This window comes from Chryseobacterium tongliaonense, from assembly GCF_041224435.1.
Taxonomy (GTDB): domain Bacteria; phylum Bacteroidota; class Bacteroidia; order Flavobacteriales; family Weeksellaceae; genus Chryseobacterium; species Chryseobacterium tongliaoense.
Genome location: NZ_JBGFFD010000003.1, coordinates 115,344 through 173,014, shown reverse-complemented (window position 1 = coordinate 173,014; position 57,671 = coordinate 115,344). Strand labels below are relative to the sequence as shown.

53 protein-coding genes and 2 tRNA genes (2 of these 55 cut by a window edge) are annotated in these 57,671 nt (G+C 36.3%); 27 read left to right on the top strand and 28 right to left on the bottom strand.

Annotated features, from left to right (window positions below; translation table 11 throughout):
• A protein-coding gene (locus AB8P06_RS08265; protein ID WP_369840381.1) for a hydroxymethylglutaryl-CoA synthase family protein crosses the window boundary here: on the top strand, positions 1-839 show its 3' portion. 490 nt of this gene lie to the left of the window's left edge; 839 of the gene's 1,329 nt are visible here — the last part of the coding sequence; its start codon lies beyond the left edge, outside the window; its stop codon occupies positions 837-839.
• 34 nt (positions 840-873) lie between these two features.
• Here the strand turns inward: AB8P06_RS08265 and AB8P06_RS08260 are convergent, their stop codons facing one another.
• On the bottom strand, positions 874-1,797 hold the full coding sequence (locus AB8P06_RS08260) for an AraC family transcriptional regulator (protein WP_369840379.1): 924 nt from the start codon (positions 1,795-1,797) through the stop codon (positions 874-876).
• 181 nt (positions 1,798-1,978) lie between these two features.
• Here AB8P06_RS08260 and AB8P06_RS08255 point away from each other — a divergent pair, with 181 nt between their 5' ends.
• The 3 genes from AB8P06_RS08255 to AB8P06_RS08245 all read left to right on the top strand — a co-directional run bounded on the left by AB8P06_RS08255 (position 1,979) and on the right by AB8P06_RS08245 (position 5,368).
• Positions 1,979-3,508, top strand: a complete 1,530-nt coding sequence (locus AB8P06_RS08255; protein ID WP_369840377.1) for an aldehyde dehydrogenase family protein — start codon at positions 1,979-1,981, stop codon at positions 3,506-3,508.
• A 226-nt stretch (positions 3,509-3,734) separates the two neighbouring features.
• The gene (adhP, locus tag AB8P06_RS08250) at positions 3,735-4,769 is read left to right on the top strand and encodes an alcohol dehydrogenase AdhP (protein ID WP_369840375.1); all 1,035 of its coding nucleotides are present in this window, start codon (positions 3,735-3,737) and stop codon (positions 4,767-4,769) included.
• A gap of 215 nt (positions 4,770-4,984) precedes the next feature.
• Positions 4,985-5,368, top strand: a complete 384-nt coding sequence (locus AB8P06_RS08245) for a DUF779 domain-containing protein (RefSeq protein ID WP_369840373.1) — start codon at positions 4,985-4,987, stop codon at positions 5,366-5,368.
• 29 nt (positions 5,369-5,397) lie between these two features.
• On the opposite strand, the gene AB8P06_RS08240 is transcribed toward AB8P06_RS08245, so the two are convergent.
• The gene (locus AB8P06_RS08240) at positions 5,398-5,910 is read right to left on the bottom strand and encodes a hypothetical protein (RefSeq protein ID WP_369840371.1); all 513 of its coding nucleotides are present in this window, start codon (positions 5,908-5,910) and stop codon (positions 5,398-5,400) included.
• 27 nt (positions 5,911-5,937) lie between these two features.
• Entirely contained in the window at positions 5,938-7,137 is a 1,200-nt protein-coding gene (locus AB8P06_RS08235) for a dicarboxylate/amino acid:cation symporter (protein ID WP_369840369.1), read from the bottom strand.
• A 94-nt stretch (positions 7,138-7,231) separates the two neighbouring features.
• On the opposite strand from AB8P06_RS08235, the gene AB8P06_RS08230 reads away from it, so the two are divergent.
• The 3 genes from AB8P06_RS08230 (at position 7,232) to AB8P06_RS08220 (ending at position 9,088) form a co-directional block, all read left to right on the top strand.
• Entirely contained in the window at positions 7,232-8,140 is a 909-nt protein-coding gene (locus tag AB8P06_RS08230; protein ID WP_369840367.1) for a DnaJ C-terminal domain-containing protein, read from the top strand.
• 3 nt (positions 8,141-8,143) lie between these two features.
• A complete protein-coding gene (locus tag AB8P06_RS08225; RefSeq protein WP_369840365.1) occupies positions 8,144-8,446 on the top strand; it encodes a chaperone modulator CbpM in 303 nt (100 codons plus the stop codon).
• A gap of 114 nt (positions 8,447-8,560) precedes the next feature.
• Entirely contained in the window at positions 8,561-9,088 is a 528-nt protein-coding gene (locus AB8P06_RS08220; RefSeq protein ID WP_369840363.1) for a hypothetical protein, read from the top strand.
• A gap of 215 nt (positions 9,089-9,303) precedes the next feature.
• On the opposite strand, the gene AB8P06_RS08215 is transcribed toward AB8P06_RS08220, so the two are convergent.
• Both AB8P06_RS08215 and AB8P06_RS08210 read right to left on the bottom strand, forming a co-directional pair.
• Positions 9,304-10,287 (bottom strand): PLP-dependent cysteine synthase family protein, encoded by a 984-nt coding sequence (locus tag AB8P06_RS08215; protein WP_369840361.1) that lies wholly within the window; start codon positions 10,285-10,287, stop codon positions 9,304-9,306.
• A 237-nt stretch (positions 10,288-10,524) separates the two neighbouring features.
• Positions 10,525-11,754, bottom strand: a complete 1,230-nt coding sequence (locus AB8P06_RS08210) for an ABC transporter permease (RefSeq protein ID WP_369840359.1) — start codon at positions 11,752-11,754, stop codon at positions 10,525-10,527.
• A gap of 4 nt (positions 11,755-11,758) precedes the next feature.
• On the opposite strand from AB8P06_RS08210, the gene AB8P06_RS08205 reads away from it, so the two are divergent.
• Entirely contained in the window at positions 11,759-12,955 is a 1,197-nt protein-coding gene (locus AB8P06_RS08205) for an exo-beta-N-acetylmuramidase NamZ family protein (protein WP_369840357.1), read from the top strand.
• Here AB8P06_RS08205 and AB8P06_RS08200 read toward each other — a convergent pair.
• From AB8P06_RS08200 to AB8P06_RS08170, 7 genes are all read right to left on the bottom strand, one after another.
• On the bottom strand, positions 12,952-13,158 hold the full coding sequence (locus tag AB8P06_RS08200; RefSeq protein WP_369840355.1) for a hypothetical protein: 207 nt from the start codon (positions 13,156-13,158) through the stop codon (positions 12,952-12,954). The genes AB8P06_RS08205 and AB8P06_RS08200 overlap by 4 nt on opposite strands.
• Positions 13,159-13,220: 62 nt before the next feature.
• Entirely contained in the window at positions 13,221-14,396 is a 1,176-nt protein-coding gene (locus tag AB8P06_RS08195) for a thioredoxin family protein (protein ID WP_369840353.1), read from the bottom strand.
• Positions 14,397-14,480: 84 nt separating this feature from the next.
• A complete protein-coding gene (locus AB8P06_RS08190) occupies positions 14,481-16,682 on the bottom strand; it encodes a peptidase domain-containing ABC transporter (protein ID WP_369840351.1) in 2,202 nt (733 codons plus the stop codon).
• A complete protein-coding gene (locus AB8P06_RS08185) occupies positions 16,682-18,010 on the bottom strand; it encodes a hypothetical protein (protein WP_369840349.1) in 1,329 nt (442 codons plus the stop codon). Before AB8P06_RS08185 ends, AB8P06_RS08190 begins: the two co-directional genes overlap by 1 nt.
• A gap of 71 nt (positions 18,011-18,081) precedes the next feature.
• Positions 18,082-18,249, bottom strand: a complete 168-nt coding sequence (locus AB8P06_RS08180) for a hypothetical protein (RefSeq protein ID WP_369840347.1) — start codon at positions 18,247-18,249, stop codon at positions 18,082-18,084.
• Positions 18,250-18,330: 81 nt separating this feature from the next.
• Positions 18,331-20,715: a TonB-dependent receptor domain-containing protein gene (locus tag AB8P06_RS08175; RefSeq protein WP_369840345.1), complete on the bottom strand. Its 2,385-nt coding sequence runs from the start codon at positions 20,713-20,715 to the stop codon at positions 18,331-18,333.
• A 27-nt stretch (positions 20,716-20,742) separates the two neighbouring features.
• Positions 20,743-21,399: a hypothetical protein gene (locus AB8P06_RS08170; protein ID WP_369840343.1), complete on the bottom strand. Its 657-nt coding sequence runs from the start codon at positions 21,397-21,399 to the stop codon at positions 20,743-20,745.
• Between the two features lie 115 nt (positions 21,400-21,514).
• On the opposite strand from AB8P06_RS08170, the gene AB8P06_RS08165 reads away from it, so the two are divergent.
• Complete coding sequence (locus tag AB8P06_RS08165; protein WP_369840341.1) at positions 21,515-22,273, top strand: response regulator transcription factor; 759 nt, start codon at positions 21,515-21,517, stop codon at positions 22,271-22,273.
• Here the strand turns inward: AB8P06_RS08165 and AB8P06_RS08160 are convergent.
• On the bottom strand, positions 22,268-23,014 hold the full coding sequence (locus AB8P06_RS08160) for a ThiF family adenylyltransferase (RefSeq protein ID WP_369840339.1): 747 nt from the start codon (positions 23,012-23,014) through the stop codon (positions 22,268-22,270). The two genes, AB8P06_RS08165 and AB8P06_RS08160, sit on opposite strands and share 6 nt — an antisense overlap.
• A gap of 183 nt (positions 23,015-23,197) precedes the next feature.
• Between AB8P06_RS08160 and AB8P06_RS08155 the strand changes: the two genes are divergently transcribed.
• Positions 23,198-23,794 carry a hypothetical protein gene (locus AB8P06_RS08155; protein WP_369840337.1) on the top strand — a complete coding sequence of 199 codons (597 nt, stop codon included), beginning with the start codon at positions 23,198-23,200 and terminating at the stop codon, positions 23,792-23,794.
• A 4-nt stretch (positions 23,795-23,798) separates the two neighbouring features.
• Positions 23,799-24,047 carry a redox-active disulfide protein 2 gene (locus AB8P06_RS08150; RefSeq protein ID WP_369840335.1) on the top strand — a complete coding sequence of 83 codons (249 nt, stop codon included), beginning with the start codon at positions 23,799-23,801 and terminating at the stop codon, positions 24,045-24,047.
• A gap of 10 nt (positions 24,048-24,057) precedes the next feature.
• Here AB8P06_RS08150 and AB8P06_RS08145 read toward each other — a convergent pair whose 3' ends face one another.
• Positions 24,058-24,852, bottom strand: coding sequence for a winged helix-turn-helix domain-containing protein (locus AB8P06_RS08145; RefSeq protein WP_369840333.1), 795 nt, complete (start codon positions 24,850-24,852; stop codon positions 24,058-24,060).
• Between the two features lie 252 nt (positions 24,853-25,104).
• Between AB8P06_RS08145 and AB8P06_RS08140 the strand changes: the two genes are divergently transcribed.
• Positions 25,105-25,647 (top strand): hypothetical protein, encoded by a 543-nt coding sequence (locus AB8P06_RS08140; RefSeq protein ID WP_369840331.1) that lies wholly within the window; start codon positions 25,105-25,107, stop codon positions 25,645-25,647.
• A gap of 304 nt (positions 25,648-25,951) precedes the next feature.
• On the opposite strand, the gene AB8P06_RS08135 is transcribed toward AB8P06_RS08140, so the two are convergent.
• The 4 genes from AB8P06_RS08135 to AB8P06_RS08120 all read right to left on the bottom strand — a co-directional run bounded on the left by AB8P06_RS08135 (position 25,952) and on the right by AB8P06_RS08120 (position 29,427).
• A tRNA-Phe gene (locus tag AB8P06_RS08135) sits at positions 25,952-26,024 on the bottom strand.
• A gap of 119 nt (positions 26,025-26,143) precedes the next feature.
• Positions 26,144-26,216: transfer RNA gene (locus AB8P06_RS08130), tRNA-Phe, on the bottom strand.
• Positions 26,217-26,324: 108 nt separating this feature from the next.
• Positions 26,325-28,166 (bottom strand): bifunctional lysophospholipid acyltransferase family protein/GNAT family N-acetyltransferase, encoded by a 1,842-nt coding sequence (locus AB8P06_RS08125; RefSeq protein ID WP_369840329.1) that lies wholly within the window; start codon positions 28,164-28,166, stop codon positions 26,325-26,327.
• 22 nt (positions 28,167-28,188) lie between these two features.
• Entirely contained in the window at positions 28,189-29,427 is a 1,239-nt protein-coding gene (locus AB8P06_RS08120) for an aspartate kinase (protein WP_369840327.1), read from the bottom strand.
• A gap of 314 nt (positions 29,428-29,741) precedes the next feature.
• On the opposite strand from AB8P06_RS08120, the gene fbp reads away from it, so the two are divergent.
• From fbp to AB8P06_RS08095, 5 genes are all read left to right on the top strand, one after another.
• Positions 29,742-30,758, top strand: coding sequence for a class 1 fructose-bisphosphatase (fbp, locus tag AB8P06_RS08115; RefSeq protein WP_369840325.1), 1,017 nt, complete (start codon positions 29,742-29,744; stop codon positions 30,756-30,758).
• On the top strand, positions 30,759-31,763 hold the full coding sequence (locus AB8P06_RS08110; protein WP_369840323.1) for an o-succinylbenzoate synthase: 1,005 nt from the start codon (positions 30,759-30,761) through the stop codon (positions 31,761-31,763).
• Positions 31,764-32,290: 527 nt separating this feature from the next.
• Positions 32,291-33,964: a glutamine--tRNA ligase/YqeY domain fusion protein gene (locus tag AB8P06_RS08105; RefSeq protein ID WP_369840321.1), complete on the top strand. Its 1,674-nt coding sequence runs from the start codon at positions 32,291-32,293 to the stop codon at positions 33,962-33,964.
• 288 nt (positions 33,965-34,252) lie between these two features.
• A complete protein-coding gene (locus AB8P06_RS08100; protein WP_369840966.1) occupies positions 34,253-35,422 on the top strand; it encodes an MFS transporter in 1,170 nt (389 codons plus the stop codon).
• 215 nt (positions 35,423-35,637) lie between these two features.
• Positions 35,638-37,599: a TonB-dependent receptor gene (locus AB8P06_RS08095; protein WP_369840319.1), complete on the top strand. Its 1,962-nt coding sequence runs from the start codon at positions 35,638-35,640 to the stop codon at positions 37,597-37,599.
• Between the two features lie 359 nt (positions 37,600-37,958).
• Here AB8P06_RS08095 and AB8P06_RS08090 read toward each other — a convergent pair whose 3' ends face one another.
• Complete coding sequence (locus AB8P06_RS08090; protein ID WP_369840317.1) at positions 37,959-38,921, bottom strand: YpdA family putative bacillithiol disulfide reductase; 963 nt, start codon at positions 38,919-38,921, stop codon at positions 37,959-37,961.
• A gap of 133 nt (positions 38,922-39,054) precedes the next feature.
• Between AB8P06_RS08090 and AB8P06_RS08085 the strand changes: the two genes are divergently transcribed.
• Complete coding sequence (locus AB8P06_RS08085) at positions 39,055-39,696, top strand: hypothetical protein (RefSeq protein ID WP_369840315.1); 642 nt, start codon at positions 39,055-39,057, stop codon at positions 39,694-39,696.
• Here AB8P06_RS08085 and AB8P06_RS08080 read toward each other — a convergent pair.
• The 9 genes from AB8P06_RS08080 to AB8P06_RS08040 form a co-directional block, all read right to left on the bottom strand.
• The gene (locus AB8P06_RS08080) at positions 39,693-41,006 is read right to left on the bottom strand and encodes a glycosyltransferase family protein (RefSeq protein ID WP_369840313.1); all 1,314 of its coding nucleotides are present in this window, start codon (positions 41,004-41,006) and stop codon (positions 39,693-39,695) included. The genes AB8P06_RS08085 and AB8P06_RS08080 overlap by 4 nt on opposite strands.
• 131 nt (positions 41,007-41,137) lie before the next feature.
• Positions 41,138-43,678, bottom strand: coding sequence for a YfhO family protein (locus AB8P06_RS08075; protein ID WP_369840311.1), 2,541 nt, complete (start codon positions 43,676-43,678; stop codon positions 41,138-41,140).
• Positions 43,679-43,710: 32 nt separating this feature from the next.
• Positions 43,711-43,938, bottom strand: a complete 228-nt coding sequence (locus AB8P06_RS08070) for a hypothetical protein (RefSeq protein ID WP_369840309.1) — start codon at positions 43,936-43,938, stop codon at positions 43,711-43,713.
• Positions 43,939-43,964: 26 nt separating this feature from the next.
• Positions 43,965-45,014, bottom strand: a complete 1,050-nt coding sequence (locus AB8P06_RS08065) for a DUF6263 family protein (RefSeq protein WP_369840307.1) — start codon at positions 45,012-45,014, stop codon at positions 43,965-43,967.
• 16 nt (positions 45,015-45,030) lie between these two features.
• Positions 45,031-46,152 (bottom strand): serine hydrolase domain-containing protein, encoded by a 1,122-nt coding sequence (locus AB8P06_RS08060; protein WP_369840305.1) that lies wholly within the window; start codon positions 46,150-46,152, stop codon positions 45,031-45,033.
• Between the two features lie 3 nt (positions 46,153-46,155).
• A complete protein-coding gene (rlmB, locus tag AB8P06_RS08055) occupies positions 46,156-46,914 on the bottom strand; it encodes a 23S rRNA (guanosine(2251)-2'-O)-methyltransferase RlmB (protein ID WP_369840303.1) in 759 nt (252 codons plus the stop codon).
• Positions 46,915-46,949: 35 nt separating this feature from the next.
• Positions 46,950-47,357, bottom strand: coding sequence for a four helix bundle protein (locus AB8P06_RS08050; RefSeq protein WP_369840301.1), 408 nt, complete (start codon positions 47,355-47,357; stop codon positions 46,950-46,952).
• A gap of 33 nt (positions 47,358-47,390) precedes the next feature.
• Positions 47,391-47,861 (bottom strand): DinB family protein, encoded by a 471-nt coding sequence (locus tag AB8P06_RS08045; RefSeq protein ID WP_007843587.1) that lies wholly within the window; start codon positions 47,859-47,861, stop codon positions 47,391-47,393.
• Positions 47,862-48,105: 244 nt separating this feature from the next.
• The gene (locus AB8P06_RS08040; protein ID WP_369840299.1) at positions 48,106-49,443 is read right to left on the bottom strand and encodes a peptide-N-glycosidase F-related protein; all 1,338 of its coding nucleotides are present in this window, start codon (positions 49,441-49,443) and stop codon (positions 48,106-48,108) included.
• A 228-nt stretch (positions 49,444-49,671) separates the two neighbouring features.
• Here AB8P06_RS08040 and AB8P06_RS08035 point away from each other — a divergent pair, with 228 nt between their 5' ends.
• The 9 genes from AB8P06_RS08035 to AB8P06_RS07995 all read left to right on the top strand — a co-directional run.
• On the top strand, positions 49,672-50,970 hold the full coding sequence (locus tag AB8P06_RS08035; protein ID WP_369840297.1) for a hypothetical protein: 1,299 nt from the start codon (positions 49,672-49,674) through the stop codon (positions 50,968-50,970).
• A gap of 292 nt (positions 50,971-51,262) precedes the next feature.
• The gene (locus AB8P06_RS08030; RefSeq protein WP_369840295.1) at positions 51,263-52,267 is read left to right on the top strand and encodes an AAA family ATPase; all 1,005 of its coding nucleotides are present in this window, start codon (positions 51,263-51,265) and stop codon (positions 52,265-52,267) included.
• A gap of 9 nt (positions 52,268-52,276) precedes the next feature.
• On the top strand, positions 52,277-52,735 hold the full coding sequence (locus tag AB8P06_RS08025) for a GNAT family N-acetyltransferase (protein ID WP_369840293.1): 459 nt from the start codon (positions 52,277-52,279) through the stop codon (positions 52,733-52,735).
• A 68-nt stretch (positions 52,736-52,803) separates the two neighbouring features.
• Entirely contained in the window at positions 52,804-53,667 is an 864-nt protein-coding gene (locus AB8P06_RS08020; protein ID WP_369840291.1) for a DUF58 domain-containing protein, read from the top strand.
• A 53-nt stretch (positions 53,668-53,720) separates the two neighbouring features.
• Positions 53,721-54,617 carry a BatD family protein gene (locus tag AB8P06_RS08015; RefSeq protein WP_369840289.1) on the top strand — a complete coding sequence of 299 codons (897 nt, stop codon included), beginning with the start codon at positions 53,721-53,723 and terminating at the stop codon, positions 54,615-54,617.
• The gene (locus AB8P06_RS08010) at positions 54,610-55,602 is read left to right on the top strand and encodes a VWA domain-containing protein (protein ID WP_369840287.1); all 993 of its coding nucleotides are present in this window, start codon (positions 54,610-54,612) and stop codon (positions 55,600-55,602) included. The genes AB8P06_RS08015 and AB8P06_RS08010 overlap by 8 nt, the downstream gene beginning before the upstream one ends.
• Positions 55,602-56,609 carry a vWA domain-containing protein gene (locus tag AB8P06_RS08005; RefSeq protein ID WP_369840285.1) on the top strand — a complete coding sequence of 336 codons (1,008 nt, stop codon included), beginning with the start codon at positions 55,602-55,604 and terminating at the stop codon, positions 56,607-56,609. The genes AB8P06_RS08010 and AB8P06_RS08005 overlap by 1 nt, the downstream gene beginning before the upstream one ends.
• A gap of 99 nt (positions 56,610-56,708) precedes the next feature.
• Positions 56,709-57,452, top strand: a complete 744-nt coding sequence (locus tag AB8P06_RS08000) for a tetratricopeptide repeat protein (protein WP_369840283.1) — start codon at positions 56,709-56,711, stop codon at positions 57,450-57,452.
• Positions 57,452-57,671: the 5' end (the start) of a BatD family protein gene (locus tag AB8P06_RS07995; RefSeq protein ID WP_369840281.1), read on the top strand. It continues 1,520 nt past the right edge of the window; the window shows 220 of its 1,740 coding nt (coding positions 1-220); it begins with the start codon at positions 57,452-57,454; the stop codon falls past the right edge of the window. The genes AB8P06_RS08000 and AB8P06_RS07995 overlap by 1 nt, the downstream gene beginning before the upstream one ends.

Below are 57,671 nucleotides of genomic sequence, written 5' to 3'. Positions count from 1 at the left end.
CGCAGGGTGGCGGTGCTGTCGCTTTATTGGTTTCTGGAAATCCGAATCTCCTTGAAATTGAAAACCAGTGGGGAGTCGCTACCGAAAGTGTTTTCGACTTTTTCAAGCCGAGACGTCATTATCAAAAAGAAGATTTGGTAAATGCTCCTGAAACATTTCCGGATAAAATAGAAGTTTTTACAGATGAACCTGTTTTTGACGGCCAATATTCCAACCAGTGTTATCAGGATAGAATCAGGGAAGCTTATAATCATTATAAAGAAATCACGGGCAGAAATCAGCCGTATAAAGACTGGAAATACCTTATTTTCCATCTTCCTTATGCGTTTCATGGGAAAAGAGTGTTTACAGAACTTTACAGCCTGGAAAACGGACTCGCTTACGGAACTCCTGAAGAACAAAAAGCAGTTGCAAAATCAGAAGATTATCTTCAGTTTATCAGCGAAAAAATAGAAAAATCCCAGCGGGCGTCTTCTGAAATCGGAAATATGTACACGGCCTCCATCTTTATGGCACTTCTTTCCGCATTACAGGTTTCCTACACTGAAAATGAGGACTTGGCAGGTTCTGAAATCGGATTTTTAGGATATGGAAGCGGCTCAAAATCAAAAGTATTTGCCGGAAGAATTTCTGAAAACTGGAAATCTGTAGTATCAAAATGGAATGTCTTTGAAAATTTAAATAACAGGACTGCCATTGATTTTGAAACGTACGAAAAGCTGCACAGAAAACAGCTGACCCAATCCGTTAATCCCAATTACAAAGGTTTCGGATTAAAGTCCGTAGAGCTGAAAAATCCTGTGCTGAAGGGAGCGCGGTATTATGACTGTCAAAATTGATATACAAAAGCATTTCAGATCTGAAGTGCTTTTTTTATTCAAAAATTCCCAATCCGTTCTGATAATTTTTAGGCGTAACACCTACCAGCTGTTTAAATACCCTTGTAAAATAATTGGTATCCGAAAAACCGGTCTGGTAAGCGGTTTCTTTTATGCTGTTTTGGCCGGCCAGTAATTCCTTGGCTCTATTGATCCTCTCCTGAAGAATAAACTCGTTGGGAGAAGTTCCAAGCTCATCTTTAAACATTTTAAAGAAATTTGACTTGCTTACATAAGCCAGTTTGGCAATGCTGTCAATCGATAATTTCTGATGAATATTTTTCCTGATATAATCTACGGCAAAACCTATCCTCGATTTATTTTTGGCGATATTTTTTTCAACCATGCTTCTTGCCTGGGTTTGCATAAGTCGTATCAGAAGTTCTTTCAAAGCAAAATCAGCCATAATATCTTTCTGGGAATTATCATCCATGGCGATTCTCATGATATTGTTGGTAGCCGAAGCAAGAGATTGATTGTTAAAAAGATAATATTCATCCAGTTGAATATTCCATTGTGAGGTTTCATCAACTTTCGGGAGGTGATAATTTAAATGATTTAAAGAATTTTCTATAAAATCCGAATTAAGGCTTAAAGAAATACATTGTGTTGGAGTTTCATCGGCTTCAGGAAAATCAATTACCATCGTTTCTCCGGGAGCCACTAAAACACTTTCTCCGGGGAAATAATCGAAGTAATTGGTTTTATTTTCCAGCTTCATGTGTTTCTTTCCTCTGAGCATCGCTGTAAATGCAATACTTTCAAAATGTAATTTTACGTCGAAAGCTGCCTTATGCGTTTCATAAATGCTGAATTCACAATTGTTTAGATTGAATTTCGTCTGATTTTCAATTAGGCTCAAAAGCTGGTTTTCCTTTTTTAATTTAGGAGTATTTAATAAAAATTTATTATCGTTCATTTCTAAACATTTTTTGTTGCCTCTTATCTCAAATATAGAAATTTTAAAACCATACAGCTGTTAATAAAATTATAAAATTAATCGTCTGCACTATTGTGCAGCTTTTTTATAGGATTGTGCTATACCTTTTGATGCAGTGCGGTGTAATTTGGCTTGACAGAAAAATTAAAATTACACTAATATGAGCACTATTACAGAACAAAAATCAGAGACCCTTTTACAATGGCCTGAATTCAAAAGCCAATATGATAATTATATTAACGGACAATTTACAGCACCGGTTAATGGACAGTATTTTGACGTGGTTTCCCCGGTTGACGGAAAAAAATTCACTCAGGCTGCCCATTCCTCTAAAGAAGATTTAGAGCTCGCTGTAAATGCAGCAGAAAAAGCATTTCAGACCTGGAAAAACACCTCGTCTACGGAAAGGAGCATCATTTTAAATAAAATTGCAGACAGGATAGAACAAAACCTGGAATACCTTGCAACAGTGGAAACCATCGATAACGGTAAAGCAGTCAGAGAAACTTTGGCCGCAGATTTACCACTGGCAATCGATCATTTCAGATATTTTGCTTCCGTCATCCGAGCAGAAGAAGGCTCTCATAATGAGCTGGATAAAGATACGGTTTCCCTTATCGTTCATGAGCCGCTTGGCGTTATTGCCCAGATTATCCCCTGGAATTTCCCTATTTTAATGGCTGTCTGGAAGCTGGCTCCGGCATTGGCGGCAGGAAATTGCGTTGTTTTGAAACCTGCAGAAAGCACACCGATTTCTATCATGGTATTAATGGAAATTATCGGAGATCTTCTGCCTGAAGGAGTAGTAAATATCGTCAATGGTTTTGGTGCCGAGCTTGGAAGGGCTTTAGTGACCAATCCCAAAGTTTCAAAAGCGGCATTTACCGGCTCTACGGCTACAGGACGTCTGGTAATGCAGTATGCCACTGAAAATATTATCCCGGTTACATTAGAATTGGGTGGGAAATCTCCAAACGTTTTCTTCAGTTCAGTAATGGATGCAGATGATGAATTTCTGGATAAGGCAATAGAAGGAGCTGTACTTTTTGCTCTGAATCAGGGTGAAATTTGCACCTGTCCGTCAAGGCTGTTGGTTCAGGAAGATATTGCGGATGCGTTCATTGCCAAAGTGATTGAAAGAGTAAAAGCGATCAAAGTAGGAAATCCTTTGGATAAAACCGTGATGATGGGAGCTCAGGCTTCACAGATTCAAAAAGATAAAATTCTTTCTTATATCAAATTAGGAAAAGAAGAAGGAGCGGAAGTTCTTGTAGGCGGAGATATAAACAATGTTGGAGAAGGCCTTGAAAGCGGATATTACATTCAGCCTACTATTTTTAAAGGAAACAACAGGATGAGAATTTTCCAGGAAGAAATTTTCGGGCCGGTTTTGGCTTTTACTACGTTTAAAGATGAGGAAGAAGGAATTAAAATCGCCAACGATACCATTTATGGGCTTGGAGCCGGAGTGTGGACGAGAGATGCCCATCAGTTGTATAATGTTCCGCGTCAGATTCAGGCAGGTAGAGTTTGGGTAAACCAGTATCACTCTTATCCTGCAGGAGCGCCTTTTGGTGGTTACAAGCAGTCGGGAATCGGTAGAGAAAACCATAAAATGATGTTAGATCATTACCGTCAGACTAAAAACATGCTGATTTCATACAACAAAAACAAATTAGGTTTCTTTTAATTTTTAAATATTAGGGCGTGCCCGTTTACCCCGTTTTAGCAACGGGGTAAAACGGTCGGGCTATTCAGGGCTCCACTTCGTTTCGGTGCTTCATTTCATTCAGCACCGGCTCGTTCCTCGCCGCCCTTCCTATCCCTCACGCGATACTTAGAGTGTCTTATCCGAACTGTTCCGGATGAGCAGAAATCTTTTTACCGAAAATTAAAAACTAACTCAAAAATAAAATATGATTCCAAAAACGATGAAAGCTGCTGTAGTTCAAGGTTACGGACAGTCCCTGAAAATTGAAGAAGTTCCCGTAAGAGAACCCGGAAGATATGAAGTGCTTGTAAAAGTAATAGCTTGTGGAGTATGTCATACAGACTTACATGCCGTAGATGGAGACTGGCCGGCAAAACCGAAAATGCCTCTTATCCCTGGACATGAAGGAGTAGGAATAGTAGTGGCCTGTGGTCCTGAAGCTCAGGTAAAAGAAGGAGATGCGGTAGGAGTTCCATGGTTATACAGTGCCTGCGGATGCTGTGATTACTGCATTACCGGCTGGGAAACCCTTTGTGAAGCCCAGAAAAACGGTGGTTATAGTGTTGACGGAGGTTTTGCAGAATATGTTATTGCCGATTCAAGATATGTGGGGCATCTGAAATCTGATGTCAATTTTCTGGAAATAGCACCGATTCTATGTGCAGGGGTCACCGTATATAAAGGCTTAAAAGAAACCGAAACAAAGCCCGGTGAATGGGTTGCCATTTCAGGAATTGGCGGATTGGGGCATGTTGCCGTTCAGTACGCCAAAGCAATGGGAATGCATGTGGCAGCCATTGATGTAGCCGATGATAAGCTTGAATTGGCGAAAAAATTGGGTGCAGATCTGGTAGTCAATGCAAAGAATACCGATCCGGGAGAATATTTACATAAAGAAGTTGGGGGGATGCATGGTGCATTAATTACGGCAGTTTCTCCGATTGCTTTCAAACAGGGAATTGACGTCTTAAGAAGAAAAGGAACGATTGCATTAAATGGGTTGCCTCCCGGCTCGTTTGAGCTGCCTATTTTTGAAACGGTTTTAAAAAGGATTACCGTGAGAGGATCTATTGTAGGAACAAGAAAAGATCTTCAGGAAGCATTGGATTTTGCCAATGAAGGCTTAGTGAAAGCAACGGTAACTGCAGCAAAGCTTGAAGATATCAATGATGTTTTTGATAAAATGAAAAAAGGACAGATTGACGGCAGGATCGTTCTCGATATTGCCGGCTCAAATTAATTTTTCAGAGTTTTTTGTGGGTTCGGCAGATTATTTTTGCCGGGCTCTTTTTAACTTTATAGAGTGAAATGAACTATAAAAATTTTGAAACCCAAGACTGTTTGAAATTCAAACGTAATTTATTTTAATCTTAGCATTAAAATTCTTGGTTGCAGGTGTTGAAAGAAAAAAGCAATGCCTTTGCTGTTAATCAAATTCATTAAAAAATTTAAAAAATGGAACCTAAAATATCAAGATTGTCTGCAACGGAAAAAGCACTGGAAGTCATTTGGGAGCTGGAAAAAAAATATGGCGATCTTATGTTTTATCAGGCTGGAGGATGTTGCGAAGGAACACAGCCCCAATGTTTTGAAAAAGGAGGTTTTTTTCCGAGAATGAATGATGCGATGATCGGAACTATCAATGGCCATGAATTCTGGATTGACCGCGACCTTTTCGAATACTGGAAATACTCCCATTTTACATTAGATGTTACAGATGGCTTCGGACCGGGAGGCTTTTCTCTGGAAACCCCCTTAGGAAAAACATTTAAAATTCATTACAGGCTTTTCACTCCCGAAGAATATGAAAACCTTGAAGCCATAAAACGCAGTGAATAAAAACTTCAATATAATATTTATTGAGACTATTATGGTTTTTGAACAATATAAACAAGTTCTCTTTCAAATTCATATTTTCCTCTTGAAACTCCTCTTTTTAAAATAAAATATTGGCTAAAAGCTATTATTGAGGCTATTGCTACAAACATAAAATCCTGTTTGTCTTCCTCTATATTGGCAAAAACTACTACTAAGCAAAAACATAGGATGACAATTCGGTTGAAAATCTGAAATTCGGATGGGCGAACTTCTACGGAGATAGATGATTTACCATTTTCATCTGAAATATGTCCATGAAATACAGAATTATTCATATTGATGTCAAATAATCTCGTTCTTCTTTTAATAATAAAACTGTTTTCTTTAATCATTCCTCTATATTCAAATCTTGTAGGAATTGCAGAATCTTTTTCCAGTGATATAAAAGTGGTGTTGGTTTTATAAGTGATTTTCCATAGCCTTTGAATCAGTTCAGACCTGTTTATATCGACCTCAATTCTGCAACTTTCACATAGCCCAATACTTTTTAAAAATGAATTCATTTTGTAAATAAAAATATTAAACTATAATCAAACTTTTACAAACCGGTTGACAAACATTGCAGCCACAATATCACCTACAGCATTCAAAACCGTTGCCAAAGGATCAACCAATGTCCCGATGATCATTACGGCCGGAATGGCTTCCTGAGGTAATTTGTATACGGAAATCATCAGCATCTCACCAATATAGCCTCCGTTCGGAATCCCTCCGGCTACAATACTTACAAAAACGGTTATTCCCAAAGCGAGCAAAAGATTGGAAGGATCAAAAAAATCTCTTCCGATAATTAAAAAAGCGACATAAATCTTAATGATCGAAGACATTGAAGAACCGTTTTTATGGAGAGTAGTTCCGATTGGGATTACAAGATTTGCAATAGAATTCGGGATGCCTATTTTTGAAGCTGCCTGTAAATTGGCTGGCATGGTTGCAAAGCTGCTGCAGGTACTTAAAGCCGTAAGAGTGGGATAAATCGCATTGGTCCAGAAACTTTTAACACCTTTCTGTCCGTTGGCCATAAAAGCATAGATCGAAAAAAATACAAGGAAATAAATGATTCCTGCAATATAATAAAGACCCAATGGCTTTGCATAAAATCCGAAAAGCTGCGGTCCCAGTGTGGCTACCTGATAAGCAAAATAAGCTCCCAGACCGATTGGAGCCAGTTTCATAATTAATAACAGCAATTCTTTCATCACTTCATAACCTGAAGCGATAAATATTCTGAACGGTTGCCCTTTTTCTCCTGATTTTCTGGCTGCAAAACCCGTTAAAAAAGCAAAAATTAAAAGAGCAAGCATGTTTTTTCTTGAAAAAAGCTCCGTGAATTCCCCAACAGTGAAAAAACTGACAATCCTGTTACCCCAGGTATCTTCAGATGCCGCTTCATTGATAATCTCGCCACTTCCTGAGATCGTGGAAACCGGGAACAGATAAACCGCACAAATCGTAAAAATGGCAGCTGTCAAAATAAAAAAAAGAAAAGTAAAAGACATTACAAAAATGATTTTACCAAACTTCGACTGCTGTTCAAGGGAGGCAATTGAATTGGAAACGGCAAAAAATACCAATGGAACTACACTGACAAAAAGCAGATTGAGAAAAATATCACCTAATGGTTTGATGTAATCTACAAAACCGGGAGCTGTAATTCCGATAATGCTTCCAATGGTAATCCCTAAAAGTAAAAGTATAATTCCGGAGTAGTTTTTAAAAACCTCTTTCATGCGGTGCTTTTTATCAAAGATAGGTTTATTTTTAACATTCTGTTGTATCAATTTCAGAGGTAAATTTTTTAAATTTGAGTAAACAATCGTCTTTATGGCTTATATAGATTACTATAAAATTTTAGGTGTCAGTAAAAATGCAACGCAGGATGATATCAAAAAAGCTTACCGGAAACTGGCCAGAAAACTGCATCCGGACCTTAATCCGGACGATAAGGAAGCTGAAAAGCAATTCAAAGAGCTGAATGAGGCGAATGAAGTGCTCAGTAACCCGGAAAACCGTGCGAAGTATGACAAATACGGAGAAAACTGGAAGCATAGTGAAGAATACGAAAAAGCTCAACAACAGCAACGACAATATCAAAACCAGAATTACGGTGGCGGATTTTCCGGGGCAGATTTCGGAGAAGGCGAAGATTTTTCAGACTTTTTCCAGAGTATGTTCGGTGGAGCAGGAGGTTTCGGAAGAAGCTCACGCGGAAGTGCTTCAGGGAAATTCAAAGGACAGGATATTCAGGCCGAGCTGAATTTAAACTTAAAGGATGCAGCGAAAACACATCCACAGACTTTTGATATTAATGGGAAAAAAGTAAGAATTACAATTCCTGCAGGTGTTTATGACGGTCAGCAGATTAAACTGAAAGGACACGGGAATCCCGGCGTAAATGGAGGCCCGGCCGGAGATTTATATATCACGTTTACCATTCCGCCGGATCCGGATTTTGAAAGAATTGGTGATGATCTTAAAACAAAAGTTACAGTTGATCTTTACACAGCAGTCTTAGGGGGCGATGTAAAAGTAAATACCCTGGATGGAAGTGTGAATCTGAAAGTAAAACCGGAAACCCAGAACGGATTGACGGTGAGACTGAAAGGAAAAGGTTTTCCGGTATACAAAAAAGAAGGCCAGTTCGGAGACCTGTTTGTGACCTATGAAGTGAAAATGCCTACAAATCTTACTGAAAAGCAGAAAGAACTTTTTGAACAATTAAAAAATTCCTAAGCCATGAGTGAAAGAATATCGCGGGAAGAACTCGTAAAAATATACAATATCGAAATTACATTTTTTGATGAGCTGGTAGAATACGGCCTTTTAAGCGTACAGACGGAGAATGAAATCCGGTACCTGCTGTATGATGACCTGCCTGCCTTTGAAAGATTTGCCAACTGGCATTATGATCTGGAAATTAATTTACCCGGCCTGGAAGTTATTCATGATATGCTTCGGAAAATGGATGATTTAAAACAGAAAAACCGTGAGCTGATGCACAAACTTTCCGCAATAAGTGACAAATATGAAGAGGGATGATGGTATTAATGATCGAGGAAATTTAAAGATTATCTCTTAGCTAAAATATTTTTCCGGATTCAGACTATTTCATTTAGCTTTGTAACCTTTTAAGACAGCTAAATATTCTAAGAAATGAACGGAGAAAAAGTGATCAGGTTAAATGTAAACAGAAAAGATTTCGAGGAAATTTATTTCAGTGGAAACCAGGGAAGTTTATTTTTTTTACCCACTACCAAAGGGAAAACTATTTCAACGATTATTGTAGGATTGGCTTTGTCCATCACATTTTGTATGAAAGACAGCCTGAGTGGAGAAAATTTCGGGATTTTATATTTTATAAGCTTTATTTTCCTTCTTTGTGCCGTTTATCTTTCTGTAAGCATCAATAAAGTTTCAAGATGGAAAAAGGAAGTCAACCGGTATTTAAAATCACTTGAAACCTCTGAAATCTATGAGATCAGCTTTAATGATGAATCTTTTAATGTGAATCTCAATAATCAGGAAGAATTGAGCCTGTGGAAAGATTTTGAAAGATTTGATATCAATGAAAAATTTATTTCTCTGGAAGGAAAATATAATTATATGTTTCCGAAGAAATCGATGAGTAGGGGAGATTATGATGTGCTTAAACAGGCTGTAAAGAAAAATATAAAAAGTTAATAGGCGAAATGGCAAAAAAGCGAAAAGGCAAAGAAGCTAATGGTGAATAGACGGGTTTCTTATCCAATAAAATCTTTAGCAATAAATAAAAAAATCAGAGCAGCAATACTCTGATTTTTTTATTATGTAAAAAGCTAATTTGCAAATTAACCTATTCGCCTTTTGCCTTTTCGCTCTTTTGCCATTTCACCTCCCTCCGCATTTTCAGCTTTAAATTATTCCAGCCAACCCATTTCCTTCATCCATTCGTCATTATAGATCTTGCCTACATATCTTGAACCGTGATCATGCAGCAATACAACAATTACATCATCTTTTGTAAACTGGTCTTTCATCTGGATTAAAGAAGCAATCGCACTTCCTGCGGAATAGCCACAGAAAATTCCTTCCTCTTTAGCCAGTTTTCTGGCATAGATCGCACCGTCTTTATCCGTTACCTTTTCAAAATGATCAATCACTGACATATCATAGTTTTCAGGAATGATATCTTCCCCGATCCCTTCTGTGATATAAGTATAGGCATGATCGTAGTGAAGCTCACCTGTTTCATGGAATTCTTTTAAAATAGAACCATAAGTGTCAACACCAATTACTTTAATCTCCGGATTTTTCTCTTTAAAGAAAGTTCCGCAGCCTGTAATGGTACCTCCTGTTCCGGCACCTACAACGAAGTGCGTTAATTTTCCTTCAGTCTGTTCCCAGATTTCCGGCGCAGTAGACTCATAATGAGCCGCCCTGTTGGATAAATTATCATATTGGTTAACGTACCATCCGTTTTCCGTTTCTTTAGCCAGCCTTTTGGAAACTGAATAATAAGAACGCGGGTCGGTAGGTTTTACATCTGTAGGGCATACAATTACTTCAGCACCTACTGCACGAAGGATATCACATTTTTCTTTAGACTGTTTTGAATTGGTCACAAAAATACATTTGTAGCCTTTGATGATCGCTGCAAGAGCCAATCCCATTCCTGTATTTCCGGAAGTACCTTCAATAATAGTTCCTCCGGGTTTTAATCTGCCGTCTTTTTCAGCATCTTCAATCATTTTAAGAGCCATTCTGTCCTTTACGGAATTTCCGGGATTGAAAGTCTCTACTTTTGCTAAAACCAATGCCGGGAAATCTTCTCCTAAAACTTTATTAAGCTTTACTAATGGTGTATTTCCGATGGTTTCAAGAATATTTTTTGCGTATTTCATAAATGTTTTATAAGCGCTGCAAAGATACGGCTTTAAAATTATTTACCGGATAGCGGTGGTATAATTTACGTTAAGATTGGATTAAAGATTAATAATGTGAATTATAATTCCAGGATGCAAAAAAACAGACATTATTAAAACCTGTTGAGATTGCTTCGTCACTTCGTTCCTCGCAATGACAAATTAAATATTCTTTAATCAAATCCTTTATAAAGCTCTGGTAGCAGTAAAAGAGAATTAATTATACTTAATAGCTTTTACCGGAGAAATTTTACTGATAAGGTAGCTAGGAATGATCAAAGCCAATGCAGAGATAAGTAAAATACCTAAAGAAATTGAAATAATGGCAACAGGATTTAAATCTACCGGAACTGTGCTGACATAATAGTTTTCCGGATTCAGTTTTATAATTCCGAAGAACTTTTGTAATAAAATAAGTCCAAGTCCTATAAAATTTCCATATAAAAGCCCTGGAATCATAATGATCAAAGTATAGTTGATAAAGGTTGCCCTGATCTGTGCATTGCTGGCTCCCAGGGTTTTTAATAGCCCGATGGAGTTGGTTCTTTCAATAATAAGAATCAATAAAACCATGATGATATTAATGACAACCACGATCAGCATAATAATGATAATTAATGCAATATTGGTGTCGAAAATACTTATCCAGTCATTAATCTGCGGATATTTTTCTGTTGCTTTTTCTGCATAATTTTTATAACCGATATTTTTTTCAATTTCCGGGAAGTCTTTATCAATGTCATTTACATTTTTAAAGAAAATATCAATTCCGCCTACTTCATCAGGCTTCATATCCTGAATTTTTCTCACGTGATTAATGCCACCGATTACAAACTGTTCATCAATCATTTTAATATCTGTTCTGTAAATCCCGACCACCTCAAAATTTCTGTATATAGGTTTCTGATCAGCTTTTGAAAATATGGTAACAATACTGTCTTTTAAATTTAAATGAAGATCTTTTGCTATTTTCTGGGAAATAACCACACCGTTGTTGAATCCTACTTCTGATACTTTTGGGGTTGTACCGGCAACAAGAAACTTTTTAAACCGCAGGCTGTCAAAATCTTTTCCAACACCTTTGAAGATAATTCCGGCGAAATTATGTTCATTACGCATGATTCCTGTAACGCTTGCGTACTTTTGAACATTCTCCACATCAGGAATTTCTTTTATTTTTTGAATATTCAGGCCCTGCTTATCGAGCACAGAGGTATTGTAAGATGAGTTTGATCTTGTAGACCTTACCGTAATATGCCCGCTGAAATCTGCCAGTCTTTCTTTAATAGCCTTCTTGGAACCGAAACCTGTAGAAACCGTAATGAGTGAAACAATGATTCCTAACGCCACGGAAAGCCTGCCTATGAAGATGATAACCCTTGAAAGATTATTTTTGTTATCTTTGGAAAACGCTATTTTTCTAGAGAAATATAAAGGAAAGTTCAAGCTTATGAATTTAGATTTCAAAATTAAAAATTTACTTCTGATTTGCCTAATTTTTTTAGGAGTATTCAATCAATATTATTCTCAGACTCAACCTCAGGAGGCTTTTAGGACCGGTGCAGACCGCCCAGACCTCTATTTACCCTTATTAAAAAATAAAACCATCGGTATTGTGACCAATCAAACAGGATTGATGCAGGACAGGACTCACCTGGTGGATTTTTTAGTGAAAAAAGGAATTAAAATAAAAGCAATCTTTGCTCCCGAACATGGTTTCCGTGGAAATGCCGATGCCGGGGAAACAGTAAAGAACGGAGTAGATGCAAAAACAGGAATTTCTATCATCTCATTATATGGGAATAATAAAAAGCCTAAACCTGAACAATTAAAAGGAATTGATATTGTTGTTTTTGATATCCAGGATGTTGGAGTGAGGTTCTATACGTATATTTCTACACTGACTTATTTAATGGAATCCGGAGCTGAAAATAATGTGGAAATCATGGTTTTGGATCGCCCGAATCCGCACGACGGCTACACAGACGGACCTGTCCTGAAAAAGAAATGGACCAGCTTTGTGGGGATGCATGAAGTTCCTGTAGTATATGGACTGACGATCGGGGAATACGGTAAAATGGTGAACGGTGAAAAATGGCTGAAGAATGGTATACAGGCTAAATACACCTTAATTCCGATGCAGAATTATCACAAAAAACAACGTTATCCTATCTCTGATAAACCTTCACCCAATCTTCCAAACGATAAAGCCATTAATCTGTATCCAAGCTTATGCTTTTTTGAAGGAACCCAGGTTTCTGTAGGTAGAGGAACAGATCTTCCGTTTCAGGTATACGGTTCACCATGGACGAAAAATTTACCCTACCAGTTTACACCACGGCCTAATTTCGGGGCTAAAGATCCATTTTTAAATGGAAAATTGTGTTACGGTGAAAATCTTTCCGATTATAAGACTGATTTGCGTGAACTCAACCTTGAATGGGTAATTAAGGCTTATAACAATTATAAAAACCCTGATCTCAATTTCTTTCTTAAAAACTTATGGTTTGATACTTTAGCAGGAACAGATGAATTCAGAAAACAGATTATTGCTAAAAAATCAATCGCAGAAATTAAAGCTTCCTGGAAAAAAGATCTTGAGAATTTCGGAAAAATAAGAGCTAAGTATATTGTTTACGAAGATTAATCGAAATTTTGAGGCGGGTTATTATCGTTCTTCCCTTTATTCAGAATAAAAAGTCCGATTGATAAGCCGATCACTCCTGCAAAAGCGGTGAGTATTGCTCTTTGTAATTTGTCTGGAAGATCATTTCCGATATAATTCATTAAAAACAGGATCACAAAAGTGATGGCTGAAATGATGATGTGGTTTTTTCCGAATAATTTCATTGTAAATATTTATAATTTTTCTCCTGCTCTTGTAAAAGCTTTCAGGAATAAAAGATAAATTTCTATTTAAGTTGTTGTAATAAACCTTCAGCAAGGGTAGAATCCTTTTTGGCCTGAACTGCTAAATTTCTTGACATTTCGGCGTAGGTTTTTGCCATTTCTTTATTTCCGGTCAGAAAATAAAGTTTAGCCAGAATGTAAGTGCTTTCCGATGTTTCGCCTCTCATAACAGATTTTTCAGCCCATTCAAGAGCTTTTTTCAGGGATGAAGGAGTTTTTACATGATCAGAAAATATCCATGCTGCTTTTAAAAGCTGGTTCGGCTCAAATGAATCGGAATTTTTGTAATATTCCAAAGCTGCTTTTTCGTATTCAGGGAAATTATTATTTTGCTCGTAATAGCTTAATTTAGTCTGATTGAGCTTGATCTGCGCATCATATTTTCCCACCAATGGCTCTGCCGTTTTCATAAAGTATTCTTCATTGATTCTTTTATTTTTGTCATCAATGGATTGCTCTACCACTTTTGATAATTTGAGTTGATTATCAAATTCCTTATACGTTTCTTCGGGAAGGTATTTAATAATTTCTATTTTTCTGGAAGTGAAAACTTTATAGTTCGGGTCCTCTGTCGACTTTAAAAAGAAAAGCATAAATCCGATGTCGTCTCTGGTAAGCTCTTCGGTTGTTTTTTTATTTTCAAAATATCTTTCAGAGGCTTTTTTTGCAAAATCAAAATCAGTTGATGAGTTTAATTTCATAATGTTCATCAGAAATTCCGGATCTTTTTCGCCATTGGCAAAACGGTCTTTTAAAGAACCCTTTTTATTATTGGGGGAATTGATGTCCTGAGCCATGGCTAAGAACATACTTTCTTCCATATAGCCCATATTCTGGGAAATTAACTCGCCGTCACCATTTAAAAACAGGTAAGTAGGATAGGAGCGAACGCCATATTTTGCAGCAATTTCTCTTCCTTCTCCTTTTTCCATATCAAATCTTGCATTCACAAAATTGGTATTGTAGTAATCTCCGACAGATTTTTTTGTAAATACATTTTTCTCCATCATTTTGCATGGTCCGCACCATGAAGCGTAAGCATCAATAAAAACCAGTTTATTTTCTTTTTTGGCTTTGGTAATAAGATCTTTAAAAGGAACCTCCTGAAACTGAATAGATTCCTGTGCGAAAAGTATGATGGTAAGAAAAACAAATAACCCGGAGATAATCTTCTTCATTCGATTAAAATTTGTAGGCGAAGATAAGTATTTTTAAACATATAGTTTGTGAAGTTGCAAAATACTAAGTTGGATTAGCGGAATTTATGCGCCAAGTTCCAGCTGGTTTTTAACCAGATTAAAATAATCGGATTTTTTTTCAACCAATGATTGATGATTTCCCTGTTCTACAATTTTCCCATTTTTAAGGACAATGATCTGGTCGGCATTTTTTACGGTAGAAAGGCGATGGGCAATGATCACAACGGTTTTTCCTTTGAAGAACCCCTGTAAATTATCGTGAATTATTTTTTCATTTTCAGCATCCAGTGCAGACGTTGCTTCATCGAAGAAGATAAAATGAGGATCTTTATACACCGCTCTTGCAATCAGTATTCTTTGTTTCTGTCCTCCGGAAATACCGTTTCCTGAAGCTCCGATTTTAGTATTTAAACCTAAAGGCAAGCCATCTACAAATGACTGGATGTTGGCGATATGTAAGGATTCTTTGAGTACATCATCATCAGGGATTTCTTCGCCTGTTGCAATATTTCTTTCAATGGAATCTGAAAATATATAGCCGTCCTGCATAACGACACCACAGTTTTTTCGTAAATCTTTTGGTGAAATTTCTTTTAAATTGGCATGATTGAAATAGATTTCCCCTTCTGTAGGAGCATAGAATCTCAGTAATAATTTCATCAGGGTGGTTTTCCCGCTTCCGCTGGCCCCGACAATAGCGGTAACCTTTCCTTCAGGAATGAAGAGATTGATGTCTTTCAATACATGGGGAGATTGCGGGCCTTCATACTGGAATGATACATTTTTAAAATAGATTCCTTTCTGAATACCGTTTTGGGTGGTGTATTTTTCATTCATTAATGAAAGATGACTTTCCTGTTCTTCCTCAGGATGGTTTTGAACTTCATTTAAGCGGGATAAGCTCAGTCGGGCATCCTGTAATGATTTAAAAAAACTGATCAATTGGTTTACGGGAGAATTCATCTGCCCGATAATATAGGATACACTCAGCAAAGCACCTAAAGTCATATGTCCCTGTACCACAAAGGAAGCGGCAAGAAAGGTGACGATGATATTCTTTAGCTGATTGATAAATTCAAATCCGGAAAGCTGAATCTGGTCAAATTTTAAAATCCTGATATTGACTTTAAAAAGTTTTTGCTGAATTTCTTCCCATTCATTTCGTTTGTAGTCTTCAAACTGGTTGAGTTTCATTTCAGAAATCCCATTGATAATCTCATAAATAGATTCCTGGTTGGCACTTTTCTCCTGAAAACGGAAATAATCTAATATTTTAATTTTTTTCAGCCAGTAAAGCGACCAGACAATAGATATTACAGTAAGCACAAAATAGGTTGCCAGAATACGAAAATCGTAAGTCCAAAGTACAATAAAAAATACTGAAAAGGTAACCATGGAAAAAAGAGTGGCCAGACTTTGAGAAGTTAGAAAAAGTTCAATTCTTTCATGATCCTGTATTCTTTGGTTAAAATCTCCCATAAATTTTGTGTCAAAAAATTTAATGGGGAGACTCATCAGTTTTTTCAAAAAATCAGAAATGATCTTAATATTTAATCTGCTGCCTACGTTGAGCATGATCCAGTTCCGGAATACGCCAAGAACGATGTTTCCTAAGAAAAAAGCCAGTTGGGCCAGAAGTATGTAAGTGATGATGCTTAAGTTTTTCTTATTGACACCGTCATCAATCAGTTTCTGGGTCAGAATCGGAAAGGCAAGTGTTGTGAGAGTTCCTAATAAAAGAATAAAAGACAGCCAGAGGAATTGTTTTTTGTGTGGACTGAGATAATTGTAAATATACTGCAGGGATACTTTTTGATCAGGAATATTTGGTGACCGGAAAAAGTTTTCTGTAGGTTCAAGTAGGAGAGCTACGCCTTTATCAGCGTTTTTCAGCCATGCTTTTCTGAATTCCGTTTCCGTTAATTTTATAATTCCATGCGCGGGATCGGCAATGGTATATACTTTTTCTTTATAAAAAAAAGGTTTGGAAATTTTGGTGAGAACGATGAAATGGTTTTGGTTCCAGTGTAAAACACAAGGCAGGAACTCATCTTTTAAATCCTCAATAGTTAATTGTGTTGCCAGTGTTTTAAAACCGAGCTTGGATGCTGCGTCATTCATACTGAGAATGGAGACTCCTTCTCTTGAAATAAAACAATGGTCACGTAAGTACTGCAGCCCATATGCTTTTCCATAATAAGCGGTTATCATGGCTAAACATGCCGGGCCACAGTCCATTTTATCATGTTGAGGAATAAATTTCATTATTTTTCTTCTAGTAATATATCCTCAGTTTGTTTCACTGTTTTGGTTTCTCCTACGATTTCAATTCCTTTTTTGTCATAAATCATAGAAAGGAAATAAAGGCCGGCTTCTATAGGCCATTCAGCCTCAAGATTCTTTAATAGATCGGAAACCTGCCATTTTTCATAGGTATTAAGATGATCAACAATATTTTTTAATTCAGGATGATATCTCATTTCTATTTTTGAACCTCTTACGAAAAGATAGAATGTATCTTTGGCTTCGTCTATTTTATAGATCATTTTAAAAGGCGCGCTGGTATGGATCTCCTTTTCAAGTAAGAATTCATAATTATCAATATCGTACTTATCTTCTTTTTCTCTGGCCTGTGGAGGGGCTTGCCAACCGGCATTGCTTAATAAACTGTTTTTGTATTCATCATAAAGATGTTTGAAAAATGATTTGGTGGAACCGTTTAACAGATCTTCATCCAGTTTTAAAAGAGAAAGAAACTCATCGAATGTCTGAGTATTTTCCAAGTAATTATGCTGAGGCTCGATAACATCTTTATTGATGTCTATATAATCTCGGTAGAAGGTATTAAGTACCCTGTCAAAAAATTTAATCTTTGAAGGATTATTAAACCAGAACGTTACGCCTACGGAAAGATCATCGCTTTTACCGATATGAAATTTATCCCATGGCATATAAAACAGATCACCAGCACCGAAATCATATCTTTCAGCGTGCTCCAGTAAAGGTTCTATATCAAAGTTATTATGCTTTGTGCCGGTAAGATCCTTATATTTTTCCTGATCCCAGATGTACATGGTTTTTTCGCCGGGACCCAGATGAAAATGCAGTACGTTTTCTCCTTTATGGTCCTGATGGATTCCCAGAGGAGTCCACCCATAGTTTCCTATAAATACGGTTACGTCTACTCCGGTTGCCGGAATACCGATAATCTCCAGTAATGGTTCGGTAATTAATCTTAATTCTTTAGAAATGAAATCAGAATGTCTTTCGAGAAAATTGACAATTAAACCAAATTTTTCTTTAAAAACCCGGTTGCAATATTCTATAATTTCTTCATTTTCAAAAGGCGGGTTTTTATATAATTCGTCAATGAAGTCGGAATTTTCTTTACCTTTTCCCTGAGATGGAAAATAAAGCCTGAAACCATCATGATCCACTGTTTTGAATCTGCTGATTAATCCGTTCACGACTGCATCTTTTAATTTTTTGATCAGATCTTCAGAGATCACATCTTTAATGACACAGGTTTGTGTGAAATTTTTATTGGTTGCAATAAAACTCTCCCAAAATTCTTTGTTAAAATTCGTGTTCATATTATAAGGTTTTTTTAGTTTTTAAAAGGCAACAGAGAATTAAATTCCCTGCTGCCTTATTAGAATTGGGCTTATTCTTGTATAACGACAACAACTTGTTGTACCTGACGTACCTGACGTACTACAACTACGTTGTCAGCATCCTGTGCTCCGAATCCGCCTCTTACTTGGTTTTGTTCTAGTGGAGAAAGGTTTTTAACTTTCAAAAACTCTTTTGCATTAAATTTTGCTTTTTTCATGATAATATTTTTTAAAAAAATTAAGTTTTTGGTTCAAAGTTTATAGACATTAGCCCCTTTGTTGGTCTCTCTTGCAAGAAATTATTTTGTAGTCCGATCGATCTCTTCCTGGTTTTTATTTTCCCTTTTTTCAACGGGCTTTTCCAGCTTTCCACCAAAATTGTAGGTGAGAGCTATCCGGAAGAAACGATTGTCGTAATAGTTTTTAAATGTATTTTTTATGCCATTGCTGTAGGTAGTGTATCTCGGCCTGTTACTGCTGAATATATCATTAAGCTGTAGTACTGTTGTCAGTTTTTTGCTGAAGAATAATATTTTGAGAGTAGCATCCAGTTGATTGGTTCCCGTAACGTAATTGATATTATTGACACCTTTACTGCTTATGCTGTAAGAGATATTAAACAAAACAGTTTTTGAACTGTTTAATGTAATATCATTGCTGATACTCAGATTGGCATTCCAGCCGTTAAGCTGATCAGGAGTTTCAGGAATATAGGATTGGGCATGGCTGTAAAAAACAGCACCTGTAATATTGGTAGCTATATTTTTATTGAGATTGAGATTTAAAATTTCACTAATACCAAGGTCATAAGAATTAATAAAATTGAGATACCGGATCCTGCTGATTTTGGTATCCTGATCAATAACGGAGAACTGATTGAATCCGTCTTTTAAAAAGTTAATAAAAAACGTACTGATCAGTAAGCTTTTATAGGTATGTGAAATTTCAAAATTATCCGAAACGGAAGGCTTTAGCATTGGGTTTCCTTCTGAATAGGTATAAGGTGACAGAATCCAGCGGAAAGGATTAAGAGCATCAAAGGCAGGCCTGTTAATTCGTTTTCCGTAATTAAAAGAATAGCTGTTGGATTCATTGGCATTATAAACAATGTAAAAAGTCGGAAAAAATTTGATGTAATTATTCTTGTTAATACTGTTTTTAATCACAGAATTCCCTTCCAGCTGGGTATTTTCAACTCTCAATCCCAGTTTTGCCTCAATAAGTGCCGTGAATTTTTTTCCTGCAGAAAAGTACAATGCCTGAGTATTTTCCTTTAATGTAAAATGATCCGTAAGTCCCGCATTTTCTATCAGAGCACCATTCATAATATCAAAATGGTTGTATCTGTTTTTTGTGTTGATAAAAGAAAATCTTGCTCCGTAATTAAGATAAAGGTCATTTTCCTTTAAAGGATGTTCCATATCAATGTTTAAAGAATAATTGTCAATCTTTTGATTTCCCAGAGCAAGAGAATTCTGCAACAGCTCATTATTACTTTGTGTAGTGAAGTTTCTGTCAGTTTTATTATTCAGATGAAGAAAGTCAAAATCGGCTGACAGTTTTTTTCCGGTACTATCTATATCATAAATAAAATGGTAATTGAAAGTATGTAACTGATTTTTTATTTTTCCAATTCCTTTCGTATTCAACTGCGAAACGAGTGAATCGGATGCCGTATTTTTAATATCTGTAAAAGAATTATCTTGTATTTCAGGATTTGAAAAAATACCGTTATACTTAATTCCGTTGGTTATTTTACCGGATTGGTATTCTATTCCAAATTGAGTGTTGAAACGGTCGGATAAATCTTTTCTGTTATTTCTTGTTTTCCATGTTTCAAGCGGATAATAGATTTCATTGGTTTCTACCGGAGCTGTTTTACCTTTCGTATATCCTGCATTGGCTAATATAGATAGTTTATTCTTATTATAATTCAGGGTTCCGCTTGCTGCTCCTGTAGGATAAGTCGCCTGGTGATATAAAGATCTTACAGACGCATTCCAGGTATCATTTTTCTGCTTTTTTAATACAATATTGATCAGTCCGGAATTACCTTCTGCCGAATATTTAGATGGTGGATTGGTAAGGAGTTCCAGAGACTTTATATCATCAGATTTAATGGTTTTTAAATATTCAGTAAGATCATTTCCGCTGAGTTGAAGAATCCTGTTATTTATCATAACCTTTACATTCGATTTTCCGATGACGGATATATTCTCATTCATTACATTGATCCCGGGCACTTTAGACATTGCGTCAAGTGCATCTCCGCCCGCAGCGGCGATAGAATTTTCGACATTGAAAATCAAGCGGTCTACTTTTCTTTCGATTAATTTCTTTTGGGATCTTATAACCACGCCTTCTATCGTTTTTATTGTTTCAACTTTAAAATCTTTTTTAATATCATTCAGGATATTTATTTTCTCACTTAGCAGTTTTTCACCATTTTGTATAACTTCAATTTCATAATTTCCAGTTTCAGGTAATTTAATTTCAAATTCGCCCTGTTCGTTGGTAATTGCGGAAAGTTTCTGTCCGGATTCTGAAGTGGCAACAACTTCAACATCTGATAATCCTATATTGGAATTACTGAAAATATGGCCTGCAATACTTTGTGCATGAGCGATAAATCCAAAACATAACGCTATAACAATTAATAAAAATCTCCATCTTCTATCATCCATAAGCTTCTGATCATCGGTTATTATATTTTAGATAAAAGCATAACTTGTTTCATAAACCGGATTGATGTTTATTCTATCCTTTTCGATAACCGTTTTTGGATTTTCATATACCAGATGCTTGTTTTTATGATAAAATTGTAAAAGATTATCATATTCCAATAAAACAGGGATGGTCTCAGAGCCCAAATAATATTTTGAATGTCCTACTATTTTAGGCTCTATTCCCATCAGATATAATATCTTTAGTAATTTGGTGTCGCATTCGGCAAAGGCTATATTTCCCTTATTTTCACAGACTTTCTGTATGGCGAGAGTCATTAGTTTTTTTAAGGGGATAATGCCTTCGTTTCTTCTTATGGCAAACCTTCCGATATGCCATACTTCTCCTTCAAAATTTTTATTTAAAACATTAAAAGGGTGAATAGAAAATATTTTCTGGATGGGTAGAATATCGGTAAAGTTCCATTTTAATACCCTGATGCTACCTACAAATTCATCCTTAATATCTTGAAGCGTATAAACTATGGAGTTTTTTTTATAATAAAGTTCTTCATGGTATACAGTTTTAGTTTTGGTTTCTGAAAATATATGGGACTTTGTATGATGACTATAATTTTCTTTAATAATAAATTCTGCTAGCTTCCTGTAATCAGAGTCTGATTTCAGGATATTTATCTTGTTCATGGGAATTATTTTTCATAAATTTATATGGATTGATTTAGTCAATTATTACACTTTAGTGTAGAATTTTTAAATTAATTAAATAAACATTAAGAAAACTATAACCAAACCTGAGAATATGAATGAAAATGTGAATGACTTCTTTTTTCCAAAAAATACTGTAGGAAAGATTTCAAACGAAGAAACCTTGCAGCTGAATAACTACCTTGAGGTGACCGAGGCTTTTTCGAGAATCAGCTATATGAGCGTATACATTATTGATTATCAGAATCAAAATTTCGAATACGTATCCGAAAATCCATTATTTCTCTGTGGTCATACGGCAGAAGAAGTGAAAAATATGGGCTATGAATTTTATTTTAAATACGTGAAAAAAGAGGATTTAAACCTGCTGCTTAAAATTAACCAACTGGGTTTTGATTTTTATGAGAAAATACCTGTTACAGATCGTAAGAGCTATACAATTTCCTATGATTTTCATATTCTGAATAAAGGGAAGGCGATTCTTATTAATCATAAGCTTACTCCGCTTTTCCTTACCAAAGACGGTAAAATATGGAAAGCAATGTGTATTGTTTCGCTATCCACCCATACTGAATCCGGAAATATTACCATTTTTAAACAAGGAACCAACCAATACTGGATGTATGATATTAAAGATGGGGTTTGGCGGAATGAAGAAAAAATAAAGCTTACGGAACGTGAGCTGGACGTCTTAAGATACCATGCTCAAGGCTATACAATTAATGAGATTGCAGAGAAAATTTTTGTTTCTCCGGATACTATAAAATTTCACCGGAGAAAATTATTTGAAAAAATGCAGGTAAGTAATATCTCCGAAGCTTTATCATTTGTTACCAATAACAAATTATTATGATGCTGCAGACCGGAGGTAATATTCGGGAAATATATTCACTTCTTTATTGGTTGCCAGAAGATAGAGCAGATGAGTGCATGTTGCGGCAACAGTCCATGAAGCAATAGATAACTGCGGAGGTGAAATTTTTACATTTTCATTGGTATATTCATTCAAAGTATTTTCAAGCCAGTGATAAGGTCTGCCCTTCAATTGAAGATCGCGAAGAACATACCGTACCATTTCCAGTTCATTAAAATCCTTATCCGTAATTGATTCCAGCTTTGCCGAGTGCGGGGTGATCACTGCTACAAGGCCTGCCCACCCCAGATTATAAGGATGTAGAACGTTGATATTATTTTCCCTACATTTTGCATCGAAATAAAGTGGGATATCCGATGAAAAATCAAGGGCGTTGATGGCTGCTTTATGGTTTTGTATGATGGAATTGGCATTTTCACGATGAATGTATTCTGTCATGTATCTGATATCTGCAGAAGGATTAATGGTTTTTAACCTTTTATAAAGAGTTTCGGATTTATAATGAGAAATATCCTGTGCAGTATAATTCTGTCTGTTAAGGTTGGATTCTTCTATCCGGTCCCCGTCAACCAGAGTAAGGTTTTCAAAGCCAAATCTCAGAGCACATTCTGCAATATTGCTTCCGATACCGCAGCCGCCAATCAGTATGGGAAAATTTTTTATAAGTTCCTGCTCGTTTTCTGTAACATAGATTCTGTTACGCACATACTTTTCTTCCATGATTCTGTTGTTTAGGTTGTTTAGTTTTCCTAACTAATATAACCAATTTGCTCCGGATTTTAAGTTTTAACAACAGAAATAGAGGGAAGGCTGAATTGTAGGAGATACAACTTCTGCTTAATCTCCAAAAAAAGAAATTTACCTAATTAAAACAATTTAAGATAAAAATAATATCTTAGACAAATGAAATACTTAGAAAAAATCCAAGGATTATTACCTTTAGGCTATTTATATCTTATCATTCTTGGACTTTTAAAGGAAAGTATTCTTTTTTATCAACTGGAAATAAATATTTTAAAATATTCCTCCATAACTGACATTCTGATCAGTCCGATTGCTGATATGGCTTCAAGTCCTATTTTGATCATCATAATAATTTCGGTTGTGCTTTTCTTCTTTTTATTTCAGGTAATACTTGTGAAAAACAGCGATAAAAACTGGAGCAAAAAGCTGTTAGGAAGCTATAAAATAAATTCTGAAGTTGATAAAAAAACATTACAAAAATCGATGATTCCGATATTTGCAATACTTGTGGCCATTGAACTTCTCGCTCTTTTTGTAGGACTGGGATTAGGTGAAGGCAGTATTATTAAAAAGAGAATTAATACTCAGGATTTAAAATACAATTACAAAATCACTTCCGAATCCGGCGAGACAACCGATATCTATATGATCGACATCAACAGTTCTTATTACTTTTATGTTACAAAAGGAGATAAAAATATCAAAATAGCACCTGTTGGAAAAATTAATACATTTGAAGTCATTAAGAAAAAATAATACCATGAAAGACACCAAATCAATCTCCAAATATACCGATGAAGAACTTATCAATAACGAAAAGAAGATAAAAGTTCTTACCATTATGCTAATGACTGTCATTGTTCTTTTATTTTTAAGCACAATGTTTTTGACCTTTAAAAAAGGATTCAGTGCTTTAAAAGTAATTCCTATTGCCTTGCTTCCTGTTTTAATTATGAATATTAATAACTGGAATAAATTAAAGAAAGAAAAATCGGATAGGAATTTATAGGAGATTCTTCTTAAGAGCTAATTTCAAGCTTATATCCTTTACCGCGTATAACAGCAATTTTGATATTAGGATCAAATTCCAGTTTTTTTCTAAGTTTTGATATAAACATATCCAGGCTGCGTCCTACAATAACACCTTCATCTTCCCATATCTCTTTTTGCAGCCGGCTTCTCTCTATAGTCTGGTTAGGAGACTGCGCGAAAATGAGCAGCAGACGCGTTTCCGTTCCGGTCAGGTTTATGATGTTTTTATGTATTTCCAGTTGCTGTTCCTGCGCATTAAACAAGACTGATCCAAATGTTAAAATGTTGGTGTTTTGGTCGCCGGGTGCAGCTCTTCGTGGTCTATCCGATCTCAAAAAAATGAAACCAACAAAAGCTAAAAATGACAGGATGCCCAGAACATAACCATTCTTTGCTGTATTTATTCCGGTCGGCTCAAATTTAATGTTAATCATGTAACATCCTTTGGGCTGCACTCTTCCTCTACAAGCTATGATATCATCTTTTTTATTATTGGATATAGCGTATCCATAGGCTACACTGGAGTTGCCACAGTTCAGAACGTTAACTACATAATCACGTGCGAGAGGATCTTTGGCCAATAAACGTCGGGTAGTATTCACCAGCGATTCCGGTTTAAAAGTAAGCTCATTCTCAAACCTGATCTGGTATTCATTTTCTGCAATCTTTTGTATCGGAAGCACCCTTGATTTACTGTCACCCGACTGCGTGAGTAATTCATCTCCTATCCTTCGAAGCAAAACTTCTCTCCTGGCGATATCAAAATCGTCACTGCTGGTCATGCTGAATGCCACACAAATCAAAGAGATAAACGAGAGCAATATCAATCCAAACAGGTACTTGCGTTTCCCGGAGAGAAGATTTCGGTTTTGAGACATACCATTTACAATTTATTTACAAAGGTTACACTATTATTTACAATCCAGGTTCCTTCGTCTGAACACTATCAAAGTATCTTTGTTGCATCAACTTCAAAAGATACGAAAAATAAAAGAAATGCCTTAAACGTATCTGTCAATTAAATCTATAAAAATATGAGAAAATTTATTTATGCTCTGATCTTACCGCTGGTTGTGGTAAGCGGACTGGTATTTGCTAATCGCGAAATCAAAAATGAAACTTTTAAAAAGTCGGCCCAAAAGCCACTCTCTGCTGCTGAAATGAAAACCGAATTGAAAAAATGGGAGGCTACCCCAGATGGCATAAAGTTCCAAAAATGGAAAGCGTCTCCCGAAGGTAAAAAAGTGCTTGACGGTGCTGCTAAAATAAGAAATCAGGTAAGGTATTCTATGAATATGGAAGCTGTTGTAACCTCTCTTTCTCTTCCGCCGGGATCACGATTAGGTTTTGGAATGATGATCAGAATTAATGACGAAGATTATATTCTCAGTTTTGGGTTAGAAAATTCTAATGAATTTCAGCAATTGCATAGCCTGAAAGTTAACGACAAAATAATTATAAGAAGTCATAGTGTATTGTACGCACCCAAGTATTCATATCCAATCGTATCGGGCGACTATGTAGAACGAGATAGTAAAAAAATTTATAAACGTGTTCCCAGCAAAGGCGGCTGCTGAATAATTTCAAGTAAGATAAAGTGTATTTCAGTTTTACTTGATTTTGGCGTTATAGATTGTTAATTAATTATTTATTGTTTCCAGAAAAGGGAATAAGGTTCGACTATAGTTCCTCCTTCTCCGCCAGATAGAAACCAAATAAAATCAAAGAGTCTTTAAATGCTAATGTTTAAAGGCTTTTTTGTTGTTCAGGGTTACCATCAAAAGAATACAAAATGAAAGTAGGCAGTTTAGGCTATTACCAAAATAAAATCCCCTCAAATCATACAATTTGAGGGGATTATTAGAAATATCTAATTTCTTGTGGTTTCTCCAGGAATCGAACCAGGGACACATGGATTTTCAATCCATTGCTCTACCAACTGAGCTAAGAAACCATATAGTTTGTTGTCTTACTTTGTCGTTTAAAGTGGGTGCAAAAATAATAATTTTTATAATATTCTCCAAATGTTTTTTTTACAAGTGGAATAAAAAACCGCCTTATTCAGGCGGTTTGTGGTTTCTCCAGGAATCGAACCAGGGACACATGGATTTTCAATCCATTGCTCTACCAACTGAGCTAAGAAACCATTATATTTTTGTTTGTCTTACTTCGTTGTTTTAAAGTGTTGCAAAAGTAAGAAGTTTTCATATATGAAGCAAGTATTAACGGAGTTTTTTTCGGAGAAAAATAAAACCTATTGATTTTCAGCCGGATTATTTTCCTGTTCTTTTCTGATTTGTTCGCTCATTTCCTCTAATACAGGCTTAATCGTGCTTTCCGGAAGGTCACTGATGCGGATGTACATCAGCCCGTCAATCGCATCATTAAAGTTCGGATCTACATTAAATGCAATTACTTTTGCATTTTGTTTGATGTATTTTTTGATTAAAACAGGCAGTCTTAGCTCCGGTTCAAGGTCATCAATGATTTTATCGAGCTTGTTAAGGTCAGATTCCATTTCCTCAAAGAAGATATTTTTATCCCGGTCTCTGAGTTTTACTTTATATTCATTTCTGGGAGTGATGTACTGTGCAACTGCACCATCGTAATAATTCGAACGCATAAATTCGATCATCAGAGATTTTGAAAACTCCGAAAATTTATTGGAAATACTTACACCACCCATCAAAAACTTATGATCAGGATTTCTTAAACACACATGTACAATCCCACGCCACAAAAGGAAAAGCGGAAGTGGTTTCTGCTGGTATTCCTGGCAGATGTATGCACGTCCCATTTCAATTACCTTTTTAAAGAAAGGGTGAATGTCCTGCTCGAATTCAAATAAAGAACTGGTGTAGAACCCTTTAATCCCATATTTTTTCATCACATCTTTACCCAGAGCCATTCTGTAAGCTCCGACCAGTTTTTCCTCCGCATTATCCCAAAGGAAAAGATGATGATAATGTTTATCATATTCATCAAGGTCAAAAGGAAGATTACTGCCTTCGCCAACAGCACGGAACGTAAGTTCTCTCTGACGGCCAATTTCCCTCATTACAGAAGGAATTTCTTCATAGGTAGTAAAATAAATTTCATAATTGCCATTGCTGAAAAGCATTTTATCAGTGCCTTTCAGTTTGCTGATATCATGAATAATATCCTCTTTTGGAGTCTCGTCTATGATATTCTGAACAATATTTTCCTCCTTCAGTAAAGGGAATTTTAATGAAAGGTTCTGAAGATTAATAGCCTGGGCAAGAGATTTCCTTTTTTCATAGTAAGATTTCATCATGTATACCTTACGTTTGAGGAATTCTCCAAGCTCTTCAATAGTTTCCATATCATCCATCGCTTTTACAGCAATAGGCTTTCCGATTCTGATACGGATCGGTTTTTCCCTTTCATTCATCATTTCCGAAGGAAGCATCAGGGTCTGCAAATTCGGATGGAGTTTTGCAATCTGATAAAACAGGCGGCTGTTCTTCGCATGGAAATACATAGGAACTACCGGCACTTTTGCCATTTTTATCAGCTTAAGGGCCGGTTTTTCCCATTCTCTATCTAAAATTTCTCCGTACGGGTTGTTCTTGTTGGAAACTTCCCCTGCCGGAAAAATACCTACACAGCCTCCGTTCTGAAGATGCTTTAATGTTTCACGCATTCCGGATGAGCTGCTGTAAGCTTCTTTTCTGTTTTCAAAAGGGTTTACAGAAATTACATACGGTTCCATGGGTTTTATTTTCTCCAGAAGAAAATTACCCATTACTTTGAAATCCGGACGAACTTCTGATAAAATTTTGCACATTAAAATCCCGTCAATTGCCCCAAGCGGATGATTGGAAACAAGAATAAAAGGTCCTGTTTTCGGGATTTTGGCTAAATCTTCTTCAAAAGCGATATAACTTAAGTTTCTCTCTCTTACAAATGAGTCGAAAAAGTCTTTACCTTCCTTATCTTTGAGCTTATCATACAGCTTATTTACTTCGTTTATTTTAGTAAGGCTCATCACAGCAGATGCTACAGGGTTCTTCAGGAATCCTATTTTACTCAAGCCGGAAGCTTTAATTAAATCGTTTTTCGAAATTAAACTCATGTGTTTTTAGTCGCTATTAGTTTTATTGTGTTACCATTTGAAGTGTATTTTTTGAGATCTGCTCTAATAAAACACTTTTTTCCTGGTAAAATTTATCAATATTATCAATCTTCGCATTTCGTACCGTAAATAAAGATACATTTTTCATTACCTCAGTTTTAAAAACCTTTTGAAGCTCTTCATTAAGCTCATCTATGGTATGGAATTTATCTTCCAAACATAAAGCTAATGAAATTGCTGAATTCTGCATCAGAGAAACTTTAATTTTATATTTTGACAAATATCCGAAAATTAAACTCATATGGTCTTCTGCAATGAAAGAAAAATCTCTTGTGGAAATTTTCAGCAACGTTTGATTTTCTTTTAAAATATAAGATTCCTCCTGTTGATTCTCGCTTGAAGCACCTACTTTTGTCCCTTCTTTTGTAGGATCAACGAAAGATTTTACATAAAAAGGAATATTTTTTTGCTGTAGTGGTTGCAATGTTTTCGGGTGAATTACACTTGCTCCATAATAGGCCATTTCAATAGCCTCCTCATAAGAGATATGGGACAGAAGGCTTACATCCTTGAATTTTCTCGGGTCACCAGTCATCACTCCCGGAACATCTTTCCATATCGTCATCGCATCAGCATTCAGGCAATAAGCAAAAATAGCAGCAGAATAGTCGGAACCTTCTCTTCCCAGTGTTACCGTGAAATTATTCTCATCAGAACCGATGAAACCTTGCGTTACATAGCAGATTTCCGGGTTGAGGGTAGACATAAACTCTTCAGTTCTTGTCCAGTCTACAACACCTTCCTGATATGAATTATCCGTTTTTATATAATCTCTTGCATCCAACCATTGATTGGTAAACTGTATTTCATTTAAATATTCACTTACAATCTTAGTGGAAATCATTTCTCCGCAGCTTACCACCTGATCATAGACAAAGCTGTAATTAGGCGATTTATTTCTTCTCAAAAAAGAATCAATATCATCAAAAAACAGGTTGATTTCTGCAAAAACAGCGTGGTTTTCAGGAAATAAGCCCTGTGAGATTTCGATGTGTTTTCGTTTTATCTTTTCAATTTCAGTTTGATAGTTATCCTTCTTGAAATAAAGCTCTACTACTTTTTCCAATTCATTAGTTGTTTTGCCCATCGCTGAAATAACCAGCAAACACTTGGCAAATCCCTGGCTTTTTAAAACCATAGATACATTTTTTACACTTTCGGCATCTCTTACAGACGCCCCACCAAACTTGAAAATTTTCATTAAATTGTTAAAAATAAAATTGTTAGATAAAAATTAGTTGAGTTTTTTACGGAGGTCAAAATTATAAATTTACAATGAGATATGAAAGAGGCAGCGGAGACAGGCAATTAAGATTTTATTAAAATGAGTGTGATTGCAGGAATTCCTTTTCCCCGGTGTCCTATATTGGTGATTAATTGTAAAGATGTCATCTCAATGTTACAAATATATATTGGTGTATTGTGTTGAAAAACAGTTGTTAAGCTATTTTGAAAGAAAATTCTTTCCATTGTTATAAATTTTACGAAATTTGGTGAAAACATAAAAAGTAAAATATGTCAGATCAACCATTACAGACTTTAGGGGAATTTCTTATTGATAAACAGGACGACTTTCAGTACTCTACGGGGGAATTTTCTCGTCTTCTCAGTGCAATAAGATTGGCTTCAAAAGTGGTAAACAGGGAAGTAAACAAGGCTGGAATTGCAGATATTATAGGTAAAGCAGGAAATGAAAATATTCAGGGCGAAGAGCAGCAGAAGCTTGATGTGATCGCCAATGATATCTTTATTACTGCATTGTCACAGAGAGAAGTGGTGTGTGGAATTGCTTCCGAGGAAAATGATGATTTTATTGATATTAAATGTGGTGAGAATGGGCATTTAAGTAAATATGTTGTATTGATCGATCCTCTTGACGGGTCTTCAAATATTGACGTAAATGTTTCGGTAGGAACGATCTTTTCTATTTACAGAAGAGTTACGGAACCAGGAACTCCGGTTCAGCTGGAAGATTTTTTACAAAAAGGCGTTAACCAGATTGCAGCAGGTTATGTGATTTACGGTTCATCAACAATGATTGTTTATACAACAGGAAATGGAGTAAACGGATTTACACTGGATCCGTCCCTGGGAACCTATTATCTTTCTCATCCTAATATGAAGTTCCCTAAAACGGGTAAAATCTATTCTATCAACGAAGGAAACTATATTAAATTTCCACAGGGAGTTAAAAACTACCTTAAATATTGCCAGATGGAAGAAGGTGACAGGCCATATACCTCAAGATATATCGGATCTTTAGTAGCTGATTTCCATAGAAACATGCTGAAAGGCGGAATTTATATTTATCCTTCCTATTCTCAGGCTCCGAATGGTAAATTAAGATTACTATATGAATGTAATCCGATGGCATTTTTAGCTGAGCAGGCCGGAGGAAAAGCTACAGACGGATTTCAAAGAATTCTGGAAATAGAACCTACAGAATTGCATCAAAGAATTCCGTTTTTCTGCGGAAGTATCGATATGGTGGAAAAAGCAGAGGAGTTTATGCGAATCGATAGTGTAAAATAAATGAAAGCAGAATATTTTAAATATTTATTACAATTCAAACGCCCGAGTGGAACATCTCGAGGCGTTTTGTCTGAAAAAGAAACCTTTATTCTTGAAGTTTCAGAGAATGATAAAAAAGGTACAGGGGAATGTGCAGTTTTCAGAGGACTGAGCTTTGATGACAGACCGGATTATGAAGAAAAGCTACAGTGGCTTTGTCAAAATATTCAGAATGATGCTGAGTTTCTAAAAAAAGAATTAAAAGAATTTCCGTCACTTTGGTTCGGATACGAACAGGCGATGCGTAATCTGAGATACGGGAGCAATCTCTATTTTCCAAGCGAATTTACTAATGGACAATCTCCGATAATAATCAATGGTTTAATATGGATGGGAGATGTTAATTATATGGAAGAACAGATTCAGGATAAGCTGGATCAGGGTTTCCATTGTATTAAATTGAAAATAGGTGTAAACTGGAAATCGGAGCATGAAATCCTTCAGAAGCTAAGAGCTAAATTTTCGAAAGAAAAATTAGAATTGAGAGTGGATGCCAATGGCGGATTCAGTACTGAGGAATCCAAAATAGTTTTGCAGCAACTGGCAGACCTGAATATTCATTCCATCGAGCAACCGATTAAAGCCGGGAACCGGAATGATATGAAGGAATTATGTGCCCAAACTCCAACGCCGATTGCTTTGGATGAAGAATTAATAGGAATTACTGATTGCGATGAAAAAGAAAGGCTTTTAGAAACTATAAAACCTCAATATATTATTCTTAAACCGGCTTTGGTAGGAGGTTTTTCAGGTTCTGACGAATGGATTTCTCTTGCTGAAAAACAAAACATAAACTGGTGGATCACTTCCGCGCTTGAAAGTAATATCGGTTTAAACGCCATAGCACAGTATACCTATACTAAAAAAAGTAAAATGCCTCAAGGCCTGGGCACAGGAGGCTTATTTACTAATAATTTTGATAATCATTTGGATTTGCGAGGGGAACAATTGCTTTTTAAAGCATGATGATACCCTGGAAACTGTGTTACTTTTTCCAGTTAAAGTCTAATTAAATCTCTTCGGTAACGAAGATTGCTTTCTTGATGTTCTCTAATAAATGAGAAAACTTTAGCTTAAACTTTTTCATGATGGAAAATTTAATGGATTTGGTTAATTCTCTATTCCTAGAAATAAGCAATCTTTATGCCAAATTTTGATTATTGATAATTTTTAACATAAAAATTTATTAATAATTATATTTTAACAGATTGTTAACTGATTATTATAAAAATATTCTCATTTTCTTTTAATCTGCTGAAAACTAGATTTATAACCCCAAATACAGCTCGGAATATCATTTTTTTTATAAAATGGGATATTTTTTATAAACTTCATAAATTATCTTTGGATTTTACTTCAAACCCGAATTGTTGATTGATATTTTTTGAAAAAATATTGAATTATTGAATGTTGGCATTTAATCATCGCTTTCGTAAACCCTAAATTTTCCCTAACTTTGTGAAACTTTTTTTGCATAAATAAAAGCTAACTTAATGGAAGAAGAAAAAAAATCACTCAATTTTATTGAGCAAATTATTGAAGATGATCTGGCAAACGGTTTGAATCAAAATCAGATCCGTTTCCGTTTTCCCCCTGAACCAAACGGATACCTGCATGTAGGGCATACAAAAGCCATCTGCATCAACTTTGGTTTGGGTGAAAAATACAATGCTCCCGTAAACCTGCGTTTCGATGATACAAACCCTGAAAAAGAAGAGCAGGAATTTGTAGATTCTATTAAAAAAGACGTTGAATGGCTTGGTTTCAAATGGGATAAAGAATTGTATGCATCAGACTACTTCCAGCAGCTTTATGATTGGGCCGTTCAACTGATCAAGGAAGGGAAGGCATATGTAGATGAGCAACCATCAGAAGTGATCACCGAGCAGAGAAAGAATCCTGCAGAACCCGGTGTTGAATCGCCTTATAGAAATCGTCCTGTTGAAGAGTCTTTAGACTTATTCGAAAGAATGAAGAACGGTGAATTTGAAGAAGGTGCCATGTCTCTACGTGCAAAAATCGATATGCTTTCACCGAATATGAACATGCGTGACCCTGTGATGTACAGAATTTTAAAAAGACCACACCACAGAACAGGTACCGAATGGAAAATTTACCCGATGTATGATTGGGCTCATGGTGAATCCGACTATTTGGAACAAGTATCACATTCATTGTGCTCTTTAGAATTTGAAAACCACAGACCACTTTATAACTGGTATCTGGATCAGGTATATGATGAATCTAAAGTAGCACCAAAGCAGAGAGAATTTGCAAGGATGAATGTCTCTTATATGATCACATCCAAAAGAAAGCTTCAAAGACTTGTCGCTGAAAAGGTAGTGACGGGTTGGGATGATCCAAGGATGCCTACGATCTCCGGAATGAGAAGAAAAGGTTTTACACCTGCTTCCATCAGGAATTTTATTGAAAGAGTAGGAGTTGCAAAAAGAGAAAACCTGATCGAAATTCAGTTATTGGATTTCAGTGTCCGTGAAGATCTTAACAAAGTGGCTAAACGTGTCATGGCGGTCGTAGATCCGGTCAGATTGGTGATCGAGAACTATCCTGAAGGGAAAGAAGAATGGGTGGAAACTGAAAACAATCCTGAACAGGAAGGTGCCGGAACAAGAGAAATTCCATTCTCAAGAGAATTATACATTGAGCGTGAAGATTTCAAAGAAGAAGCCAATAATAAATTTTTCAGATTAAAATTAGGCGGTGAAGTGCGTTTAAAATCTGCATACATCATCAAAGCTGAAAGAGTGGAGAAGGATGAAAATGGAGAAATTACCACAATTTACGCTACTTACGATGAAAAAAGTAAGTCAGGAAGCGGAACTGAAGAAAGCTTAAGAAAAGTAAAAGGTACATTACACTGGGTATCTGCAAAACATGCAATTCCTGTGGAAGTAAGAATTTTTGAAAATTTATTCACTGTTGAACAGCCTGATGCTGAGAAAGATGTGGATTTTCTTGATTTCATCAACCCTGAATCGGTGAGGATTATTAAAGGATTTGCTGAGCCTGGTTTAAAAGATGTGGCTGTTGGAGAACCTTTACAGTTCCAGAGAATAGGATATTTTACGAAAGATCAGGATTCTACGGATACAAATCTGGTATTCAACCGTACTGTAACATTAAAAGACTCTTATAAGCCGGAGTAAAAATTATTGATATCAATATATTAAAGAAACAGGGCTTAATTTTTAGGCTCTGTTTTTTTATTGTCAGTTTAGTGTTTTCGAAATTAAATGATAGAAATGTATCGGAAACTTTTAATTATATAGCTGCAAGGATATGCAAAGAAAATTAATTGTAATGTGACAAATCTGATCAATGATAGATGGATTATTAATCTTTGCTCTTTGTGTTAACCAAATACAAAATTTAAAATTGTGAAACTATTACATATATATACAAGTTCATTTAAAGGGCTTTCCCAGGAAAGTTGGATGTTGGCATTGGTAATGCTCATCAACCGGTCCGGATCGATGGTGCTTCCGTTTTTGGGAGTATACATGACGGCTCACCTGCATTTTAGCATTGAAAATTCAGGAATTATCCTGAGCTTTTTCGGAATAGGATCGGTACTCGGTTCCTGGCTCGGAGGAATGATTACAGATAAAATCGGGGAATACCGGGTACAGAGCTTAAGCCTGTTGCTCAGCGTACCGTTGTTTTGTCTGATCCCGCTGTTTAAAACAGAAGTGGGACTGGCCGGTATTATTCTGGTTCAGAGTATTGTAAGTGAAGCTTTTCGTCCGGCTAACTCGGTGGCTATTACCAAATATGCAAAGCCTGAAAATATTACGAGAGCATTCTCGCTGAACCGTATGGCCGTAAATCTGGGATTTTCTATTGGCCCGGCTCTGGGTGGGATTTTATCGGCCATTTCTTATGAGTTTTTATTTTTCAGCAATGCTTTGGGAGCTTTACTGGCAGGTCTGATGTATATCTGGTTCTTCGGGAAGCGAAATAAACTGGCTGCAAGAAAAGCTAAAAAAATAAAAGAAGCTGTATTGATTAAAAAAGAAAATTCGCCATACCGCGACAGTAAGTTCTTAATTTACTGTTTCTTTTGTATGCTCTTTTCCATATGCTTTTTCCAGTTATTCAGCACATTGACGATTTTCTACAAAGATACGGCACACCTGAGCCAGCAGAGTATAGGATTTATTTTAGGATACAGCGGTTTCCTGATCGTGCTGCTGGAAATGGCATTTGTACAAATTGCCGAAAAATATTTTAAGCTTGCATCTACCATGCTCTTAGGAACTTTCTTATGCGGGTTTTCTTATGCAATGATGGCATTTGATTACAGTATGATTACACTGATAGTATCCATGACGATATTGTGTATCGGAGAAATCTGGACGTTGCCTTTCATGTCGACCATTACAGCCTTGCGCTCCGGAGAAAATAATAAAGGAGCTTATATGGGACTGAACGGAATATCATTTTCCATTGCATTTATCATTACACCTTATGTAGGAACCCTGATTGCGGAGAAATTCGGGTTCACGGTTTTATGGCTTGGAACGGGAGCTCTGGCAACCGTTATTGCGGTAGCCTTTTATTTTGTTGTGCCGTGGATGCTTAAAGATAAAGCTGATAGAAGTTAGGAGTTATGAGTTATGAGTCATGAGTTGGTGGTGTTGATAATATACTTTATACTTAGGAATTAATCATCAATACGTTAATACATGAATACATAAATACAAAAACAGATTTCATTCATTTTAAATAAACTCCTAGCTTTGTATTGATGACAAAATACGGTTTCTTAATTCTGATATTCTGCAGTTCGGTTCTCTTTTCGCAAAAAAGAGGAGATTCTGTGGGTTTAATTTCTGAGGTGAGAATTGATGCCTATAAAAAACCGGTTCCTTTTATCACTTCTACAAAGTCGGTTGCTGTGGTTTCGGAAAATCTTCTTAACCAGAATACGCCTGAGAGAATGTTGGAATCCGTTAACCAGATTGCAGGTGCCAGAATGGAAGAACGTTCCCCGGCAAGCTATAGGATTTCTTTGCGGGGAAGCACTTTACGTTCACCTTTTGGAGTCCGGAATATCAAAGTTTATCTTGACGATTTTATTTTGTCGGATGCCTCGGGAAATACTTATTTTAATGTTATTTCTCCCGAGCTGATCGACAGAATGGAGATTTATAAAGGACCTGAAAGTGGTGATTACGGGGCTGTAACCGGTGGAACGCTTCTGCTTCAGACAAGAAAAGCTGATCATGTGTCTGTGAATCTGGCTACAGGAAGTTACGGAACTTTTAATCAGAGTTTTAATTTCTCAAAACAATCAGGAAAGCATTTTTTTGAGATTTTCGAAAATTATTACAGAACTGATTCTTACAGGAAACAATCTGCGGTTGAGAGAAAACTGATTTTTTTAAAAGACCGGTTTCAATATACAGAAAAAGCATCGTTACATGCAATGCTTTTATTTTCTGACCTAAATTATCAGACTCCGGGCGGGCTTACCCTTGAGCAGATGCAAATAGACAGAAAGCAGGCCAGACCGGCAACAGCAACACTTCCAGGTGCTGCAGAACAAAATGCAGGAATCCGGAACAGAATGATTTTAGCCGGAGTTTCACATGAGTATAATTTAAACCCACAGTTATCCCATTTTATTTTAATTCAGGGCTCGTATGTTGATTTTGAAAACCCTTTTATCACCAATTTTGAAAACCGTTTTGAGAAGAATTTCGCTTTAAGGACTCATCTCAATTATGAGAAAAACTGGCGTGCAATTTCATTAGCCTGGAGATTGGGTTTTGAAAGCGGAATCAATGATATTCTTATTAAAAATTACGATAATCACGGAGGAAATGAAGGCAATCCACAGAATTTTGATCAGCTTAAAAATACTTCCGGGTTTTATTTTCTTTCACAGAAATTCAATATTGCTGAAAAGCTGTTTACAGATATTTCCATAAGTCTTAACTCCAATTCATACGATTGGGAAAGACTATACCCGACCTCCGGGAAAGGGAAAATACATTTTAAAAATCAATGGCTTCCCAATTTTGGAATTACTTATCAATTAGGAAAAGGATTTTCAGTACGGGTGAAGGCTGGAAAAGGAAACTCTGCTCCAACCAACGAGGAAATCCGTTCTTCAGACCAGCAATTTAATCTGAACCTTGTTCCGGAATATGGATGGAATAAAGAATTTGGTGTACGCAAACAGTTTGGAAACATGATTTTCATTGAAGCAGGTTATTTTGATTTCCGGATGAAAAATGTTATTGTAAGAAGGCAGAATGAAGCTGGCCAGGAATTTTTTGTGAATCAGGGAAGCACCGTGCAGAAAGGACTTGAAATACTTTTGGAATCTAAAAGCTTTAGCTTTCAGAATGATTTTCTGAGCCGTTTTAAATTCAGGGTCTCGGGAAGTTTCTACAACTTTAAATTTGAAGATTATGCTGGAAACAATCAGGTGTTTTCCGGAAATGATCTGACCGGAGTTCCTGCAACAACAATCAACAGCTTATTGAATTTTGTATTCTTTAAAAAACTCTCAATGGATTATTCCCATTTTTATACTTCAAAAACCCCTTTGAATGATGCCAATTCCGTATGGTCGGAATCGAGTTTTGTCGGAAATATTCAGTTCAGATTTCCCGTTAATTTTGAAAAAACAAGGCTGAATCTCTATCTTCAGATTCAGAATCTTTATAATACAGATTATGTATTGGGCTTTGATACGAATGCTTTCGGAAACCGGTTTTATAACCCGGCTGCTAAAAGGAATTTCATCGTCGGAGCCAAAATAGATTTTTAAGACTTAGCAATAAAACAAAGTTATTAAATTTGGCAACTATATACTATTTTACACTCATCAATTTTTATTAACGCAAAGCTTTTAAAATTCGACTGCTTTATTTTAAGAAAAGCAAAGAAGGCAGCAAAGCTGCTATGAAGTATTCTTTTGAAATCTATTTTAATAGATTGAAAAACTTTGCTCATCTTAGATCGGTCCGACTCATCATTTTCTTTGCGATAAAAACCATCGGAGAGGCAAGAAAAAATAAGTGTAAAATAGTATATAGTTACCTTAAATTTTAACTCTTAATACATAAACATCTGCTTAATCAGCAAAAATCAGCGAGATCATAAAAAAATCTACCTGTTGTAACAAAATTATTTCGAAACAATATCCCGAACAATCATCTCAGCATGAATTCTGGAATTTTCAATAAACCAGAGGTGCGTATCTTTTCCTCCACAAACTACACCTGCCAGATAAAGATTTTTAATATTGGTTTCCATAGTTTCCGGATGATATAGCGGATTCAGGCAATCTCCCTGTAATTCAATTCCTGAGTTTTTTAAAAAATCAAAATCCGGAAGATAGCCCGTCATGGCTAAGACAAAATCATTTTCAATCTCATGAGCCTGTCCGTTTTCATCTTTAAATACAACCGTATTTTCCCTTACCTCTGAGATTTCAGAATTAAAATGAGCAATGATACTTCCTTCAGAGATTCTGTTTTCAATATCCGGTTTTACCCAATATTTTACGCTTTTTGATATTTCGGAATGCCTGATGATCATCGTGACTTCCGCTCCTTTTCTATAGGTTTCCAAAGCAGCATCCACCGCTGAATTGCTTGAGCCCACCACTACAACTTTCTGCTTGGCATAAGGATAAGGTTCGGTATAATAATGCTTCACTTTCGGAAGATTTTCTCCCGGAATATTCATCAGATTCGGGATATCATAAAAACCGGTTGAGATAATGACATTCTTTGCGGCATATTTTGATTTTGTGGTTTCAATTTCAAATACATCATTATCTTTTGAAACTTTTACTACTTTTTCATATAAATTGATATGGAGATTCTTCTGTCTTGCAATTCCCTGATAGTATTCCAGAGCTTCCTGTCTGCCGGGTTTAGGCGCTGTTGATATAAACGGAATTTCGTCGATTTCCAGCTTTTCAGCAGTTGAGAAGAACCGCATGTATAAAGGATAGTTGTACAGTGAATTGACAATGGTTCCTTTTTCTATGATCAAATAGGTGAGGTTGTTTTTTTTAGCTTCAAGGGCACAGTTAAGACCAATAGGTCCGGCTCCGATAATAAGAATATCTAAAATTTCCATATAACAAATTTACTTAAAACCATCATATTAAGCTTATAACAGGCAAAAGAACTTATCTATTACCCCTATTTTTGTTGGCATCAGTTTTGGTGATTTTATAGGACATTAAAAATCATAATCATAAATTGTTAAGATGAAAAAACTATTCATTTCAATTCTGGTTCTAAGTTTGGTAGCCTGTAAACAAGAACCGAAAAAGCCTGCTGCTGAAAGTACTGATTCTACAACTCAGATAAAAACGGATACTATAGCAAATACCCATGAGGTAATCGCCAATAAAGAAGAAGTTCTGAAGAAAACGAATGATGAGATTTTAAAGATTTTAAAAGATAAGGATTATAAAAAGTTTGCCGAATGCATCCATCCACAGAAAGGAGTTAGATTTTCGATGTATGCTTTTGTAGATCCTAAAAGCGATAAACAGTTTTCTAAGGAAGCATTTGAAAAATATTATCCTACAAAAACCCTTTTTACATGGGGATCACATGATAGTTCCGGTGATCCGTATAAAGAAACGATCAAAAATTATTTAGGAAAATGGGTATTCTCAAAAGACTTTACTGCATCTGCCTATTCTCTGAATAAATTTCAGGGTGGAGGTAATTCCCTGAATAATTTACAGGAGATTTATCCAAAACATGATTTTACCGAAAACTATATAAAAGGTACAGAAAAATACGGTGAAATGGATTGGAAAACGCTCCGTTTTGTATTTGAAGAATTCCAGGGAACTTATTATCTGATCGCGGTGATTAATGATCAATGGACTATTTAATCTAAGATTTCAGCCAGCTTTTTAGTAAGATTTTTTCTTGAAAACTGCTCAATATTCTGAGTGTTTTCAAGAAGATTTCCACTTTTCCATAATTCATATTTTTCAAGGATGAACGTTTTTATGGTTTCAGAATCATGATAACTGAAATGCTTTCCTGCATTGGTTTCTGCTAAAATTTTAGAAACATCGGCCTGATCCGGTCCAAATGAGATAATCTGTTTTCCTGAAGCTAAATATTCAAATATTTTCCCGGGGATAATACCTTTGGATGAGTCATTCGGGAAATTGGTAATCAGCAGCATATCAGAATTTTGCATTTCACCTATCGCATTGTCATGAGAAAGATAGCCCAGATTGAGAATATGTTTTTTTAAATCTGAATTTTCAAAAGTATTCAGAATTTTATCATCAATTCTTCCTGCAAATTTCAAAATGAAATTTTCTGCAAAATCAGGACGGGTCTTCACTAATTCATTAAGAGCGTTCCAAAGGTTTTCAGGATTTCTCAACTGCTCTAAAACGCCGATATAGCTCAATGTGAAATGATGATTTTCAGTTTCACTATTTTGCAATTTTACGATTTCACCTTTTTGTCCCTGCGAATCACTATCATCAAATCCGTTTGTGATACAAATGGCATTGGCCCCGTTTTTACGGAAGTTTTCGGCATCGGTATAGCTTGTAGCCAGTGTTATGTCTGCATTTTTATAGACTTCACTTTCCAGTCGGCGGTGTTTTTTATCTGAGCTTCCGGTAAGCTTTAAATGTTTATAATAGGAAATTTCGGTCCACGGATCACGGAAATCTGCAATCCATTTCAGACCCGGAAGTTTCTTTTTAAGATTTAAACCGATCAGATGCAGGGAATGGGGTGGCCCTGAAGTTACCACCACATCAATTTTATTTTCTTTTAAATATTGCTCTAAAAAACTGACGGAAGGTTTTACCCAGAAAACGCGGGCATCAGGAATGAAAAAATTTCCTCTTACCCAGATAGAAAGCTTAGACTTCCAGCTTTGGTTTTGCCCTACGTCAAACTGTCCGGCCTTAAATTTCTTGTTGCTCTTATTCAGTCTTTCGGCCAATTGATAGGGTTCCCAGATTTTAGTTTTAACGATTTCAATATTACCCGGAACATCTTTTAAAAGGCTTTCATCCAGCAATGGATAGCTGGGATTTTCAGGAGTGTAAATCACCGGTTTCCATCCGAAATCGGGCAGGTATTTTGCAAACTTCAACCATCTCTGAACACCAGGACCTCCCGCAGGAGGCCAGTAATAGGTGATAATGAGAATTTTCTTTTCTTCCATTAATTAGGATTTTATATTCCGAAGGAATAAATCTTAATATTCTTAATAACTTAAATAACCTTAATGTTTTAGAATTTAACCATTAAATTTTGGCATTGAATCACTAAGATGATTAAGTGTAAATCTTTGTTTTAAGCTTTTTCTTCAATCAAAACTTCTTTCTTCCTGTTTTTATTCATCCAGAAAATTCCAAAGGCACTTAAGGCAAGGAATAACCCGAAGCAAAACAGAGAAATCCATTTCCCTTTTTCAATCACTTCCGGTTCGAAAACCATTTTGATCGTATGCTTTCCTGCAGGAACATGCACGGCACGAAGCAGATAATCTGCTTTAATATACGGAACTTCTTTTTCGTCTACGAACATTTTCCAGCCGTGAGGATAATAAATTTCAGAAAATACTGCCAGCTGAGGCGTCTTCGACTGAGATTTGAATTCTAACTCATTCGGTTGATATTCCGTCAAACTGATAGACGCAGCGGAGTCTGCCTGTACCGGTTTACCGGTAAAATAAGATTTATCAGATACTGCAATGACAGCCGTTTTTTTATTATCAATAACACCGATGGATTTTATTTCTTCATTCGGGGTATTTACAAATTTCAGGTCACTTACCAGCCACGCATTTCCGTTTGCTTTTTCATTAGGAACGGCTTGTGGCTGTTCCGGGCCGCCTACTACCCAATATTTGGCATTCAGTAGATTAAGGATATTCGGAACCTTTACAGAATCCATCACCTGGAAATATTCATTAATCACGTCATCATATCTTCTCAGTTTTACCGCATGGTAACCTCCGATAGAAGATTTGAAATAAGAAGTATTCGTTTCACTGAATGTTCCTAAAATATTGTTGAAAATTCTGTAGTGCGTTTTATCTTTTTCGGCAATGGTTTCAAGGGTTTTATTAACATTCACATTGGAAATAATAGACTCAAGATTCGGGTTGCCCTGAACTTTTTCAGCTAATAAATCCGAGCTTTCCGTCTGGAACGGGTTTTCGGCAAAGATTTTATCTACATAATTGTCATCATTTAAATAACGTTTGTTGACCGTCCATAAATCAAATAAGCTTACTACTCCAAGGATAATCAGAGCGATATTCTGATTAAGTTTTTTCTTCAGGACCATAAATAAAACTGCCGCTGCTATGGCTACATAGATGAATGCTTTTAAGGCATCAATTTTAAATAGCTTAAATCTTTCGTCGGTAAGATAATCCAGCAGGAATGGCGGGAAGTATAGCTTTTCGTTTTCTGTGGCAAAACCTAATAAAGATTTTCCGAAAACAAGAAGAATCAATAGTAATCCTAATGTTCCGCCGCTTACGTAAAGAAGGATTTTCTTTTTATATTCTTCCGTTAATTTTTCGTCTGTAAAGAATTTATATAAACCGATAATGGCAATCAACGGGAACAATAATTCCACGACCACTAAAATGGATGATGGTGCCCTGAATTTATTGTAAAACGGTACATAATCGATAAAGAAATCGGATAACGGCATAAAGTTGCTTCCCCACGCCAAGAGGATGGTTAAAACAGAAGCTCCTAAAATCCAGTAACGGTATTTTTTAGAGGCAAAAAAGAAACCTAAGACAGCTAAGAAACACACAATGGCTCCCTGATAAGCAGGTCCGGAGGTTCCCGGTTGGTCTCCCCAATAGGTCATTCCGCTGAATCCTTTTGAAATCCTGTCCATTTCAGCCTGGCTGGAAACGTTTTCCTGAACCATCTCCTGAACCTTGTTCATCATTTCTTTTCCTTCAGGCTCCTGGGTTCCGCCCCCCATTAATCTTGGGATAAAAAGGTTCAAGGTTTCCAGTCTTCCGTAGCTCCACATCAGCATGCTTTGTTTATCCATTCCGGATTTTCCTGAAGTATGGCTTTCGGTGTCTAAAATCTGTTTTCCACGCACGGTTTCCTTAATGTATTCGGAGTTGGCCATGATTCTCTGGGAATTCATACCTACACCTATTACACAGGAAACAGCAATGATAGCCGAAGAAATAAGAAAATGTTTCACCGGTGTTTTTTTCATGATCACCCTGATGAGTTCAGAAAGGAATAAAAATCCTAGAGCAATGAACAGATAATAGGTCATCTGCGGATGGTTTGCTGCGATCTGAAGACCCATAAAAAGGGTAGTGACAATGAATCCTGAAATATATTTTTTACGGATATATACCAATAAAATTCCGGCTAAAAGCGGTGCGAAATATTCAATGGTATTTACTTTACCATTGTGCCCTGCCGCAATAATAATATAGAAATAGGTTGAGAGCCCGAAGAAAGTGGCGCCTAATAAAGCATACTTCCAATTTCTGACGACCACCATTCCCAAAAGGAAAAATCCTGCAAATAATAAGAACAGATAATTAACGGGTCTTGGAAGAAAATTCAGATTGCTGTCAATTTTTTTAATGATATCACCTTTAAACTGGCTTCCCATCTGATACGTTGGCATTCCTCCAAACATGGAATCACTCCAGTAGGTTTCTTTTCCTGTATCTGCCCTGTAATCGAGAAGCTCTTTTGCGCCGCCTCTGTATTGAACAATATCATGCTGGAAAAGCTGTTTCCCTGTAAAAACAGGAGTGGAATATAAAAATGCTAAAACTATAAATACAACTAATGAAATTGCAATATAAATTAAGTTTTTATTTTTAGCCATGTTGGTTACTGTCTTTTATTGTCTTGGGTATTTTACCTATTTTCTTTCGTTTCTTTTATCTCTTCATAGTCCACTGTTTCTGCGTCCCATTTGAGTTTCTGGTTATCCTTATTCGAGTTTTGTATATCCTGCTGTTTATTATTGTTACTGTTATTGTTAAACCTGTAACTGTAAAACGTCTTAAAGAAAATCCTTTTCAAAATATTCCAGACAAAGAAAATAATAATAGCGGTGAGTACCAACTCAAGAATGAACTTCATATTTTTTTATTTTAAAAACTTCAACATTATTTGTTGGAAGGATTTACCATAACAGAAGAATTGGAAACGCTTTTCATAGACTGAGACTGTTTTCCATCTGAAATGGTTTCTATCTGGGTTGTTTTTACCGTGATATTCTGGTTGGTAATCCATCCTGTACTTTGATCAAATTTCAGGGTCCCGTTTTGTACAAGCTCACTGCTTAGGCTATGAGTGATCGCACCCTGGGTTTTCTTTTCGGTTTTCTTAGGGATTCCTCCTGTTACGGAGATTTCCGCAATACCGTTTCCTACACTTTTCAATACATAATCAGAAGTAACTTTTATCTTACCGTTCGGATCTGCATTTTCAGAATTGGTCCACTTCTGACCTACTTTTACCCCTTTTTTAGGAATAACAGTAAGATTTTTGCTGAACTGGTCTTTCAATACCTTTTCGTTAAATGATTCTTTAAGACTGGCAACCACACTTTCTTTCTGATTGGCATCTTTAACGATTGTGCCCACAGCATTTAAAACTTTAGTATAAATGGCATCAAAACCTGTAATAGAGATTACATTTCCTTTTGTATCCATTTTCATATTCAGTTTATTGCCTGTAAGGGCTCTGTTGATATTCCAGATCATTTTAAGGTCGTCTTCCTTCGGGATCGGCAGTTTTGTATCTACAACGATGGTTTTTCCTTCGGCAGACTGTGAATTTCTCTTTCCGATCAGGTTAAGGGTCATATCATAAACATTTCCTTTAATATCATTCACGGTGAAAGACATTTCATCAGTAGCCTCACTTGTTCCGTTCAGGGTTTTTCCCTGAGGATCGGTCATTGTTTTTACGTCTCTCTGATAGGTTGTAAGAGGATATGTTTTTCCTTTTTCCAATTTAAAGCTTTGGGTATAAACTCCTGCAGAATCTTTAATAGCAGGATTTTCTGCAACTTTAGCCACAGAATCAGCCGGAACTTCTACGGTGATTGTTTTTCCTGTTTTCGGGTCTACTTTTGTTATTTTTGCCGTTTCTTTTTTACAAGATACCAAAGCTATAGATGATATAAGCGCAATCGCTGCAATGTTCTTCATTTGAATTTTTTTAATTTTATTTTTTACTACTATTTCTTAAAATATTGTCTGCAATATCATGCAGTTTTCCCTGAGACTCACCATCCGATTCATTGGAAAGCACAACCACTCCCATATTTTTTGACGGATAAACCTGAAGCACACTCGAAAAACCAAAAGTACCTCCTGTATGATAAACGGTTTTTGTGCCGTCTTCATATGTATGCACTCTCCAGTACAATCCGATCTGGTCGCCTTCGCCTTTTACAACCGGGGTATGGGAAACCTTTACATATTGATTGTTTTCGTTAAGATGATATTGCATATATTTTACCAGATCTCCGGTCGTTGAATAAATTCCACCGGCCGGAGCCATAATACTTGTTATATTTCTCGGCATTATTGTTCCTTTTTCATTGTAACCGGTCAATAGTGCTGCAGAATCTGTACCAATTATGGTTTGATTCATTTTTAAAGGCTTTGTAATGTATTCCAAGATCAGATTTTCATAACTTTTATGATAAACTTTTTCCAGGATATCACCTGCGATCTGTGTTCCTACATTCGAATATTTATAATTGGTTCCGGGAATAAAATCAACCTTAGCCTGATGAAGATCTTCATAAAATTTCTTTTTTGAATAATTTTTATAAAAATCAGACAATGCTAATGCCACAGAATCCATCGGCTTTTTGAAAGTTTCCGACTGGTCCGGTAAAAACTGTGGTAATCCGGATGAATGATTGGTAAGGTTACCAATGGTTATCGGATGCTTTTCAAATTCGAGATTCGGATAATTTCCGTCTAAAAATTTTCGGATATCATCATCCAGCTTGATTTTTTTATCTACCAAAGCATGAGCTAAAAGCGTTCCTGTAAAGGTTTTGGTGATCGATGCAATCTCATAAACACTTTTGGAAGTCGGAAGTCCCGGTTTTCCTTTTTCCGTGGTTCCGTAATTATAAAAATAACTTTTACCGTCTTTGATAATGCCGATCGAAAGTCCTACACGGGCAGGATTATCCATATAGACAGAAGCTTCCTTTTGAACAATTTTGTCCAGCTCAGTGACGAGATGATTGTCCGTAGGAATGTTTTTATTTTGTGCATTCAAAGCCAGGGATGCAAAAAATAAAGGTAAAAGCAATTGGTTTTTCATAGATTATAGATTTGGAGCTGCAGCCATTTTCTGCCTTACCGCTTCATACAAAATTGCTCCGCAAGCTACAGAAACATTTAAAGATTGAGTTTTTCCTTCAATAGGTAACTTTATCTTCTCATCCGAATGATGCAGAACTTCTTTGGAAATACCGGTTTCCTCATTTCCCATCACGATCGCACATGGTTCTGTGAAACTTACATCATAAATCAGTTTCTGTGCCTTTTCAGTTGCTGAATATACTGAGATTCCGCTTTGCTGCAGGAAATCTACGGCATGTGCCAGGTTAGCTTCTTTACAGATCTTAATATTGTAAATAGCACCGGCAGAAGTTTTTATAGCATCCGAATTAATAGGAGAAGCTCCTTTTTCAGGAATAATAATGGCATCTACTCCCACACATTCTGCCGTTCTGCAGATCGCTCCGAAATTTCTAACGTCGGTAAGCCTGTCCAGGATTAATAAAAACGGAGTTTTCCCTTCCTCAAATAATTGGGGAACAATATCTTCCACTTTATGAAACGGAACGTCGGAAATAAAAGCGACAACTCCCTGATGATTTTTTCTTGTAAAACGGTTCAGTTTTTCAACCGGAACGTAGTTGGGACGGATCTTATTTTTAGCTAAAACAGCCTTCAGTTCTGCATAAATATCACCCTGCAATGCGTTTTGCACGAAGATTTTGTCAATAGTTTTTCCCGCTTCAATAGCTTCAATTACGGGACGAAGCCCGAAAATAAAATCGTCTTTTTTATCTGTCATGTTAATATCTAAATTATTTATTTAAGGTTCAAAGTTTAAAGTTTTGAGTTTAAAGTTTTATACTTTGTTCCTTTTAAATCTGTAGTGCTCAAATATTTAATAAAAGCACTAATTTTTTTACTTAATATTTCTGTTTGTTGTTTTAAAACTTCAAATTTTTCTTCAGAAATAAAATTTCTATCAAAAACTCTATAGAGTTGAGATCTTGTCTCTCCACAAGAAGCTTTTGTAATGGAAAGGAACTGAATAAACTCCTTATTTCCATTTCTTTCAAACCCTTCTGCAATATTGTCCATAATGGAACCTGAAGAACCATCAATCTGGTTAGAAAGTTTAAAATTATTTTTAAGATTTGTCAATTCAATAATATTATAAATTTCATGACAAAGTTCCCGGGATAATTTCCAGATTTCTAAATCTTCAAATCTTGTAATGGTCGCCATAACCTTAAACTTTAAATTTTAAACTTTGAACTTCTAGTATTTTTCTCCTAAAATTGCTCTTTTTTGCGACATGGCATATCCGTAATGCAAGCTTTCATGCATATTGTTGAAGATAATAGCATCCTGGATACTTTTTAGATCCAATCCGAAACTGGTAGTGTATGGAGTGTAGTCAGAAAAGAAATCACTGTCATAATCTTTCATTAAAATCTTTGAAGTTTCGGTGAGTAGAAACTCAAGGTCTTCCACTTCCGATTTTTGTACATTTAAATTGGGCAGCGTTCCTTTTTTATAAGTTTCAATCCAGTATTTATCAATTCTGAATGGGTTTCCGCTTAAGTAATAATGCAGAAGCTGCTGGGTAGCAACGGTGTGTGCAATATTCCAGTAAATGTTGTTGTTGAAGCCGTCCGGTATATGCAAAAGGTCTTCGTGGGAAGTATTTTGCAGAATATCCAGAAGGTTTCTTCTTACCTGTCTGTGGGCTTGAAAATGATAATTCATTTTACAAAATTTTAATCACCAAAAATAGTTTAATAAACTGGAAATGACAATTTTTTGGATAAAGGATTAAGGTAAAAGTTCTTAAGTCTTCAAAAAATGCAGTATTTATTATTTTCTTTTAATGAGGAAGCAACGAAAAAATCGATTCACTTGTATTTTTTTAAGATAAACCGTCAATAAAAACTCCTCTGAAAAAGATTCAAAGGAGTAATTTTATACGTTTCAGATTTAAAGATTATCTGTCTTATTTTTTGATGATTTTATGTTTAAAGGTTATTCCGTTTTTCATGACAATATTTAAAAAATAAACCCCTGTACTGTAAGACGAAAGATCTATTGTATTTGCCTTGTAGGTTTCAGCTAACTTTTTTCCGTCAGCACTGAAAACAGACACCGAAACAACCTCTGCTTCCGATTTTATATTAACGAAATCCGAAGTAGGGTTAGGGTATATATTTACATCTATGGTCTTAATATCCTTTACACCTAAAGTAGAATTGCTTTTTCCCTGCATATAAACGGATAAATAAACATCGCCCTGTTGCTGATTAAAAACAGCTGTTGGGATCGTATGTTTCAGGGTGTGATTTCCGGCAGTCATGTTGGTTAATGTAAATCCTCTTACAGGAACAGAATTACCCGGGCACCAGTTGTTCCATGAAGTCCATTCTGCAAATGATCTTGGGGTGGCTCCATAAATCCCGTTACCCTGTGTGTTGTATACCCTGTAGGGCTCGCAGGAAATTCCTCCGGGAGTATAGGTAAGTATTTGTACATCATCAACATAAGTGTAGTTTTGCCTTCTTACATATTCTTCACCGCCACTGTTGGCGCCGTGAGGAGTAGATATGACGAAGAAACGGGCATTGGTCACAGCGTTGGGCAGGTTAAAGTTTACAATTCTAACGGTTTCACCGGTAACATCGGTGCTGTTGTAATTATTGAGTCTGCTGTAACTCAGTATAGGAACAAGACTATTATGATCTGTGGCGGTGGCACCTGTATCTGTTGAAAAAAAGGTCAGAGTCCCGGAAAATACATCAATTCTGCCTGAACATCCCGCAACTTCATTTTGTGCAGCATAGGGGACACCGAAAACATCCAGCTCCATATACAGATCATAAATACTGCGCAATCCGGCATCATGAAACACATTATACAGATTGCTTAAATCATACGTATAAGGAACTTCCAGAGGTGACCGGTTTTTATTCATAAAGGGAGTGATATATCTGGCTACTTCAATTCTTTTCACATTAGCGTCATTGATTGTATAAGTAGGCTGATTTTTGGGAACCATTGCTAAATAAACACTTCCCAGACGATCATAATTATCACACAATGCACCTATAGTTACCCTCATGGCAATTTTTGCCTTAAAGGAATCCAGCTCTGTATCTGTAAGCTTTCTTGCATATTTTGCATTGGACAGTCTGATGAGGCCGGCAGGAACAGGATCGGATACTGTAGCAGCATAACCGTCATAATAAACTGCCTGTGAAATTATATTCATCACCGGAGTGGTCTGGGCTTTAAAAAGACCTGTGAAAAAAAGACCTATAAAAAATATATTTTTATACATATCATTGGTATTTTGTACAAATATATTAAAATATGTATTTAAATTGACTTTTGTTTAATTATGTTTTTAAAATATATGTAAATCTGTTATTAATTGTATAAATTTTAATTTTATAATTGCGAATTTCTATTTAAAATATTGATAAAAGTGAATATTTAATTGTTTTTGTAATGATGTTTGGTGTTTTTATTGTTAAATTAGCGTATTAATTAATAAAAATAATTATTGATGATGAAGAGAAATTTACTTTTGTTTTTTTTATTGACGGCGTTGATGCTGAATGCCCAGATCAATATAAACATAGGAAGCACAAGTGTGGGAACTGCACCGGTAAGTAGTTTCTTTTCCTATTCTTATGTGCAGCAGATCTATCCTAAACAGGAGGTGAATGCCAATGCCGCAGGAAATATTACGGGCCTTAAGTTTTATATGGATCCTTCAGCGGGCATTGCGGATTCCTCAAGCTGGACCGTTTATCTCGGGCATACTTCAAAGACCGCATTTACATCCGGTACAGACTGGATTCCATCTTCACAGCTGACCCAGGTATTTGCAGGTGCTGTAACCAATAATAATGGAGTGGTTGAAGTTGTTTTTACAACACCGTTTTCCTATAACAATACAGATAATTTGGTCATTGCAGCAAAAGAGAATTCTCCGAGTATTGACATCAATAATTTTGATGAGGTTTTTCATGTTTACCCGCATTTTCCAAATTCTACCCTTTATTACAAAGGAGATCATGGGGTTATTGATCCTTCATCTCCACCCGGAGGAATAAGAGCTGATTATAAATCGGCAATAACGATTTCAGGACTTACACCCAGTCCCGGCCCTGCTTGTCCTTTTGTACTATATCCGGCAAATAATGCTCAGTCTGTTCCTTTGACGCCCAATATCAGTTGGTACCCTGTTTCCGGGGCAACTTCTTATAAAGTTTCAATAGGAACCAGTCCGGGAGGTACAAATGTTGTTAATCAACAGACTGTGACTACTACTAATTTTTCCCCGTCAGTCGCATTGAATCCGGATACCAATTATTATCTGAAAGTTACAGCTGTTTCAGCAGGTGCTGAATCTTCCGGCTGTGCGGATATTGCTTTTAAAACCATTCCGCCGATTCCGGTAAATGACGCGTGTTCCGGAGCCTTAGTGGCATCCGCTTTTCCTTATACCTATACGCAGAGTGATGCAGTATCGGCTACCAATAATGGCGGATTTATCGGGGTTTGCCCTGATGCGATGAATGATGGAACCTGGTTTAAAATAATCGGAGATGGCAGCCAGTATACCATTAAAGTGTCTATGCCTGCAGGCAGCACTTTCGATCCTCAGATAGGAATATACAGTGGCAGCTGTGGTAATTTTACATGTGTAGGCACAAGGGATAACGGAGGCAATGGTACTGCGGAAACTATTACGATCACCACAACGGCAGGTACCGGATATTATATCAACGTAGGAGAATACAATGAAACGATAGATCTCCCTGAAAGTACATTCACCATTACCATTACTAAACTTTAACGTCGTTTTTTTACTTATAATTCTAAAGTTCATATAGTCTGACTATATGAACTTTTTGTTATTTCCAGCTTCAAAATACCTTTCAGATTTGTATCTTTCTGGTTTGATAAGTAATTAATATCAGTGAGTTATACGGTTAGAGCTAATTTTATACATGAAAAACTCTCATTATATTGGTTTAATGGGCCGTCAATCTCGGAATATTTAACAAACTTTAACTCAAAAATGGCATTAATTGTGTTGATTAATGCGAGTATTTATTAGAAATTTACCAATTATTTTAAATTAAGATATGTCAGATACACATCAAGCTGAAGACATTCGTCAGCTAACGGAAAAAGTAAAAGAACAGAATTACTTATTCTCACTTCTGAAACAGGAAATTAACAAGGTTATTATTGGGCAGGAATATATGATAGACCGTCTTTTGATAGGTCTTTTGGGAAATGGCCATGTCCTGCTGGAAGGAGTTCCGGGATTGGCTAAGACGCTTGCCATAAAAACATTGGCTGAGGCTGTTCATGGTGAGTTTTCAAGAATTCAGTTTACCCCGGATTTGCTGCCAGCAGATGTGGTGGGAACGATGATTTATAATGTTAAGGATAATGATTTCTCTATCAAAAGAGGACCTGTTTTTGCTAATTTCGTGCTTGCTGATGAGATCAACCGTGCCCCTGCAAAAGTGCAATCGGCTCTTCTGGAAGTAATGCAGGAAAAACAGGTAACGATTGGAGATGAAACCATGAAACTTCCGAAACCGTTTCTGGTACTGGCTACTCAAAACCCGATCGACCAGGAAGGAACTTATCTTTTACCTGAGGCCCAAAGCGACCGTTTTATGCTGAAATGTACAATAGATTATCCTAAATTTGAAGATGAAAGAACAGTGATGAGAATGGTTTCTACCTCGCATCAGCCTGAAGTAAAGCCGGTGATCTCCTTACAGAATATTGTAGATGCCAAATCTTTGATCAACCAGATTTACCTGGATGAAAAAATTGAAAAATATATTCTGGATATGGTTTTTGCAACACGTTATCCTGAAAATTACGGGCTTTCCGAGCTTAAAAATTATATCAGCTTCGGGGCGTCTCCGAGAGCATCAATTAATTTAGCCATTGCTTCAAGAGCTTATGCATTTTTGAAAGGAAGGGCATTCGTGATTCCTGAAGATGTGAAAGAGCTGGCTAAAGATGTGTTGAGACACAGAATTGGCTTGAGTTTCGAAGCTGAAGCTGAGGAAATCTCAACAGAAGAAATTATCAACAGAATTTTAGCGAAAATTCAGGCACCATAAATTGTTTTGATGAAAGAAGTGATAATCAGAAGAGCAGTTCAGGAAGACTGTGCTCCGATGCTGGAGCTGATCAGAGAGCTTGCCGAATATGAAAAAGCTTTACATGAAGTTATGGTAACTTTAGAGCAATTTACGGAAGACGGATTCGGGCCATCACCGGTTTGGGGAGCATTTGTAGCTGAAGTGGATGATAAAATTACAGGAATCTCATTGTTTTATGACAGATATTCAACATGGAAAGGAAGAAGGCTGTACCTTGAAGATCTGGTAGTAACCGAAAAAATGAGAGGAATGCAGATCGGAAAAAAATTATTTGATGCAACCCTGGAATATGGAAAATCAAATCAATACAGCGGAATGGTTTTTCAGGTATTAAATTGGAACGAACCGGCCATTAATTTCTATAAAAAATACAGTCCGAAATTTGATAATGAATGGTTCAATGTTTCGATCGAGTTTGAAGAATAAGGCCGGAATTAATATCAATCAAAACACTCAACCTTAAACATAAAACTTTAAACCTTAAACCTTCAACTATGCAGATAAAAGATATTGTAAAAAAAGTAAAGCAGATAGAAATCCGGACCCGAAAGAAGACGGAAGCTACTCTGATGGGGCAATATCACAGTGCTTTTAAAGGACAGGGTATGACCTTTTCCGAAGTGCGTCCGTATCAGTTTGGAGATGAGATCAGGAGAATCGACTGGAATAAAACCGCCCGTTTCCGTGAGCCGTTTGTAAAAGTAATGGAAGAGGAGAGAGAACTGACCATGATGCTCCTGGTAGACATTTCCGCTTCAATGGATTATGGAACAAAAACCCAGCTCAAAAGAGAATATGTTGCCGAGATCGCAGCGAGTTTAGGTTTTTCGGCGGCCGGGAATAATGACAAAGTAGGGTTGATTTTATTTGCAGACAAAGTATATAAGGTAATTCCGCCTCAGAAAGGAAGAAAGCATATTCTTTCGATTATCAGCACGATTTTGACTGCAGATTATGTTCCTGCTGTTTCTAAAGTGGATAAAGCCCTTGAATATATGATGGGGATCTTTAAAAGAAAATCTCTGCTTTTCCTTTTTTCAGATTTCGAAGATGAATATGATTCCAAAATGTTAAGAGTAGCTTCCAAAAAACATCAGCTGTTGGGAATGAGAGTTTATGATGAAAAAGATAATGAAATTCCGGATGTAGGCTACACCCTTTTATATGATGCGGAAACCGGAAAGCAAATCTGGGCAAATACTTCCAGTGCAAGATGGAGATATAATTTTGCGGAAGCCCAGAAGCAGAAAATAAGAAATCTTGAAGAAGATTTTGCCAACAGCTCGGCCAGTTTTATGAATATCAATACCGGCGCGGACTATTCAAAATTATTGTATAATTATTTTCAGAAAAAATAGTTTGATTGATAAGAGCATTTAGATTTTATCCAAAATTTATTATTTATTTAAAATTGAAGAAATTACTGTTTATATTATGTTTTTTTATCTGTGCAAATGCTTTTTCACAGATCTTATCTTCTAATCTCGAGAAGCAGACGATTGCTCTGGGAGAGGTGAATCATTTTGTGGTGAAAATTAACAACCTGAATAACCAAAAGGTTTCTTCCGCCGCTAAAAATGAATTGTTGCCTTTTCATTTTGAAGCGATCAAAGACAGTATCGGAAGCGATGCCGGCTCTTACGAAAGAAAAATTGAGTTTGCAGTATATGAGGAAGGTAAATTTACCATTCCCGTTCTTGAATTTAAAGTAGGCGATAAGATTTTAAAAACAATTCCTTATGAAGTAGAAGTCATTAATACGGCGCAGAAAGCAGATCAGATTAATGATATTATGAAAAACAAGGAGGTGAAGCTTGATGTGAAAGATTACTGGGAGCTTTACAAATGGTATATTTTGGCAGCATTGGGCGTTATTGCTTTAATCATTGCCATTATTATGTTTGTGAAATGGGGCAGAAAATCAAAAAGCTCTCCGGCAGTAGCTACCAATCAGACTTTAAAAGAGCTGGATTCACTTAAAAAGAAAAAATATATTGAAGAAGGAAACTATCGGTCATTCTATGTGGAACTGATTGATATTTCAAGGAAATTCATTACCAGACAATACCATGTGCCTGCAGATGTTTTACTTACCGATGATCTGGTTCAGCGGATGAAAGAAAACAATACCATTTCGCAGGAAAACGAAAAAGTGGTGGAAGAGGTATTTTTAAGAGGAGATCTGGTGAAATTTGCCAAGACATTCCCGGATCAGGATACCATGGAAAAAGATTTTGCGGATATCAGAGAATTTGTGAAGAGATCATCAAAGGATTTAGAATTTGAAAACTTAAGAAAAGATGTTTAATTTCGAATTTTATAGTCCGTGGTTTTTATTGCTGTTTCTGTTGTTTATTCCTCTTTTATTCAGGGATATCAACAAACAGAAAAGAAAAGGGATAAAAGTTCCTACCGTAAAGAATATGGGCGAAAGCAACGGAATTCTTGCCGTACTTTTTCTCCTGAAAATATCAAAATATATCATCCTTTCTGCGCTTATTATTGCCATGGCAAGGCCCAGAACCTTTACGATCTCACAGGACAGAGACGATACAAAAGGAATTGATATTATGCTTTCCGTAGATGTTTCTTTAAGTATGCTGGCAAAAGACCTTACTCCGGACCGTCTGACAGCTCTTAAAAACATTGCCGTGAAGTTTGTCCAGAAGCGTCCCAATGACCGGATAGGCCTTGTAAACTATTCCGGGGAAGCTTTTACGAAAGTACCTGTAACTTCCGATCATCAGGTGGTTGTAGACGAATTGCAGAATCTTAATCCGTTGGAATTGCAACCCGGAACTGCTATCGGGGAAGGACTTTCCGTAGCTGTTAATCATTTAAAAAACAGCAAAGCAAAAAGTAAGATCATTATTTTAATGACTGACGGAGTTAACACGATTGAAAATGCCATGCCGCCACAAATTGCTGCGGAACTGGCAAAAAATAACAATATAAAAGTATATGCCATCGGGATCGGAACGAATGGATATGCTTTAATGCCCACACAGACTGATATTTTCGGTGATCTGGTGTTTACGGAAACAGAAGTGAAAATCGATGAACCTATTTTAAAAGAAATTGCCCAGATGACGGGAGGAAAATACTTCAGAGCAACTTCAAACAGCAGTCTCGAAGAAGTATATGATGAAATCAATCAGCTGGAAAAATCTGATGTAAAAGTGTCCAAGCTGTACAATTATCAGGAATATTTTAAAATCTTCCTTTGGATTGCTTTGGGAATGCTGGTTATGGATGCATTGTTGAGATGGGTATTTTATAAATTTTTAAGCTGATGGATTGGTATTTAGGAAATTACTGGTATCTGTTGTTGCTGTTGCTTTTGCCGCTGCTGGCTTATTTTCTGATCCGTTTTTTAAAATGGAAAAATAAAAAGAAAGCAATATTTGCAGATGCACAGTTTCATGAAGAGTTATTTGATAAAAAATCAGGATTTACCAGGTTATTTCCCACTTTATATCTGTTGGGAACCTTATTTCTGATCTTTTCAATCATTGATTTATTGAACGGATCGGAAGAAATAAAAACCAACCAGAAACTGAATAATGTCATTTTTATGCTGGATGTTTCCAATTCGATGAATGCGGAAGATATAAACCCGAGCCGTCTGAATGAAGCGAAAAACCTGATGGTAAATGTGATGCAGAAAATGAGAAGCGATAAGGTGGGAATCGTAATTTTTGCGGGACAGGCCACTTCTATCATGCCTTTGACAACAGATTATAATTCTGCAGAAACCTACATCAATGCTATTGAAACCAATTCAATGCAGATCCAGGGAACCGATTTCTTAAAGGGGATGCAGGTGGCTGTTGAGAAATTTAAAAATGTAAGCAAAGGATCCAGAAAAGTGGTTTTGTTAAGCGACGGAGAAGATAATGAAGGTAATGACAATGCAGCAGTAAGACTGGCCAACAAAGAAGGAATTATGGTCACTTCCGTGGGTATAGGTTCTGATGAAGGAGCTCCGGTTCCTGAATATGTTTTTGGACAGCTAATGGGATATAAATCTGACAGAAGCGGTGAAACGGTTATCTCCAAAAGACAGACCGAGGCATTGAAAAAGCTGGCCCGGTCAACAGGTGGTTCCTATATTGATGGGAATAATATCAACGAAGCTCCGGAAAGAATTATTGAGGCTTTAAATAAAAAATCATCTTCTTCTGAAACGCTTGTGAAATCCCAGAACGCCAATCATTATTATCAATACTTTTTAGCAGTTTCTATATTATTTTTCTTTTTAATTTATATTTTTAATCCGAAAAGAGATTTCAATGTATAATTGACGGTGTTTTTCATAATGTTTTTACCGGCTACTTTAACCGAATTTTAACAAATAAAACTCTGTTTATTAACATATAAAGGAATAATTTTGCAGTTGATGAATACTAAAATCATTTTTTTATCGTTTATTCTTACTTTTTTATCTTCAGGCTTCTTGTTTGGACAGGAAAGCTACAGGACTTTGGTCTATGAAGGAAACCAGAAATTTAACGGTAAAAACTATGATGGAGCATCTTCCCGGTATATGGAAGCTATTAAAACCAATCAAAAAGATTTTACGGCCCATTACAATTTAGGAAATGCTTTGTATAAGAATAAAAAATATGAAGAGGCTAAAGCTGAGTTTGAAAAAGCCCAGAAACTTTCTCAGACCCTTCCGGATAAAGCTGCTGCCCTGCACAATTTAGGAAATACCTATATGCAGATGAATCAGCCGGAAAAAGCAGCAGATTTTTATAAGCAATCTTTAAAGCAGGATCCTTACAATGAGGCAACAAGAAAAAACTATGAAATTGCCAAACTGAAAGAAAAACAGAACCAGCAGAAAAAGAACCAACAGAACAACTCAGGAAAAGGAGGCGGTGGTAAAGACCAACAACAAAATGATGATCAAAAAGGCAATCCGAAAGATCAAAAAGATCAGGGAAAAGGCCAGCAAAATCAGGGTGAAAGTCAGCAGGGAAATAATCCGGACCAGAACCAGAATAATGAAGGTAAAATACCCAAAGATCTTGAAAACGCAATATTAAATAAAGTAAGCGATAAAGAAAAAGAAACCGCCAGAAGAATTTTAAATAAAAATTCTTATTCGATGCCTGAAAGCAACGAGAAAGATTGGTGATGCAGCACAGACTGATTTACATATTACTCCTTCTTACATCCGTAATTTCTTACGGACAGATCAACTTTTCCATTACTCCGGATAAAACGGATTACACCAGCAAGGATGTTATCAACCTTACCATCATCCTCGAATTAAACGGAAGCGAATACAATCAGCAGACGCCACTTCGTTTACCCGATCTTTCCAAATTTAATATGATCGGAAGCGGTTCCGTAA

Excerpts from the sequence above, each read along its gene's own strand:
- AB8P06_RS08260 (WP_369840379.1), bottom strand. The coding sequence starts at position 1,797 with ATGAACGATAATAAATTTTTATTAAATACTCCTAAATTAAAAAAGGAA.
- AB8P06_RS08255 (WP_369840377.1), top strand. The coding sequence starts at position 1,979 with ATGAGCACTATTACAGAACAAAAATCAGAGACCCTTTTACAATGGCCT.
- adhP (WP_369840375.1), top strand. The coding sequence starts at position 3,735 with ATGATTCCAAAAACGATGAAAGCTGCTGTAGTTCAAGGTTACGGACAG.
- AB8P06_RS08245 (WP_369840373.1), top strand. The coding sequence starts at position 4,985 with ATGGAACCTAAAATATCAAGATTGTCTGCAACGGAAAAAGCACTGGAA.
- AB8P06_RS08240 (WP_369840371.1), bottom strand. The coding sequence starts at position 5,910 with ATGAATTCATTTTTAAAAAGTATTGGGCTATGTGAAAGTTGCAGAATT.
- AB8P06_RS08235 (WP_369840369.1), bottom strand. The coding sequence starts at position 7,137 with ATGAAAGAGGTTTTTAAAAACTACTCCGGAATTATACTTTTACTTTTA.
- AB8P06_RS08230 (WP_369840367.1), top strand. The coding sequence starts at position 7,232 with ATGGCTTATATAGATTACTATAAAATTTTAGGTGTCAGTAAAAATGCA.
- AB8P06_RS08225 (WP_369840365.1), top strand. The coding sequence starts at position 8,144 with ATGAGTGAAAGAATATCGCGGGAAGAACTCGTAAAAATATACAATATC.
- AB8P06_RS08220 (WP_369840363.1), top strand. The coding sequence starts at position 8,561 with ATGAACGGAGAAAAAGTGATCAGGTTAAATGTAAACAGAAAAGATTTC.
- AB8P06_RS08215 (WP_369840361.1), bottom strand. The coding sequence starts at position 10,287 with ATGAAATACGCAAAAAATATTCTTGAAACCATCGGAAATACACCATTA.
- AB8P06_RS08205 (WP_369840357.1), top strand. The coding sequence starts at position 11,759 with ATGAATTTAGATTTCAAAATTAAAAATTTACTTCTGATTTGCCTAATT.
- AB8P06_RS08200 (WP_369840355.1), bottom strand. The coding sequence starts at position 13,158 with ATGAAATTATTCGGAAAAAACCACATCATCATTTCAGCCATCACTTTT.
- AB8P06_RS08195 (WP_369840353.1), bottom strand. The coding sequence starts at position 14,396 with ATGAAGAAGATTATCTCCGGGTTATTTGTTTTTCTTACCATCATACTT.
- AB8P06_RS08190 (WP_369840351.1), bottom strand. The coding sequence starts at position 16,682 with ATGAAATTTATTCCTCAACATGATAAAATGGACTGTGGCCCGGCATGT.
- AB8P06_RS08185 (WP_369840349.1), bottom strand. The coding sequence starts at position 18,010 with ATGAACACGAATTTTAACAAAGAATTTTGGGAGAGTTTTATTGCAACC.
- AB8P06_RS08180 (WP_369840347.1), bottom strand. The coding sequence starts at position 18,249 with ATGAAAAAAGCAAAATTTAATGCAAAAGAGTTTTTGAAAGTTAAAAAC.
- AB8P06_RS08175 (WP_369840345.1), bottom strand. The coding sequence starts at position 20,715 with ATGGATGATAGAAGATGGAGATTTTTATTAATTGTTATAGCGTTATGT.
- AB8P06_RS08170 (WP_369840343.1), bottom strand. The coding sequence starts at position 21,399 with ATGAACAAGATAAATATCCTGAAATCAGACTCTGATTACAGGAAGCTA.
- AB8P06_RS08165 (WP_369840341.1), top strand. The coding sequence starts at position 21,515 with ATGAATGAAAATGTGAATGACTTCTTTTTTCCAAAAAATACTGTAGGA.
- AB8P06_RS08160 (WP_369840339.1), bottom strand. The coding sequence starts at position 23,014 with ATGGAAGAAAAGTATGTGCGTAACAGAATCTATGTTACAGAAAACGAG.
- AB8P06_RS08155 (WP_369840337.1), top strand. The coding sequence starts at position 23,198 with ATGAAATACTTAGAAAAAATCCAAGGATTATTACCTTTAGGCTATTTA.
- AB8P06_RS08150 (WP_369840335.1), top strand. The coding sequence starts at position 23,799 with ATGAAAGACACCAAATCAATCTCCAAATATACCGATGAAGAACTTATC.
- AB8P06_RS08145 (WP_369840333.1), bottom strand. The coding sequence starts at position 24,852 with ATGACCAGCAGTGACGATTTTGATATCGCCAGGAGAGAAGTTTTGCTT.
- AB8P06_RS08140 (WP_369840331.1), top strand. The coding sequence starts at position 25,105 with ATGAGAAAATTTATTTATGCTCTGATCTTACCGCTGGTTGTGGTAAGC.
- AB8P06_RS08125 (WP_369840329.1), bottom strand. The coding sequence starts at position 28,166 with ATGAGTTTAATTTCGAAAAACGATTTAATTAAAGCTTCCGGCTTGAGT.
- AB8P06_RS08120 (WP_369840327.1), bottom strand. The coding sequence starts at position 29,427 with ATGAAAATTTTCAAGTTTGGTGGGGCGTCTGTAAGAGATGCCGAAAGT.
- fbp (WP_369840325.1), top strand. The coding sequence starts at position 29,742 with ATGTCAGATCAACCATTACAGACTTTAGGGGAATTTCTTATTGATAAA.
- AB8P06_RS08110 (WP_369840323.1), top strand. The coding sequence starts at position 30,759 with ATGAAAGCAGAATATTTTAAATATTTATTACAATTCAAACGCCCGAGT.
- AB8P06_RS08105 (WP_369840321.1), top strand. The coding sequence starts at position 32,291 with ATGGAAGAAGAAAAAAAATCACTCAATTTTATTGAGCAAATTATTGAA.
- AB8P06_RS08100 (WP_369840966.1), top strand. The coding sequence starts at position 34,253 with ATGTTGGCATTGGTAATGCTCATCAACCGGTCCGGATCGATGGTGCTT.
- AB8P06_RS08090 (WP_369840317.1), bottom strand. The coding sequence starts at position 38,921 with ATGGAAATTTTAGATATTCTTATTATCGGAGCCGGACCTATTGGTCTT.
- AB8P06_RS08085 (WP_369840315.1), top strand. The coding sequence starts at position 39,055 with ATGAAAAAACTATTCATTTCAATTCTGGTTCTAAGTTTGGTAGCCTGT.
- AB8P06_RS08080 (WP_369840313.1), bottom strand. The coding sequence starts at position 41,006 with ATGGAAGAAAAGAAAATTCTCATTATCACCTATTACTGGCCTCCTGCG.
- AB8P06_RS08075 (WP_369840311.1), bottom strand. The coding sequence starts at position 43,678 with ATGGCTAAAAATAAAAACTTAATTTATATTGCAATTTCATTAGTTGTA.
- AB8P06_RS08070 (WP_369840309.1), bottom strand. The coding sequence starts at position 43,938 with ATGAAGTTCATTCTTGAGTTGGTACTCACCGCTATTATTATTTTCTTT.
- AB8P06_RS08065 (WP_369840307.1), bottom strand. The coding sequence starts at position 45,014 with ATGAAGAACATTGCAGCGATTGCGCTTATATCATCTATAGCTTTGGTA.
- AB8P06_RS08060 (WP_369840305.1), bottom strand. The coding sequence starts at position 46,152 with ATGAAAAACCAATTGCTTTTACCTTTATTTTTTGCATCCCTGGCTTTG.
- rlmB (WP_369840303.1), bottom strand. The coding sequence starts at position 46,914 with ATGACAGATAAAAAAGACGATTTTATTTTCGGGCTTCGTCCCGTAATT.
- AB8P06_RS08050 (WP_369840301.1), bottom strand. The coding sequence starts at position 47,357 with ATGGCGACCATTACAAGATTTGAAGATTTAGAAATCTGGAAATTATCC.
- AB8P06_RS08045 (WP_007843587.1), bottom strand. The coding sequence starts at position 47,861 with ATGAATTATCATTTTCAAGCCCACAGACAGGTAAGAAGAAACCTTCTG.
- AB8P06_RS08040 (WP_369840299.1), bottom strand. The coding sequence starts at position 49,443 with ATGTATAAAAATATATTTTTTATAGGTCTTTTTTTCACAGGTCTTTTT.
- AB8P06_RS08035 (WP_369840297.1), top strand. The coding sequence starts at position 49,672 with ATGATGAAGAGAAATTTACTTTTGTTTTTTTTATTGACGGCGTTGATG.
- AB8P06_RS08030 (WP_369840295.1), top strand. The coding sequence starts at position 51,263 with ATGTCAGATACACATCAAGCTGAAGACATTCGTCAGCTAACGGAAAAA.
- AB8P06_RS08025 (WP_369840293.1), top strand. The coding sequence starts at position 52,277 with ATGAAAGAAGTGATAATCAGAAGAGCAGTTCAGGAAGACTGTGCTCCG.
- AB8P06_RS08020 (WP_369840291.1), top strand. The coding sequence starts at position 52,804 with ATGCAGATAAAAGATATTGTAAAAAAAGTAAAGCAGATAGAAATCCGG.
- AB8P06_RS08010 (WP_369840287.1), top strand. The coding sequence starts at position 54,610 with ATGTTTAATTTCGAATTTTATAGTCCGTGGTTTTTATTGCTGTTTCTG.
- AB8P06_RS08005 (WP_369840285.1), top strand. The coding sequence starts at position 55,602 with ATGGATTGGTATTTAGGAAATTACTGGTATCTGTTGTTGCTGTTGCTT.
- AB8P06_RS08000 (WP_369840283.1), top strand. The coding sequence starts at position 56,709 with ATGAATACTAAAATCATTTTTTTATCGTTTATTCTTACTTTTTTATCT.